Source organism: Candidatus Culexarchaeum yellowstonense (assembly GCF_024707025.1).
Classification (GTDB): Archaea; Thermoproteota; Methanomethylicia; order Culexarchaeales; family Culexarchaeaceae; genus Culexarchaeum.
On sequence record NZ_JANGFQ010000002.1, the window covers coordinates 1 to 55867 of the forward strand.

Here is a 55867-nt window from a genome sequence, read left to right on the forward strand (position 1 = left end):
GCGAAGGCTCTTGCCACAAGTCCAGATCTACCTGCACCTATAACGAAAATTGAATGTTTGGCTGCTTGAGCATATATCAAAATATTTATTAACTTTTCAACTTGAGCTTCATCTATAACGGAACCAAGCTTACTTATAAAAGTGACAATAACATTTAGAAACTCCTTCATAGCTTCGAGAGGCATTAAATCCCTAATAAACTAACATCTTCAACCCTTAAAATCTTTCCATTTATCCAAACTTAAAGTGTTTTGCTTTGATGGCTCCCTTAAACCTTCAAACTTTGCATTAAAGAAATCCACCAGCTTCTCAGCTTTGCTCCTACTCAAACCCTTCACCGTAGAAAGCTCGACAGCCGATGCCAAAACGATATTCTTTATTGATCCAAATGTATTTAAAAGCCTAATAGCCAGTTTATGTCCAATGCCGGGAAAACTGCTAACAACCAATAATTGCTTTTCACTTAAACTGGATGCTCTAGACTTACCTTTAACTATAATTGATTTCTTAAACTCACCTTGCTCATGTTTTACCATGGAAAACAAAAGTTCTGCAGTATCATACTCATCCTTTGTGAAAAAGAAGGAAACACCCAAATTAAGCCATATCGTTGAAATGGTGCCGTGAAAGGCCTTAGCTCCAGCCTTAAGAGTGGTGTATGCATAATCCACGTCACCCTCAACGATTATTGCAGACTTGTAATAAGATTGAGAAAGTCTACGTGCCTGATCAAAAATCCTACCTTCAACAACGCTATTAACAAAATCCTTAATATTCTTCCTCTCTACAGCACAATCGCTTGAAATTATATAATCACCGACGGGTAATTGGCGATATAAAACGTATAAACCCATCTCACTTAAGTATGAGGGAACCTTTGAACCCCTCTCCCGCTCATCAACCAATATCCTTAAAACGGACAAAAGGTATTCACCAAAATTTTTAAGTGAAAACAAGTTAATATGCCATTCTGGTAATAAATAATGCTCAAAATGGGTGAAAAATATTTCATTCAAGGTAATATTGCTTGCGCAGAAGCTGCAATAATTGCTGGATGCAGATTTTTCGCAGCCTACCCAATAACGCCAGCATCAGAAATAGGTGAAAGACTATCCGAATTACTACCATCCGTTGGAGGTAGATTCATACAAATGGAAGATGAAATAGCTTCAATAAATGCTGTGATAGGGGCAAGTTGGGCTGGAGCAAAAGCCATGACAGCAACCAGCGGTCCAGGATTCAGCTTAATGCAAGAAGGGATTGGATATGCATTCATGACTGAAACACCATGCGTGATAGTTGTTGTACAACGAGTTGGACCAGCCACTGGACAAGCCAGTAAAGGCGCTCAAGGAAACTTTTATCAATCAAGATGGGGGACTCATGGAGATTATAGTGCAATAGTTTTAGCCCCCAATTCAGTTCAAGAAATGTTTGATTTAACGATAAAAGCATTTAATCATGCTGAGGAGTATAGAACTCCAGTAATACTTCTCGCAGATGAATTAACTGCACACATGTTTGAACCAGTAGAAGTCCCGGAAAAAGTGGAGGTGAAGGAAAGAAGAATAGCCTTAGATAATTCTGAGCCTTTCTTCGACTCCAAAGATCCATTAAAAGCGCCTCCAATGCCGAAGCTTGGTATAGGGTTAAATGTTCTCGTAACTGGATCAACGCATAATGAGTGGGGATACAGAGCAACATCAGATCCAATTGTGCATAGAAAACTTATCACAAGGTTATATTATAAGATAGAGGGGAATGCTAAAAGGATATGTGAATATGAATTAGATATTCATGATGGCTCCAAGATAGGGATAGTATCATATGGTTGCTCATCAAGATCAGCTTACGGAGCCATCGAAATTTTAAGTGAAGAAGGTTTGAAAATTTCTCATTTAAGGTTAAAAACGCTATGGCCATTCCCAGACTGGGCTGTTGAAGAATTATCAAGTAAAGTTGATGTCATAATAGTGCCAGAATTAAGTTTAGGTCAACTGGTAAGAGAAGTGGAGAGGGCAGCCTATGATAAGACGAAAATAATATCTTTAACGAAGGTAGGGGGAGGGGAATTGATAAAACCACATGAGATAATTGAAGTCATAAGGAGGTTACAAAAATGAAGCACTACGCTATAAAGTATTTAAGAGAAGAAGTATTGCCAACACCATTCTGCCCAGGATGCGGAAATGGAATGATAATAAATGCACTATTCAAAGCATTGACTGAACTTGGATATGAAGATCTTAGAAACTTCGTATTCTGCAGTGGAATAGGCTGCGGAGCATGGATCCCCTCACCACACTTCAAAGCAGACACCATACATACACTACATGGAAGAGCAATCCCAGTAGCTACAGGAATAAAGTTAATGAGACCGGAACTCAACGTGTTCGTTATAAGTGGAGATGGAGACCTAGCGGGGATAGGATTAAGCCACCTAATACACGCAGCTAGAAGAGAGCTTGGAATAAAAGTAATAATGGTAAACAATATGATATATGGAATGACCGGAGGGCAGGTATCCCCAACAACACCTAAAGGCGTAAAAACAACCACAACACCATATGGAAACCTAGAAAAACCATTGGATGTAGCTAAAATAATGGCAGCCATGAAAGTCCCCTATGTCGCTAAATGGACAACATACCACATGATACCATTAAAAAACTCGATAAAGAAGATAATTAATGTGGATAAATTCTCATTTATAGAGGTTATAAGTCAATGCCCAACAAACTATGGGAAGAATGTGGGATTCAGAAAACCATTCGAAATGCTAAAATGGTTTAAAGAGAATTCAATACCAATATCTAAGGCAAAGGATATGAAGGAAGAGGAACTTGAGGGAAAGATAATTGTTGGAGAATATGTAAATCAAATAGAGTGAGGTGAACTTATGATCAAAATAAGGATTTGCGGATTTGGCGGACAAGGAATACTATTGGCAGGCGAAATACTAGGCACCGCAGCAATGATCGAAGGTAAATATTCCTCGGAAATGGGAAGCTACGGAGCAGAAGCCAGGGGAACTACAACTGTAAGTGATGTTATAATATCCGATAGGAAAATAAGCTTCCCAGTAATCGATGAATGCGACATACTCATCGCAATGAGCCAACAAGCATTCAACGCAAACGCCAAATTTGTAAAAAGGGATGGCATAATAATAATTGATGAAGACCTAGTTAAAATCCCAGAAAATTTAACCCAGAAAGTATTCAAAGTTAGGGCAACAAAAATCGCTGAGGAAAAGTTTGGAAGATTAGCTGCAAACATGATCATATTGGGATACTTAGCTGGAAAAACGAAGATTGTAAGTACAGAATCATTAAAGAAAGCTGTGAAAAGTAGAGTTACAAGAATGGTGGAAGCAAATCTAGCAGCCATAGATGAGGGAGCTAAACTAGCCCATGAAGAGGGAGTATAAGTTTAAATAATCTTCAATATGGAAGTAAAACTTTAGAAGTAGCATGAATACGGTAAATGAAACTATGATGAACAAAGCTATGTAATCCCTCCTTTTAAAAGACAACTCAATTAAACTACTCCTCTTTGGAGAAGCACCAAAAGCCCTCGATTCCATAGCTTCCGCAACACTCATAGATCTCCTTAATGCACTTACAATTAATGGAACTAGTATGGGAATATAATTCTTCAATTTCACTATGAAGTTCCCCTTTTCAAGCTCAAGCCCTCTAGATCTTTGAGCATCAATTATGATTTGAGCTTCCCTAGCTAATGTTGGAACAAACCTTATTGACATAGTTAATGTAAGTGCAAAATCATAGGGTACACCAATATTCACAAGCATAAGAGCAAAGTCTTCTGGATATGTGGTCATGAAGAATATTGAAAATGAGGACATTAACAAAATTAACCTTAAAGTAATGGTTAAAGCCAAATAAAGGCCAGATACAAAATAGTTCAATGCAAAAACCAGTATTATGAATAATAGGGCCCCCCTCAAGCTTCTTAGATAATCTATAAGGGATTTGGCTAAATAGAAGAGTGGAATTGATGTCAAAAACAGTATTAAAAGTATCACGAAATTGTTGTATATGAAGGATAATATCAAGTAGGATATGGAGAGCAGGAATTTAACGCGGGGATCTAATCTATGAATTATGGTATCACCACGTTTGAATTCAAAAGCTTTAAGAGTCATCATACCCTTTCACCTACAAAGAACTTTTAGTATAGAGTCACGAACTTCTTGAACTAACAAAAGATCTTTAGGTATTCCGAATTCATGAAGGGAATAAGCTATCTGAGTTACTTGAGGCAAAACAAGGTTTGCCTTTTTCATCAAATCTTCATCAGTCAATATTTTACGTGTACTACCATCAGCAATTACCCTACCAGAAGAGAGAAGTATGACTCTCGGGAAATTTTCAGCCACAAATTCAATATCATGGGTAACCACCACCACAGTTTTCAATTGTGTATGAAGTAATTTTATAAGTTGTGCAAGCTTCTCCTTCTGCATATAATCTTGACCCACGGTTGGTTCATCAAAAACTATTATATCAGGGTCATAGCATAATACTGATGCAATAGTAACGCGCCTACGCTCACCCCCACTTAAAGTAAAGGGGGAGCGATCTCTCAAATCATATAAATCCAATAATTTTAGTACCTTCTCAACCCTCTCACTAATAACTTCCTTTGGAAAACCAAAATTCTTCAATGCAAATGAAACCTCTTCCTCCACAGTTTCTGCGAATAACTGATGATCAGGATTTTGAAATACTAAACCAACCCGTCGTGAAAGTTGGGCAACAGTGGCGTATCTGGTATCAACCCCAAATACTTTTACATATCCACGTTTGGGCTTTAACAATCCATTGAAATGCTTAATTAGAGTAGTCTTTCCAGCACCATTCTCACCCATTATTGCAACAATTTCACCAGGATTTATTTCAAGGGATACTCCCTTTAAAACTGGATTATCATCATAATAAAACCATAAGTCATGTACCTCAATCATTTCTTAACAACCTCCAAGAAATATTCCTTAAACATTTTTGGGGATAGAGGAATATCTCTTAATACAACCCCACTATTTAAAAGGTGATGATACAATTCAACTACCTTAGGTATACCCACACCAATACTTTTAATAGAACCTATATTTTCATTTGAAAAAACAGTTCTAGGATCCCCATTAAAGATTATTTTACCCTCATTCATTATTATAAGCCTATTACATACGGCAACTAAAGCTTCTAATCTATGTTCAACGATGATCACGGTTAACTTCAATCTACGCCTGAGATCACTAAGCAAGGTGAGTAATGAGTAAGCACTTGCAGGATCTAAATGCGATGTCGGTTCATCTAAGACTAGAATTTTTGGTCTCATAGCTAAACAAGCTGCTAAAGCAACCTTCTGCTGTTCACCACCAGAAAGCTCAAAGGGTGCCCGATTGCGGAGATGGGAAATCCCCATCAATTCCAGAACCTCATTAACCCTTGACCTAATTTCTTCCCTATTTAAACCTAAATTTTCAAGTCCAAAAGCTACTTCACGCTCCACATTTAATGAAAAAAGTTGTGATTCAGGATCTTGAAAAACCATACCAACATATTTTGATAAGATAGTTGTGGGGGTATTTTTGACGGATAACCCATTAACTATAACATCACCAATAAATTCACCACCATAGAAGTGTGGGATTAAACCATTAAAACATCTACATAAAGTTGTCTTACCACAACCACTAGGACCTGTTATAACAACAAATTCGCCTTCATCTATACTTAAAGAAATATCTTTAATTGCATATTTTAATGAACCAGGATACTTGTATGAGAGACCTTTAACTTCAACGATCGCCATAAACCTCCCTCATACGCCCAATTAATGTGCAAGATAATTGCGTAATATCTTTAACTGCTTAATAATAAAAATTAGCTTTCATCCCCTTGCAATTTTACTCGAAATTATTTTTATACAGAAATTTTCAATACCATCCCTATTCCTACATCCATTGGCACCTGCAGCTGTAGAATGTCCACCCCCAGTGCCACCTATAAATTCTCCTAAAGGAATCATAAGATCTCTCCCCAAATGAAAGCCAGTCTCCCTATAGAAGGCTTCCGTAGACCTTGCACTAACACGTACATCATCACCTTCACCTCCGACCACTACGGCTAAATCCCCTCCAAGATCAATCAACGCTCTTGCAAGGGAAGCTTCAAAGGAACTTACATTTGAAAAAACTATCAACCACTTCCCAAACCTAAATAATTTTAATCTCTGCGCCCCCTTAAGTCTAGCTATTCTTTCAGAGATATCCATAGGCTCTGAGATTATTGATAAAGCTAAACTATAATCGCCTCCATTCTCCATGAGGAAACAGACGCTTCTAAATGTTTCAATGGAAGCTATTAGAAATCTCTTTGAATCAGATATTATTGCTGTAAGTAGTGCTAATGCACTGCTCCTACTCATATTCAAATGTAACTCTTTGAAGAAATTGGCGACTATTTCAGCTGTGGAAGACGCATTAGTATTTGAAGCTATGTACAAGGCGCGATCAATAGTTTCCTTCAATGGCTCATGATGATCAATAATCAAAAGTGGAATACTAGACCCCTTTACAAAATCACCTAAAGAACCAAGCTGAGTAAAGGATATAGCATCCACCATAATTAAAACATCAACACTACCCTCAATGGTTTCCAAGACATTTACATTATCTATATGGTTCAATAACCTCTTCGATGATGAGTTCAATCCTTCAGGTGATACAATAAAAACTTCCATATTAGCATACAACTTCATTAAAAGCTCTCTTAGGGCATATGCGCTCCCAAAGGAGTCTGGATCAGCATTACGATGACAAAGTAAAGCCACCTTCTTCGGCGAGAAGGAATTTAATACTTCAATAAACTTTCTACATTCACTCAACACTACCCATCCTCTTATCTAATTCTTTAAAACATCTTTCGACAGCCTCATTTATAACTACTTCCACATCGCTCCTAGAAAATTTTGGGTGTAAGGTCAACTCGACATCAACATCAAATGTTAACTGCCCATCATCTAAAAGACGGACATCCACACTCACATTTAAATCCAGAATATCGTTAATTGAAAATTTTGAAAGTATATATGACCGTATAATATTTTCAGCTAAAACACAAAGTTCTTCTATGGATTTATCAGTAAAGGTACTGTTAGCCATCAGCTATCATTGGTCAAATTATTTTATGCCCCTGAACGTTGAATTGTTGAAAGTAGATTGCTTACTTCTCTCCGCAACTCTTCAAATTGTTTACGGAGCAAAGCTTCTTGCTTTTCAAGAGTTTTTATTCTTAATTCCAAAGTATCCCTCTTATCTCTTAACTCTTCTAAAACTTTTGCTTTACTTGATTTAAACATTACATATCCAGCTGCCTTATAAACTTCACAATCATCGGAAAGCTTTTCAACAGCCTCTAAAGCATTCTGGGACTCGGCTAATTGAAGCTGTAGTTGTTGCTTCCTAACTAAAATTAATCTTAATTGTTCTTGAAGATCCTGCAATCTTGCAACTTTCTCCTCAACATCAGGTGGTAACTTTTCATCCAAAAAAATCAACCCCCTAAAGATTAATGGAAAGTGAAATAAAACATTTACGATTAAGCTTAATCCTTCAAACTTTTAAATATTTCCTCCAACAATATGATTAACCTAAGAAATGAGTTTAATGCAGCCCTCAACAGGGATGGGTTATCAGAAGATAAATATAGAAGGATTTTTGGAGGATCATGCTTTATTAACGACGTAACTCTACGCGATGGAGGATTAGCGATTTCAGGGTATAGGGAGTCGAAAATTATTTTTGAAATTATTGGATCTTTGAAATCTAACGTTAACTCAACTTCAAACATAAATTCAATCCAATAAATGTTTTTAACAAGAGATTTTTAAATAAATTTAACCTTCATGACCGGCCCAATGATATATCCAGACACCGTTGTAAAATGAATCATGAAAATGTCCTTTTCTAAGTACTCAACATTCATTATGGAGAAATCCTCGGATAATTTCTCATAATCATTTCCTTTAGATAAGTAAAGTCTACAATTAAATAAACTAGACAAATGATTCGCGGCTCCTAAAGCATTATCATTTGAGCAACGTACAATGATATCATCAACTCTAACCCTCTTAGCATTCTTAATTTCAAAGGTAAGTTTAACTCCTAAAAGCCTCAATCGAGGATTCAGTGGGTTAAGACGTTCCCTTCCAACAGAGTAAAATGTTAATAGTCCAGGGTTCCCCATAAATGTGTTAACAATTATGACTCTATCACATTTGCTTTGAAGAGCTAACATGTGCACATCATTGATGGATTTTTTACCACGATTAACTTTAATAGCGGAAGGCAATGCATAGGATAGATCCTTACAAAAACTTCTAGTACGGGGACTATCACGCCTAGACATTGTTATTAAAAAACGTATAGGATTTAGGTAATTCCTCATTTCATCTCAGCATCGCAGATGAGGGAACATAAGCCCCTCCAGCAAACTTATATCCACACTTTTTGCACATCCATATACCAACACTTAAACGCTTCAATTTCCCCTTAGATTGGCATCTTGGACATTTGTGAGGAGCATGCATCAAAATTTCAATGTTCCTTACCCTCGCCCTAAGTGAAGCTCCATAACGTGCACCAAATCTCCCCGCAGGACCCACTTTACTTTTAGACCCCATCTCAAGCACCCCTCATACTCTTCTCCCAATTGTTGAAGGATTCTAATAAAATTGACCTTAATTCCTGCCCTTTAGATTTCGCTAACTCAATGGATTTCAAAATCTCATCATATGTGAAAGCTCCGGGAAGCCCCTTCTGAACTGCACATATCTCCCCCTTAGAATTAGTGAACACAGTTAACCTCGCCTCGACAAACTCAAGCTCCTCCAATGTAGGGTCTAACAATAGATAATTTCCAATCTTATTTATAGTCACTGATACTGGGTAATCAGCTATTTTCAATGATCTCCTCTCATCATGCACAACTACCTGCGAACCTTCAACCGTAACTACTGGTATCTTTGTAACCATCAAAGCAGCTAGAGAAGCCAAAGCTGTAGCATCAAAAAGGTCTCCGCCATGATCAAGAACATAGATGTCAACCCACAATATCCAAACCTTCTCATTTGGTATTATACATAGATCTTTAAAGTCTACAGCACCACCATGCCTTAAACCCCTATCTATAACCCTCGCCAATTCTATGGAATTTTCATCGGGAGGTCCTGCTTCAAATTGTGGAGAAGCCAGCGGAACAAACTCTGAATTCACTATTAGAACACCTTCATTAGGGGTATCTGGAAATGGTTTACCAATTTCAGCTTTTATTCCCACCAAAACATACGTGTCTCCAATCCTTACGCTAGCAGAACCATTAGCTTTACTTATAACGTTAAACTCGAATTTTATTGGTCGATATTCATCTAATCTACGACCATCGCTTCTAATCCCCTTGGATAGAGAACCCAATATTAAATCTTTATTTATTGGCAAGGAAACCATCATTACACTCATTCCTCCAATACGAGGTTTTTAATTTCTCCAAATCCATCCTTTAAAGCTTTTCTCTGAACTTCATGAATATACTTACAGCTTTTCATAGCAAGTTGTAGTAAAGTGTTAAATTCATCCGAGGTAAGTATTCCATCCATTTGAAGTAATGTAATGATATTCTTATTTGGCATTATAGCAAATGGGACGTCGGCTTCACCATACTTATCTTCCACATCGGATAAATCTACTATGAGCTTACCATCAGCTTTACCAACAGCACATGCAGCAACCAGATCCCTCATGGGAATACCGGCATCGGCAAGAGCTACAGAAGCAGCGGTTATACTTGCACACCTAGTGCCACCATCAGCTTCTAAAACTTCAATGAATATATCTATAGTTGTCCTTGGAAATTCCTCAACAAAAATTGCAGGCTCCAAAGCTTCCCGAATAACTTTAGATAACTCTATCTCACGCCTAGAAGGTGCGGGGGATTTACGTTCCTCAACAGAAAAGGGCGCCATCCTATATCTGCACCTAACAACAGATTTATCGGGCAAACTTACATGTTTGGCAAAGCTCTCCCTAGGGCCATACACTCCAACCAATATATGTGTCTTACCTTGAATTATACGCGCAGAACCATCAACATTTGAAAGAACTCCCACCTCAATTTTTAATGGTCTAAGCTCATTCCATCGCCTACCATCAACCCTCAATCCATTTTCATCAATAAGTCTCCTCTTCCCACTCATGATACGGCACTCCCCAATACAATAAATTGACTACAAGAAATAGAGATTACAAGAATATAAGTTAAGCGTTCATCCACCAATTTTCTCACGCTCTTTAACAATCAAAGACTTGACTTTATCTGTAAGACCAGGTAAATGCGATTCTTCTTCCACAAGAGAAATTATCTTTCGCACTAAATTAACTACTTGAGGATCTGTGGAGGACACCCAAATCCTACCATTCCTACCCATTATAATCTTACAATTAAGCTCTTTCTTAATCATATTTATCATAGACCCACGCCTACCAATAAGTCTAGGCACCTTAACAGGTGAAAATGTTATAAGTGTACCATGCTCCAATTTACCAAGACCTCTCCCCTTTATTGATAACAAAGGATTCCTAAGTTTATCAAATGCTATAACTTCAGCAAATATGACATCACCAGACTTAAGGTATTTTCTAATATCTTCTCTTGCAACGTCAATAGGTTTAGATAGTGCATCGGAAAATTGTAGAACTGCAATATATGGGGAGTTTATATCCACTTGCCAACTTGTAGGCGAATTATCAATTATAACCCCTATAACAGAATCCCCAACCCTTGGAATGTAGAATCCCTGTAATGGAATTATGTTCACAACTTTGTTTCTAATTTCACAGAGCCCAAAAACTGATGAGAAAATCTTATTACCTTCAGTATACGTATATGCGCCCGCCTTAAAAGATCCCTCAGCAACAAGATCTCCGGGGAAAACTATACTTCTGGATCTAGTTTTTTCACCCACAATACATCACCCTAACGGACCACATTTATCTCCACATTCCCCTTACAGAGTTTATTCATTTTTTCTATAAATGATGGTTGAAGTCCAGCAGGCATTTCAATTTCACAAATTAAAGAGCCATCAGACTGCCACTCAGAACGTTTTATTACACCAAAACTTGAAAGAACACCATAAGCTTTACCGGCATACTCAGCACCTACCTTAACATTCAATGTAACATTAGCGATCTTCAGCGGTAGAACATTTCTCAAACTTTTAATGACACTTAAGCTCTGTTCCTCCGCATCCTTAAATGGATCTATTTGCACCCCAACTTCCTCCATAGCTAATTCTATCCTCTTAGGCGGATGAGGTAGATTGGTTCTAGGGTCAACACAACACCTAGATATGAAATTTATGATTTGCCTCTTCTTGTTTTCTATCATTTCCTTCCTCTGCTCAGCAGTTAACTGCAGTGTACCATTCTTTAAAATAATTGGCGCAATTTTATATATGTCAGTGGTACCAAAAACTTTAATTAAACTTTCTTCAGAAGCCTTCAAACCTTTATTTGCATCTTTATATATTATCTCACCAACCAAGATCTCATTTAAATCAACATTTTCTCCCTGTTTAAAGGCCCATGCCAAATTTGGATTCACAAGTATTTCGAACCGTTCACCTTTAGAAATATATCTAGCCACTACATAATCCTTTTTTGAACTCATTCATAGCACCACTTTTATGAAGATATATTCAATCTATTAAATATTATTAATTACATAAATATAATTAAGTTTAAACTTTCAAATTAAGAAATTGATGTTATTTGTTAAATTCCACTAATTAATGAAGCCACTTCCTCCCTAGATAGCTTCCTAAATATTCGATCCTTTACTGAGACAACACCTATTTCAATTTTATCTGGATCTATTGGACCTTCAACCACCGGCTTTATTGCTGCAACTGCCATTTTAAGGGCTTCATTTAAAGATATTTCAAATTTATAATTCTTTTCAAGGAATTCAGTGACTTGTTGACTGCCGGACCCTATTGCCCTAGCAAAATATAGTGCATATGCTCCACTAGGTTCCGTCATTAATAATCTTGGACCATTATCATCAACTCCAGCCACCAGGAAAGCTACTCCAAAAGGTCTTACACCGCCACGTTGAGTATATAGTTGCATCACGTCGCTAATCCTCTTAGTTAAAACTTCAACGTCTATAGGTTCATCGTATAAAATTCTATTTATCTGAGCTTCTTGACGTGCATAGTCTATTAGTATTCTAGCATCAAAGGGGAAGCCTGCATAGGTTATACCAATATGTTCATCAATCTTGAATATTTTCTCAAGGGAGGAGTAGTCTATTAATGGTAGGATCTTCCTCCTCTCAGCAACTAGGACAACACCCTCAACACATCTAATACCTAATGCAGTAAACCCACGCCTAACAGCTTCCATAGCATATTCAACTTGAAACAATCTCCCATCAGGTGAGAAAACAGTTATCGCCCTATCATAACCCATTCCAGGCGGTGTGAACAATGTATCTCACCTTTTAATCTTGTTACCTAAATTGTAGGAATTAAGCAATAAATTTTACTATTTCAATTATTATTGTGGGGTCAGTTCGTCGCGAGAACGTCATCCATTAAGTCAGACGTCTGGGACGGCTTCTTCATACCCCAGTAATCAATTGTTTAGACAGATTATTAAGGATTTTCTCAGCCTTCTTAAACGTTCCAGAAATCTTTATCACACTGAAAATGACGTCATCACCGGATATACTTTTTATAAGAGCTAAAGCAGCTCTAACTTTTGAAACACTTAAATGATCACAACGTAAAATCCCAATTCCAAGCTCAGGACAATATTTCATTAAACTAAAGCTTATTTTACTGGAACCCACCTCCCCAAATAATGAGGAAAGCGAAGAAAATATTGCATTTAAGACATCTGAAAAAGCTATTGATCGCCCACTTTTACGTATAATCCTAAAAATTAAATACCTATTTCTTCTCAATTTCACCACTTTCATCAATCCTCCCCAATAATCGAACACCTTTACACACCATTTCCCCACTAAGTTTCATCCTATTCCTTTCGATTAAATTTGATGGATTATTGGAAACAAATTGTAATGCATCAAATTCAGAAACACCTAAAAGCGTTATTACGGATGCTATGGCTCTAGGATCCCTCATTTCAAAAACATTTTTAGCTCCCGAAGAAGCAATTACGGGGACGCCATACCTAAGAGCCAATCTAACATTCTCAGACATAATTCTAAGAGTTTTTATCCTCTCACCAGTGTTAGAGCATCTAAGTATATCAGCAATATTTATTTCCAAAACAGAATTACCTTTAGCAGCCAATTTAGCTTCTGAAACATCAAAGAAATTTGATTTCCAATTTGAATATGAAAAGTTTAAAACATCCACACGGCTATCTCTAGCAGCAAATCTAGCCACATGAATATTATTGCAAAAAACAGAAATTACCTCCACCTTACCCCTATAAAATCTGAGATCCCTCTTCAAATCATTCACATTTTGGGGGAAAAGGTCAACCCTACTAACCATATCTATACCATGCTCATTGAACATCCTTTTGAAATCCCCAATCATATCAACGTTATGCCTATTAAAGATGGATAAACCTATATAACTGAAGCCAAGAGTGGAAGCCATATTGATTATCTCAGATATAGATGATGTCCCATTAGACACATCTGGGGAAACATGTAAATCAGAGAAAAGTTTACCCATAATCATTCACCTGAAATTAAACCAATTTCAATACATGCATCTCTTACAAGTCTCTTTTTAACATTGAATTTCAAAGTCACCTTTATCACCTCACTACCATCATTTAACCGTAATACACCATTATATGCAGCACCTTTATCAAACCTTATATGCAGAACACAAGATTCATCCAACCTATAATCAAGGGTTCTATAAAGTAGTCTTTTATCGTTATCACTGATGTTCTTACAGAAATATTCGATTATCTCCTTCACAGCAATCTTATCAGAAAAGTGTAATTTTACATTAACAATAACATTACCATAATACCCCTCCAAAATGTCCTCGGAAAATATTACTCCAGATCTTATGGATTCAGGAATGAGATTCATCATTGCAGTTTTAACTTTATTTAAGTCTTCGGTAGCATGACAAAAAGCGTTCATTGAAATTTCAATTACTGGAATACCCTTAGTTGACATAATTACATGCAATAAATTGATAGATAAAGACTAATAATAAAATGTTATTGCAATTTAACTTTTTGATGCAGAAGACCTGCTCGGCCTATTTTTCACAGCCCTAGAACCTTTAACATACAGTCCTCTAGACCTTCTACCAGCAGGAGTCAAACCTCTAAAAACTCTTCTACGCTGACTTGGATTACAAATCCAGTTAATATCTGGATCATTCATAATGCTGGGATGATGAGGATCAACGAGTATAACTTCAAACCATTTATATCTACCATCCTCTCCAACCCAATAACTTGCAAGCACCTCTAAATTCGGGTATTTCCTAGCAGCCTTCTCCTCTGCAATCCACTGCAAACTCTTCTTGACAGTATGTCCATGAACACCCATCCTTTTCGGGCGCCTTCCACTATCAGGTCTAATTTTGCTCATACTTCCACGTCTCACCCTAACTCTAACAACCACAAACCCCTGTTTAGCTTTATATCCGAGCGCCCTAGCCCTATCCAGTCTTGTTGGTTTTTCGATTCTAACAACAGAAGGCCCTTTACGCCACTGTATAAGTCTCTCCCTGACGAGCTCTGGGAATTCCCCCCTCTTAATATCTTTCCACAGCAGCGAAATATGCCTATACATGAATACTCATCCCACGGGATATCTCTCCATTTCAGTTACGCATATAAGGACTCCTTATCCTTTTATAAACTTTTCTCCCCAAAAGCTTCAATTATTTTATTTGCAAGCAAAATCGATGCCATCCTTTGAGCTTCAACGGTCATTGAACCTATGTGGGGAGTTACAACAACATTTTCAAGCGATATCAATTCCTTTTCCCAAGATTCCTTTGGAGGCTCATTTTCAAATACATCTAAACAAGCACCGTAAAGATGACCATTCTTCAGATACTTTAGCAAAGCTTTATTATCAATCACAGCCCCTCTCGACGTATTGATAATTATCGCTCCCTTCTTCATAAGCTTAAACTTATCCTCATTTATTAAGTATTTGGTTTGGGGGGTTAAGGGTACATGCAAAGTTACTATATCTGAATTTTTCAATAAATCATCAAGCTCAAAATATTCAACACCTAACTCTCTCTCAACGGAAGGATTGAGTCTAATTATATCATAATATATGACCCTCATTCCAAATGCTTTAGCCTTCTTCGCAACTTCTTTGCCAATTCTACCAATGCCAATTATCCCAATGGTTTTATCCTTCAATTCAAACCCCATTGCAAATTTTTTAGGCCATTCACCCATCTTCATAAGTCTATCACACACTGATATTTTCCTAACCAATGATAACAGCATCCCAAAAACTAATTCTGAAACTGAAGTTGCAGCTATTTCAGGGGTATTTAGAACTACTACCCCTTTAGCTTCAGCCGCCTTTACATCAATATTATCTAAACCTACCCCAGCACGGCCTATAAAGCGTAAATTAACGCCTGCCTTTATAATCTCACCATCAACTTTCGTCCTACTACGTACGATTAGCCCTTCATAATTGGGTATTATCTTCTTCAATTCATCATATGTTATATCAAACCTCAAATCAAGCTCAAATCCAGCCTTCTTAAGAGCATCAATGCCTTCACTGGAAATTTCATCTGCAACCAATATCTTCAAACAATTTCACCAATAAAGATTTATCTTCTAAACTTCTTTAAAGCTATTTCGGAAGCCCTGACCACAGGCTCAATAACGTCAGCAACGGGCGGACTATAACATGTGTCCAAGTTAACGATATTATCAACAGTTGCTCCCATGGAAATTAAAGCTGATAATAAGTTGATCCTTTGAGCCACATCGCTAACACCAATGATCTGACCTCCAATCAATCTACCATTATTAGCGTCGAAAACAACTTTAACGGTTAAATCGCCATGTGAAGGATAATATTCCGCTTTGGTATACCATTTAGCTTTACCCACAATAACTTTCATCCCCTCCCTTTCAGCTTGCTCGACATTCAATCCGGTGGCACCAACTTCATAATCAAAAATCTTCAGCACCATTGAACCTAAGGCTCCATTAAATCTCATAGAACCACCAGCAGCATTAGCCCCAGCAACATTTCCCTGCCTATAAGCTACTGTACCAAGATATGGTGCAAAGGGTTTTAATGTTATCAAGTGTTTTGTCTCAGCGCAATCCCCAGCGGAATACACACCGGCTTTAGATGTTTCCTGAAATTCATTAGTCTTAATAGCGTAAGAACCTATCTCTAAACCAATCTTCTTAGCAAAATCCACGTTGGCCTTAACCCCAGTGGAAATAAGTACAGCATCACAATCAATGACCTCATCATCAACGACAACACCCTCAACAGTATTAGAACCTAGAACTTCACTAACCCTTCCACTCAACTTCAAAGTAACGTTATGTTTAACTATATTTTCATGAAGAATTGAAGCCATATCATCATCTAAAATGCTAGGTAAAACTTTTGGCGTGAGTTCGACCACATGGACTTTGATACCCCTCCTCAAAAAGGCCTCAGCACATTCCAGACCAATGGCACCAGCACCCACAACCACAAAATTTCTAACTTTCTCAAGTGCATTAACAATTTTAATACCATCATCAATGCCTCTTAATGTAAAGACATTATTTATATTCAAGTTTCTTATTGGAGGAAGATATGCCCGTGAACCAGTTGCAACTATCAATGAATCAAATTTTATTTGTTTACTCTCCCCACCATCAATCTTTTCAACATATAAAGTATCACCTATAGCATCAACGGCTCTAAAGCCTAACATGAGCTCTACACCTAATCTGAGGAGCATATTCCTAGAAGTAACTATCAGCTTTTCAAAACTCTCAATTTGACCACCAATAACAAAAGGTAGACCACAACGTGAATACGTCAAATATGGCTCTTCAGAAACCACAGTTACAGATGCACTTGAATCTTGAGATTTAGCTGATAATGCAGCCCTAAGACCAGCCGTACCAAAACCAACAATCGCAATTCTCTTCAACTCCCACCACCAACTAACTTAAATATGCTCGAATACACTACTATAAATCAAGATAAAAGATTAACCTCCAAAGATATAGAGGAGGAGTATAATTAGAAAGATGGGGGGAGAAAAATACTCTGCGGGATAGTAGGGAAACCGAACACAGGTAAATCAACATTCTTTGCAGCAGCAACATTAGTACCAGTAAAAATAGCCCCATACCCATTCACAACAATAGAGCCAAATATTGGAATAGCATACGTAAGGACAAAATGCGTATGCAAAGAGTTTAATGTGAAAGATAACCCAAAAAACTCCCTATGCATAAATGGAAACAGATTCATACCAATACAAATGATGGACGTTGCAGGCTTAGTTCCAGATGCATGGAAAGGTAGAGGGTTAGGAAATAGGTTTCTAGACGAATTAAGGAAAGCATCAGTATTAATACACGTGGTAGATGCATCAGGAGGAACAGATGAGGAAGGGAGGATTGTACCTCCAGGAACGCATGATCCATGTAAAGATGTAGAATTCCTAGAGAGAGAAATAGTGATGTGGATAAAGCAAATACTAACTTCAGATTGGCAAAGAATTATAAAGAGGAGGGAGGATAGCATAGAAGATATTCTAGCGGAGAGGCTAAGCGGTCTTCAAATAAGCAGGAGAGACGTTGAAAAGACTTTAGAAAAGGTTGATTTAACCAGAAAGAAACTTGGTTCATGGAGCGATGAAGACATAACTAAATTCTGTTATGAAATAAGGAGAGTGAATAAGCCAATCATAATAGCAGCAAATAAAATAGACGTCCCAGCGGCAGAAGATGGATTTAGAAAATTGAAGGAAAGATATGGAGATAGTAACATTATAATTCCATGTAGTGCCGAGGCAGAGCTTGTGCTCAGAAGAGCTGCTGAAAAAGGATTTATTAGATATCTACCAGGAGATGAAAAATTCGAAATAATAGATGAAAGTAAAATGACCTCAGAGCAAAGGAAAGCGCTAAAAATAATTGAGGAAAAAGTTTTAGTTAAATGGAAAGGTACAGGTGTTCAAGAAACAATAAACGCAGCTATATTCAATGTATTAAAAATGATAGTAGTATATCCAGTAGAAGATGTGAATAAACTGTCAGATCACCATGGAAACGTATTGCCTGATGCCCTACTTATTAAAGAAGGGTCTACTGCAAAAGAACTTGCATACATGATACATCAAGAGCTTGGAGACACATTCCTTTACGCCATAGATGTAAGAACAAAACATAAAATTGGAGAGAATACGCTATTGAAAATGAATGACATAATAAAAATAGTTGCTACAAAAGCTAGAAAGTGAGATTATCTCCTTGAAAAGTGAGGATCTTCCTTAAAATACCAACCTGACTCCTTCTTAGATCCGAAAAAGCGAACCCCCTTTTCCTTCAATAAAACTCTAATTCTCTCAGCCTCCTCATGGGGCAACTCATTACGCTTCTCTAAATAATCCACTATCTCAAGAGCTTGCAACTCAGTATCACATCTTCTAATGAAATCGATTACATTGGGATTGTAGCCCCTAAACTTCGGCACATAATGTCTTCCACTTTTAGGAGAATTTTCAAATCCTAATTTCATGGAACATATATTTTCCTCGATTTCCCTAGCCAAATTTGGGAAATTCTTTTTAAAGGTTTCCCAATCCATAGCCATTTCTCTTCATTCTCCAAGATATTATCAAGATTTTAAGAGTAAATAAATGTTTACGTTGTTTACTTCGCAAAATGACTTGATGTGAACCAATGTTACTTGATGAGTGATAATGCTTTACCATACTCATTCATCAACAGCATCTTGTCATACCCAATATCAATGCCATCCCATGGGAAATTGTATTTGAAATCCAATTGACTTACAACCATATCCTCGAGGGAGAACTTAAAGGATTTTTCAGCAGCATGCCAAGAAGAGAGAGAACCACCATTTTTAGCAACAAAAAGAAGTATAGGAGCAATATTGGATCCTGAACGTGAAATAAATGCTTGTATGATACTCTCTCTTAAATTTGGAAATCTTATATCAAAACGTCTATCTCCATGCAAAGCATCCTTAATCAATTTAACCTTCCTTTTTAACGATTGTTTAGAATCCATTCCAAACCATTGAAATGGAGTATTTGGTTTAGGTACAAAAAATGAAAAGGATACACGTACACTCTTTGGATAATTGAAACCAGAATCCGCGATTTTACGTAGAGAATCAATAATCAACTCTACATCTTCAATGCTTTCACCAGGCAATCCAATCATAAAGTATAACTTAATATTGTTGAATCCTATGCTTCTAACAAGCTTAGCTACATCAAGCAATATCCCCTCATCAAATCTCTTATTAATTATTTTGAGCAGCCTCTGAGAAGCCGTTTCAGGAGCAAATACGGGCGTTCTCTGTCCACCAAGCTTTAAGAGTTTAAGAATATCTTCATCCACAAAATCTAATCGTAAAGATGGAATGGAGAATTTAAACCCACACTTATATAGATACTCTAAAATATCCTTGAAATGAGGATGAACAAATGCTGCTGAACCAATTATTATTAGATTATTTGTTGGTGTAAATTTTAACCCCTCATTCACTATTGAAAGTATATTTTCAAAAGATCTAAATCTCATGGGAAGATAATTGTAACCCTCAAGACAGAATCTACAACCAAACCCGCAGCCTCGGGAAACTTCAAGCAAAAATGATTTCCCTAAAACAGGGTGAAATGGGCTGTTAGATGAACATGCTGGAATTATCTGTTTCAATGCATGATGGGCATTATCTAAATCTTCAACCCAAACCCGTCTAACTCTATTATTCAATGATGGCACATATATTCCTGGAATCTTGGATACATTTTCAAGTAGCTCAATTCTCCCCCTACCTTCATACTCAATAACAACATCTAAGAATTTATTTAAAGTGTCTTCAACCTCACCTATAAATATAATATCCGCAAAACTAGCTAAAGGTTCAGGATTCGACGTAATGGCAGGACCCCCTAGGCATATTATAGGGTCACCTTCACCACGATCCTTTGATAGTGGAGGTATACCGGATTCCAATAATGCTTTTATAAAATTCACATAATCTAATTCATATTGTAATGAGAAACCGACGATGTTAAATGATTTCAAATATCGTTTCGATTCAATGGATGCTAAAGGCAGATTTGGATCCAAGAAGAATCTTTCACATAACACATCATTACGGGAATTCATAAGCTCATATAATAGGTGAATTGCTAAACATGACATGCCAACTCTATATACGTTTGGATAAAATAGAGCAAATTTTATTGGAATATTTCTCCAATCCTTTTTAACTACATTATACTCTACTAGATTCATAAATGCCTTTTAAAGATATGTGGACAAACCAAAAATAGTTAACGCGGCCACTAAGATTTTTGTTGCATTGAAGATTGAGGCGCTGCCAATTCAGCTTGCTCCGCAACAGGTTTAGAAATCAACTTACTTTTACTTACTTCAACCTTTTTTAGAGGATAAATCTTCTTTGCAGAATTATATATGTCTGATGCTATTTTCCCTAAAACCATTTGTTGAACAAATTCGTCAAAGTTCAGCTCAGCAGCTTTCGACGTCAATATCTCCTTACTGATTTTCCTGATAAGCTTAGCTTGAGAAGTTTTTGCTCTATGCCTAGTTATTGCTACAACGGTAACCCTTAAAGTGTAACCATCCTTCGTTGTGACATTAAAAATTCCATCAACCAAAGTTGTTCCTCTACGTATTAAGCTACGAATATAATCCCGTGAAAGTTCATGACCCTTAAATATGGTTTTACACGTGGAATCGGACACTTCAACTATTTGAAAATACAACTTTATGTGGAGAAATGAGAAGTCTCCAATTAAGTCGCTCAAAGAAGTTTCAACAACCCTATTATACAATTTTGATTCATCATCAGCCAATGTCACACCAATCTCACTTGACCCAAAAGCTGTAGAGGCAAGTACTTTGTAGGCTTTCTTCATACGCCATTTATCACGAACTCTCGAAGCCAAATGATTCACCCTAACTAGTTCGTTACATCAATAGCAAGAACTTACTTATATGTTTGTTGTAAACCCTTTATGCTTAAAATACACATATTAACGCTTTCAATCAATTCATCTAATGTATTAAGTAGAGAACCTATACCATCCTCACATACCACAGTTAATGTTAGACATCCATCATCCAACGTTGATGAAATACTCATACCCTTTGGGAGAATTTTATTATCGGGAGTTAAAGCATCAAGTATAGATTTCAGAAGCATTGAATCATTCAAGTAAATTCTTAAAACCCCCTTATTCATAGGATGCACCTGAAATCTGTTTACCAATAATATCATCAAAAACTTTTAAAAATGCTCCTTCAGAATTTAATGGAATCTCAGCTCCAGAAGCTACATCATGACCCCCACCAATACCCCCAACACTTTCTGCTGCGATTTTTGAAGCTAAGCCAAGATTAATCCCTCTTTTAATCAAATTTCTATCAGCTCTACAAGAAACCTTAATTTTACCACTCTTCGTGAAGGCAAAGCACACAAGAGGCTTATCCATAGACACTGTTCTCGAAGAGGAAAGAATGGAAGCAAATGTGCTCAATAATCTTTCATCAACGTTATTTTCAAGATGTATGTATTGTACGTATTGGAGGGTTTTAAGTTTATCTCTGTTATTTTGGAACCAGCTTAACATCCTTGAAATCTCCTTACGATACTTACTTGCAACTTCAAAAGCTCTCTGTACAATCACCCCCCTAATCCCCATACACAAGGCAATACCATAGCTTGGGTTTCCCATCCTACCACAAGCATTTAAAACAGATGAAAATTCTCTAGCATCCCTTAAACATGAATCTGGAGCCTCTTTAATCAAGATATAATTTGTCCCGATCATCCCTTCAGCAACATCACTGGTGATGCCATGATTCAACATGTACTTAACTATCTCAATGATTAATTTGCGTAATTCATCGCTGGACAAATCTGATACGCTTCGAAAATTACCATTCTCATCAACTGGAGGGATACCAATACTTTTCAAGAAATTCATGCAAGCATCAAAATCCCCACTTAAACCTGGAATAAATGGGTCAATGGTGTACTCTAAACTTTTAACTATAGGTCTTGACTCAAAACCGAAAAGTTTCAAGCCGATCTTTACATTTAAAAGTTTATTATTAATTGCTTCTTCAACAAAAATTTTATTTAAGCCAATCAAACTAGCTTTATCACCGCAATCTTGTCTATCACCAAGAGCACCCACAATAGCTGTTGTTGAATGAACAACATTCTTTTCACTTACCGTCCTAGCCACTAGATATGATAAGCCTGAAGAACTTACTTGCGTAGAACCATCAATACCGAAGTGATGAGGATTAATTTCAGTTATGTTATCATCATTGTGTAGTGAAAATCTGGGTTGATGATGATCAATTATCAAACAAGGGACTTTTAGTGATCTCTCTAATAGATCTCTTTGACCACTTCCAAAATCCAGGAGAACCACAATACAATTTTCATGAGAACCCATTTGAGAAATAATGTCATCAGTTAATTGATTGAGAATTTTAACTTTAAATGGGGCTCCAAGATCCTTAAGTATAGATGCAAATATTCCACCAGCTGCTAAACCATCAGCATCCAAGTGAGTATATACATTAAATAAAATGCCCTCTTTAGCCCACTCAACGATTCTACTCGCAACATTGTTTATATGTTCAATGAACTCATGTGGAACTATATCATCAAATGACATTTTATAATCAAATTAATTAAATCTGCACGTGTTATCTAAGTTTTACTGTTTTAAGCCCACTAAATTCATATTTCCAATCTTTTGGAAGCATACCTTTAGCCTTATAATATTTTATAAGTCGCCATATCTTTGACTCAATAAGTTGAAGTCCACGTCTACTGGACTTATCCTTTGGATGCTCTTCAAGATGCCTCTTAACTTTCTCAGCCCTCTTAATTAAATTGCTCAAATCTTCAGGAATGCTTGGTAACAAATTGTTTTCACGTAATATTTCAGTAACTGTCTTGCCACATATTGCTTTAACTAATGGTATACCGTACTGATCACGTAAAATTATACCGATCATGGATGGTGAAAACCCTCTTCTAGCTAAGTTTACCACTAAATTTTCAACATCTTCTGGTTTATAGTTAACCCATTTAGGAGCCTCCATCCCAGCAGGCCTTGTTGAATGAGACTTACCCTTCTCCTTACTTCTCTTCAACTTACATCCCCAACACGTAAGGAAATGTTACAAATAGTATTTAAAATTTTTTAGAAACCATCTTGCAAAATCCTTCAGAGCGACAGCTCTATGACTTATGGAGCACTTATAGTTTAATGGCATTTCTGCAAATGTCAAATTTTCACCTTTAGGTATGAATATTGGATCAAAACCGAAACCACATGACCCTCTAATGACTCTAGAAATTTCACCATAAACTCTGCCCACAAAAACCTTGCTTATATTTTGATTACAAAAAGCCACTGCAGACTCAAAGAAGCATTCCCTATCATCAACACCCTCCATTAGCCTAAGTATTCCATTAAGACCAATAGTACTGTATATGTATGAAGAGAACGGCCCCGGAAAACCGTTTAGAGCTTTTATGAATAATCCATCATCTTCAACGATTAACGGCTTTTTTATGCTCTCAAAAGCGTTTCTAGCTGCAAATAAAGCGATGTCAGATAATGAAGAAGATTGTATTTCCAGTTTAGAGAATGGAGCCCACTCCAATTTTATATTAAAAGAGCTGAGAATATGGGATGCTTCTATGAATTTATTCTTATTTTTAGATATGAAGAGAATCGATGTCTGCTTTAACTCTTCTCTCAACGACATATCGACCCCTCCTCCTTATCTCTAAGACTTTGTCAAATACCTCCTTACTTTTATCAAACGTACTACTATATCCATTCTTAAAGCATTCAAAACATTTTTTAGATATTTCGTGATGGGTACTCTCCAAGGCTCTCAACATTAAATGGACGTCAACCCCAAAGGATTCTATTTCTTGGGAAGACCCGCCTAAACCAAAATCTATTAAGAAAATGTTTTTATCAACAAGAATGACGTTTGATGTAGTTAAATCTCCATGAAAAAACCCATTTTCATGAAGTCTGCCAACAATACATCCAAGATTTGTAAAAATTTCATCTAACTGTTTATCATCTAATTGCGGGATCAAATCCTTTAATAACTTTCCATCAATAAATTCCATAATTATTGAAAACTCCTCCAAATCGACATCAAAAACTGCGGGGACAGGTACATTAATCCTTTTGACATTTATTAACATTTTAGCCTCATTCAAGGTTCTGTAATTTCGTAGAAACATGTCTAGTGATCGTATCCTATAATTTTTTGAGATACGCACCTTTTTCACAGCTTTATAACCAAACCAGTCTATTAAGTATAACTCTGCCTCAGCACCCTTCTTTATTAATTTCATGTGCACTCATCCTCCAAGGGATATCAACCGCGTCAAGCCTCCACCTTGGGCGAATAAAACTATCATCTACAGTTATTGTGACATTATGCATAAGTGATAATACTCCAGTCCACGCTATCATGGCACCATTATCCCTTGCATACTCCATTGGAACAGCCTTAAAAACTACGCCATGCTCTCTAGCTATGGATTCCATCATGACTCTCAATCGCTTATTAGCTGCTACACCCCCAGTTAAGAGGATTGCATTTTTACCTGTATGAACCAATGCACGTTCAGTAACTTCGCACACCATAGAAAAGGCGGTTTCTTGAAGACTGAAACATAAATCCTCAAGTACAGCACCATCCTTAAACTTTCTAATTGCCATTGTAAGTAATCCAGAAAAGGACATATCCTGCCCTTTAACGACATAAGGCAAGTTGATGTAATTTGAACCCTTCGAAGCCAACCTTTCTACATGGGGACCCCCGGGATGGGGTAATCCAACATACCTTGCAAATGTATCTAAACAGTTACCCAATGCTATATCAAGAGTTTCACCAAAAACCCTATACTTACCATCTGAGAAGGCGGAAATTATGGTGTTTCCACCAGATACGTAAACAACGAGGGGGTCATCAACTTTACATGTTAATCTCGCAATCTCTATGTGCGCTACACAATGATTTACTGGTATCAAAGGTTTTTTATAATATAATGATAAAGCTCTTGCAACTGTTGCCCCAACTCTTAAGCACGGCCCTAAACCGGGACCAAGAGACACCGCAAAACCATCTATTTCACTAATACTTTTCCCCGCATTTCTCAAAGCATCACGTATTACTGATGCAGCAACGGATGCATGATGACGGGCAGCTTCCCTTGGATGTATACCACCACTTACGGGAATGTATTCAGAGTTCACATTTGCAAGTATTTCACCATTAGAATTAGCGATCCCACAGCCAAAGGTATGAGCGGTGCATTCTATCCCTAAGATGAGCATTTTATTAATCCACCATCAACTAGATAGTACCATTCACGCATTTTGCTGAGTAGAACCAGTATTTCTCCTGATTATATATTCAGGCTCTATTTGAAGCGCATAATCCTTTGAGTTATATATATGTATATGCCCCCTACTTACTGGAATACCATACTCTGAGAAAAGCTTTATCACATACACATTATCCAATGCGACATTAAATTTTGAAGCAATAGCTTCTCGAACACTCATCCTACTTGGAGTACCAGAGTACACATGCTTAATCACAACATCTAGCTCTATCCTATTCAGAAGCTTATTTTCCCTTTTATTAATGACCTCGATCTCCATCCTTGAATACACCACACCACTACAAGAATAAATAAAATAATTGCAGGTAAATTAAATTTGTTGTCTTCTCATCCTGGAATAAAGAATTTTAACAATTTAAATGCATAACTCTTAGCTTCAAGATTTATTGGAACAAACATAAGGCCACGTTTAGGTACTCCAAAAAATACCGCTGAGTTTAACGGTGCACAGAGGACGCAGGGCAATGCGAGTAGATCTTCTTCTCCATCTACGAGTATAAGTGAAGGTTCTTCTATTGAAATAACATATTGAATTGTTAGCCAAGAACTTGCAAGTATAGTTCCAGGGGGGTTAACTATTTTGAAAATATTCTTAAAATATGGAGTTGGATCGTATTGAAAACTTCTACGCTCAACATAAAAATCTACTATTGCAACATCTATAGGGATATTACGAGTTATGAAAAATTTAGTGACATAATCCCCAACAGTAATCATTAACTTAGGTTTAAATTCATTTATAAGACTGGTCAATTTTTGGAATACGTCTTCAAAGCTCCCTTCAATAAGTACACCGTAAGGCTGTTTAAACTTGTCCTCATAAGTTCTATCCAAAACTAGTTTATTTATTGTAATGGGTTGCTCAATGAACTTCGATGGCATAACGACCAGGCTCTTTTTTATTCAAAAGCTTTGCAGTTTCACTATTAACGTCTAAAATTATCACCATTCCACTCCATTCATCAGAAAAATCTTTAGAGTTACAAATAGGGCATTTAACAGCATCTTCATTAACAAGATAATGACAATTTCTACAAGCTTTAAATGGCAACCCTTTCCTAGGCAATTCATTTCTCCCTCTTCTCACTCAATTTTTTAATATCCTCTTCAATCCATGATAAAACTCCAAGAAATGGTTGTCTCATAGTTAAACCAATCTTCACACTCTTAGGAGATAAACTCACGGTAACTATTCTCGCTCTAACAATATCCCCCTTTTTCACAATTCTATTAGTTTCTTTACCTTGCAAGGCACCTCTCCTTTTATCATAGACTATGTAATCATCCATAACTTGTGAAACGTGCACTAAGCCATCCACAGGTCCCAACCTAATGAATATACCGAAATCAGTAACTTCAACAACTTCACCTTCAACAACCTCTTGAATAACGGGTAGAAATACCAAAGCGTCAAAGGTAACATCATGATAGCTAGACCCATCACCATGAATTATTCGACCAATGGGGGAAACATCAGCATTCAATATTGCAATTATGATTCCCAGTTCCGTATCCACTAATCCTTCATATTTATTACGTAATAGCTCTAATGCAACTTTTTCTATAGGTTCATTAAAGTATTGTGGCGGAATTCTAATAACATCCTTAACCTTGACAATGTAGTACATAATATAATCACCCTATTAAACGTAATTTACTTTTAATAATTTTTAATTTAAAATAATAATTCCCCCCTCTCACCAATAGACCTCACCATCCATTTCTAAGTGATTAAAATCTCTTACGTATATTACAGGGATACTTAGCATTCTCAATTTGCGTCTTAACTCAGCATCATTTGTTGCCACAATAACCTTTCCAACGTTTCCTTTAGCAAATTCTAAAATAGAATCATCAGCAATCTTATTATCCTCAAAATTCACCACTTCACAGTTACCAGCAATTTTTAATGCAACTCTAGCTAATAGTTTTTCTTTGCCAGATTTTGAGTTAATCATATTATTTAATTCGTTATACACAGAAGTTAGAATAACACACTTATGCGCCATTGGAATAAGTCTACTTATCTCCCCAAATAGGTCTATTCTATGCTCAGCAGCCAGCATCAAGATACTTGTATCCAACACTACAATAAGTCCCCTTTTACTCAATAAAATTCACCTAACCTTTAATAAACCCATATCCTATTAGTCTCCATCTTCCACCTATCCTCCGACTTATGGCAATCCTAGAATTAACTTCTGCACATATTGGCCTCCTCAATGAAACGTATACGTATCCCCTTGAAATTGAAGTAACTGTACCAAGGGTTGTGGCAGTTCCGGAGTTTATCATTAATTGCTCTTTAATTTTTAACGGTTCAACTTTTTGAGGCTCTTTCAACCCAACAACCCATTCTAACAAGTGAGGTTCAAATGAAAATTCATACCACACTGGTGGGAGAGTTCCTGGCGAACCTAAAACGTTTCCAACAAGAGCATCTGCTTTTGTCAATGAGGGATCCAGTGTAGTTCCAACACCAACAAGACCTCCAGGTCTAGCCACCTTGACGGGCGTTTCACCACTCTTTAGGCTAACTATGCGTGTATATAAGGGTCTATTCTCAATTTTACCATTATGTTCAATGATTAATCCAGGGCTTATTTCAATTTCATCACCAATAGACAATTTCCCTTGAACTATAGATCCTCCAATAACTCCGCCAGATAGCTTATCGAAATCAGTTCCAGGTTTATTTACATCAAAGGATCTTGCAACAAACATCCTTGCAGGCTTTGATTCATCTCGAACTGGAGTTGGAATGTATTCTTCAATTGCTTCGAGTAATACATCTATGTTAATTCCATGTAAGGCGGATACGGGTATTATTGGGGCATTTTCAGCTATTGTTCCTTTGATGAATCTTAAAATTTCATTATAATTTTTAAATAAATCTTCACGTGTAGCTATTTCAACTTTATTCTGAACTATAACTATGTTCTTCACTCCAATTATTTCAAGTGCTATTAGATGTTCACGTGTTTGGGGTTGTGGGCATGGTTGTGTAGCATCAATAACCATCAAAGCTCCATCCATCAATGTAGCACCAGCAAGCATAGTTGCCATAAGCATTTCATGCCCTGGGCAGTCTACAAAGGAAACCCTCCTTAAGATTATGGTATCTGAGCCACATATTGGACATTTAGGTTTTGTAGTGTAGCATTGTGGAGGAGGACATTTTGGGCATTTCCTTATTGTTGCATCTGCATAACCCAACTTTAAAGTTAAACCCCTCTTCAGTTCCTCACTATGTCTTGCAGTCCAAACTCCAGTTAATGCCTGAACGAGGGTTGTCTTACCATGATCCACATGACCAGTAGTGCCAATATTACATTCAGGTTGTTTATACTCAAAGTAATCTGTGGATGAGTTATTTGTCTGCAGGTAAATCACCTTCAACAATCACGGTATTTATTTGAACAATATCTGATGTAATGGTGTTACCTCTAACCGTTTTACGCTTTCTAAGTCCATCCTCCTTGGGTCTAAATCCTGGTGGGTGAGACATTAAAACCCTGTATTTTTTTCCTCCAGGTAGGTATGGTATCATGGGAAAGCCTGCAAAATCGCTGCCGCCAGTAATCTTCAATTTTACATTGGGAAGATTTATTATGGAACCATCAATGATATCTCCGATCTTCATGCCAATTAAGGAGAGAGATAATGGTTCATCAACCTCAAATGATTTCGCAATACCTTTTTTTGGGTCACTTACAACTAAATTAAACTTCACCATAACTACCTCTCACCTCTTTTAATTTTTGATATATCCTTTAACAAATTTATCTCCTCCTCTGAAAGTTTATCAGTAAACTCTTTGAGGAACACCCCAATATGTTCCGAGGGGACATTTACATAAAGAATGTCATTCTCATTTATATGTCTTCCCACCATCATATTACTCTTTATAGAAATTGCAACTTGCATACCTTTAGTAGCTTCTTTCAAAACTTTACCTTTATCTTGAATTTGTAGAATTTCACCAACTACCTTACCGTCATCTTTAATTAATATATATCCTGGCATAATTTTACCAGCAATGATGTCTACTCCGACTATTATAGGTTCACTTCTTCTAAATACACATCCAGGAATTATTCTAATTTTACCTGGGAAAACGAGGGATTCAAACTTCTTTTCTCTTTCCATGGAAACCATTTGCGTGAACCAATTAACATATTCCTCCACTAACCTGTATATTATGATATTTTGGAAAATTCTAACCTTCAATCTTGCAGCTTCCAATTCAGCTTCGGGTAGAACCTTTACATTAAACGCCAATATAACCCCCCTATATGGATCAGATTGACTTACTATAGATGCTTCAACAACATCCCTTTTAGAAACGGGTCCTATATCGGCAATTTTAACGGGAATCTTAAGGTTTTCTAAGTAACTTGTTAAAGCTTCCAAGGAGCCAAGAGTATCGGCTTTTAATATCACCCCATTAACATCTCTAGAAAACTTTATCGAAGAAACCTCTTCTCTAACAAGTGATACTATGTTCTCCAATTTTGATGGATCTTCAACGACAAATAATGGCGCACCGGCAACAGCCCCCTCTATGTCTGGCGCTATTATTTTTACACCAGCAGCGGCGGAAACTTCATCTACCTCAATAAACTTATCCTCCGGGGAACGCATTTCATCTAGCGGTTTAGGCAATAATAATGCTCTTACCCTACTAACTAAGGGTTTTTCCAAACCACCAACAACGATCATGTCTCCACGCCTAATTATGCCATCGTAGATTATAGTATCAAGACTTAAACCTAAACCACGTTCCTCACGGACCTCAAGAACAACACCTTTAGCAGGACCTTGAACAAACCTAAGACGTTCACGCATAAATCGCTGCGATAAGCCCACAAGGATCATTAAAAGCTCAGGGATACCTTCACCGGTTTTGGCACTTGTGGGGACTACGGGGATAGTCTTAGAAAAATCCCTAATTTTATCAAACCTATCTGCATTAAAGCCAAGTCGATAAAGTTCGAAAATAATCTTTTGTTGAAGATCTTCCAATGCTCTAATAACTGAGGCACTCTGCTTCTTGATACTAAAAAGTATTGGTGAGTCAGGAGATGGTTTCCATCCAGGTATTTTATCAACCTTGTTTGCAGCTACTACAAAAGAAGTTTTCCTAGACTTCAAAATTTCAATAGCCTCATAAGTTTGATTTTGAAATCCTTTTGTAATATCAACAACAAGCACTGCAATATCAGCAATGGACCCTCCTCTACGCCTCAAATTCACGAATATCTCATGACCAGGAGTATCTATGAAAAGTAAACCAGGGAAATCCAATTCAATACGCATTGCACTTAGAAGCTCTCCACAAATCTTCTTTAATGCTGATTGTGGTATAAAACTTGCCCCAATATGTTGAGTCATAGTTCCAGGTTCTTTCAAAGCTACTGCAGTACCCCTAATCTTATCTAATAATGAAGTTTTGCCAGCATCTACATGTCCAAGTACACAAACTATTGGTTGCCTAATTCTAGGATTAGACAAATCGAACACACCTTTAACCAAAAGAAGGAAATAATGAATAAAGGTTAAAAATCTTTCTTAATAGCAATTTTTAATAAATTTAGTTGTTTACTAATATGATATCAATTCATGATCTTTGAAAAATAAGTTTATTTCTCTTTCACTATTCTCAGCGCTATCCGATGCGTGTACAACATTACGCGTAACATCCAAACCATAATCCCCCCTAATAGTTCCAGGTAAAGCATTTTGTGGTGACGTCGCTCCAATCATATTCCTAACTTTAATTATAGCATTACTTCCCTCAACCACTATGGCAACAATAGGACCAGAAGTTATGTGCGATATTAGATCTTCAAAGAAAGGCTTATTGCGGTGCATACAATATAGTTCTTCGGCTTTTTCCCTAGATAACTTTACCATCTTAATGCCAATAATCTTTAGACCTCTACGCTCGATTCTACTTATGATTTCCCCAATTAACCCTCTGAGCACACCATCGGGTTTTATTAAAATTAAAGTTCTTTCACTCAAAGCCTATCCCCCATGAAGATTGCTGAATTAATAATTACCTAAAATGACCTTTATTATTTTGCAACAGATTCACCTGTTATTTGATTTAGTAACCCATTTAACATCGGCAGGTTTCCTAGAGAGATATAGCATGTTCTTCCTACATTTACTTGAACAAAAGAATAATACTGACCCATCAGATTTAACGTATAAGATGCCCTCCCCCCTAGGGACGTTCTTACCACAAAAGCTACAACGTCTAGTTGCGCTCATTTATATCACAACCTAACGTGGAGTAAGTTTACGTGCCTCCCTTTCTGTTTCACGTAACATTAGTATGTCCCCTAATCTCACAGGCCCCTTAACATTCCTAGTGATAACTCTCCCCTTATCCTTCCCTTCCAAAACTCTCACTCTTACTTGAATTACTTCGCCAGTAACACCGGTTCTACCAATAATTTGTATGACCTCCGCAGGCGTTGCGTCCGTTGAAGAGCTACTCAAAATAAACACCCTTAAGAAAGGAATTTAAAAGGTGGCATTTTAACCTTTCTTTTCTGCGGTGCTTCCAACCTTTATTTTATTAACTTCAGCTATTATTTCTTCAACTAATTTAGCTGCTCCACCAGCATCTATTATACAAGCTGATGCTGCTGCTATATCTATTCCAGCAGATTGACCAAGCTTAGCTTTACTTGGAACATATAGGTATGGTATTTTACGTTCTTCACAGAGTAGTGGTAAGTGTGCAACAACCTCTGGAGGGTCCACATCTTCTGCGATTAAAACCAGTTTTGCTAGCCCCCTTTCAACAGCTTTAGTTGTTTCATTAGTCCCCTTCTTTATTTTTCCAGTATCCCTAGCTATTTTAAGGGCTTCATATCCCCTTTCTGCGAGTTCTGGTGGAACTTCAAATCTCACGTAAAATGGTTTTGATTTTGCTTTTGACATCATCTCACACCCATTTCATTGAATCATCTAAAATAGAATAAAGGAACTCATTTTTAAATCTTTTTACTGCAAATTTATGGATGAGTATAGTAAAAGGTTAACTCTGCACTATCCTTATTAATGCTATCTACTCTTACGAAACCGAAACGCATAAATTGTATGACTTCACCAATCTTTAGATTTAAACATTGATAATCGCATAAACCTTTAGTTTCACTTGCATCAGGCATTACTATTGTTGCATTTGCATTTCCCTCCAGAGGCAACCAATGTATTATTTTCTGCTCACCTTTAAACTTTAAAGTTTCAACCCCTAGAAATACGCTGTCCACCATATTAGAAGTGTAATCTATATTGGTCACTTTAAAGTTGAGGAGACCCATTAACCTATATGTTTCATCAATCTTCATAGAGTGAGCATCGGATGCCTGAATATAAACGGTTATCGTATTATTCACGGGAGTCACTGATAATATTCTATAACCACGTTCAATATAATTTGGATGTAATGGTATCTTCGCTTCAATTTTAGATAAAACGCCATGAACATTTAATTTAAACTGCGGTGATGCTATGAAAAAGAATCTATTAGCTACAGGTTCTAAGATGCGTCTATTTATTGAGTATAGATTTTCTAGCGATATGGATGCGGATGTAGATTTTATGCCTACACTAAATATAATTTCCCTTATAGCTTCTGGTCTAAAACCACGTCTTCGTAGTGCAGCAAGAGTTCCAAGTCTTGGGTCATCCCAAGATTTGTAAATCCCACGCTTAATGCCCTCAGCAATCTTAGATTTACTTAAAACCCACCCGCTTAGCTTCATCCGTCCAAAATGTATGGCTTCTGGATATACCCATCCAAAGTAATTGAAGATATATTTTTGCTTTATGGTATTTACTTCATGTTCTCTGCCCCTAAGAATATGCGTAACACCCATAAGATGGTCATCAATTGCGCAAGCAAAATTGTAAGTAGGCCACACACAATACTTGTCACCAGTTCTCGGATGAGGCCATTGCTTAACATCAATTATTCTAAATGCAACCCAATCTCTAACAGAAGGATTTGGATGCGACATATCGGTTTTTATCCTAACTACAGCATCACCCTCCTTAAATGAATGATTGATCATCTTCTCCCATAACTCAATGTTTTCCTCAACACTTCTAGATCTACAGGGGCATTCCTTAGAACTAGTCTTATACTTCTTAAAAACTTCAGCTGGACATGTACAGACATATGCATATCCCATCTCCATCAGTTTACGTGCAAGATCATAATATATATCCATTCTATCTGATTGAATGTATAGTTCATCCCATTTAGCACCCAACCAAACTATATCATCCTTGATCATGTCGTAAAATTCCAATACTGGACGTTTAGTCTTTGGATCTGTATCTTCAAATCTTAATATAAATTTACCATTATACATTTTTGCATACTCATAAGACAATATTATTGGCCTTGCACTACCAAGATGTAGTGGCGCATCTGGATTTGGAGCAAATCTCGTTTTAACAATGGGTACCTTATCAGCATTTGGTAGAGGTGGGAGCTTCTTTTCCTCTTCAACAGCTTTACTTTCCTTGATTAACCCTGGCCATCGCTCTTCCAGAAGCTTTTTTTGAAGCTCGATCGTCATACTGTTAACTTCGTTTACTATTCTTTCAACGTGGGGTAACAGAGTTTTAGCAAGTGATCTATACTGCGGTAGCTCACTAAATATTTTTGATAAAACAGCATTAACTTGCGCTTTCCCATCATGCTTATATGCATTTAAAAGAGCATATTTGAAAATTATTGACTCAATGAATTCATCTATCTCCAACAATTTCTCTCACCACCACATTTTGAGATATTACAAATAGATATTTTTGAGGCTTATACTCTATTTGTGTAAAATAGAAAACAACACCATCTGCTTGAGAGAGACCGTAACGGACTTCCCGTTTACCAGTAAAAATTGCAACTAGACGTGTAGATTTATTAACATTCTCTCCAACAGAAACCATTGGCACAACATTTTTCCCTGTAAACTCCCTCAACACGACATGATCGCCAACATTCAAGAATAGAGCTTTCCCATCAATGACTGTACATACATCCTTACATATCACACTTTGTTCGATATTTAAAAAATATTTATATGCATCGTCATAAATCTCCTCAACATAAACATTATTCGGAAACTCTGAATTTAAATTAAGTTGGTTAAGTGATTTTCTAATATACACTTTATTCCCTTCTAGTACCAGAATATTCTTATCTACATCAAGATTATGATTACTCATTTTGATGAAAATTCTGGGAATAATAAGCTTATTCAATTTTTAATAACCTCTAGCTAGTATGTAATCAGCCAGCTCCATTAATATATCTCTATCCTCCCCTTTGGGAAATATTTTCAAAGCCTCCTTAGCTGATAAAACATATTTCTCAGCAAGTGAAGAAACGTAATCAAGAGAGCCTGTCTCTTTTAAAATATTTATTACTTCGTTTAGCTCAATATTACTTAAATCTCTTTTACCATAGTATTTCTTTAACGTTCTCCTTTGATTATCATCACAATTTCTCGCTGCATGTAAAAGAACTAATGTGCATTTACCCTCCCTGACATCGCTGCCAACTGGCTTACCCAAAACTTTTTCATCACCGATCACACCTAAAATATCATCCCTCATTTGGAAAGCCATTCCTATGTTCTCCCCATACTTGGATAGTGCATTCACGGATTCTAGGCTACCCATACCCAATAAACCTCCAATTTCACAAGCAGTTTTAATTAGCACTGCAGTCTTCTTGTAAATCATGTTAAGATAATCCAGCTCGGTAATAGACATATCAAATAGTTTCCCTTCAAAACTCATGTCTAACGCTTGTCCTTCAGCAATAACCGTAACAGCATTAGCCAGTCTACGCATGGATTCCAATATCCTTTCACGATCTATATGTCTAAATGAAAAGCAATGAAAGAATATTTCAAAGGCTTTTGAGAATAAGACATCACCAGCAAGAATAGCCATCGGGACTCCCCATAGTACATGAACTGTTGGTACGCCACGTCTAAATTCATCTCTATCCATTATATCATCGTGTATTAATGTGAAGTTATGTATGAGCTCAATTGAAACAGCAGCAGGCATAATTGCTTCCACATCACCCCCAATAAGCTTACAAGACTGATAAACTAGGAATGGCCTAAGCCGTTTACCACCAGACTTCAATAGATGTTTAGATGCAGAATAAAGATCTTTAGGCTCCAAATTGTCTGGGAGAAAACGCTCAAGACTTATAGCAAATAACTTTTGGAAACTGGTGATACTATCCTGCAGACCCATAATAAATCATCTTAAAAGAGTGAAACTTTGAATAATTAAAGATTTCCACATCTCTTAACATAGATTTCAGATAAAATCCCTCTTGAATGTAACCATTCATACAACCTACCAGTAATTACTATGGGAGATTTCCTTAAATCCTCAACATGTCTAGCGTTAACGAGAAACATTGCAATCTTCAGTTCATTAATAAAATTTTTAATGAAATTGTACACTCCATCAAAACCCCTCTCCAAAACCAATTTAATTATGGGTAATGCTAATCCAACACAATTTGCACCTAAAGCCAGAGCTTTGGCTGCATCGATTCCAGACCTTATACCACCACTTGCAATTATGGGTATATCAGTCACAGACTTAACTTCACATAAACTTGCAGCTGTGGGTATTCCCCAATCCCAAAAAGAATATGCTAAATGTGCACTATCTTCATCACCCATACTTATTGATCTATAATATTCAACGGCAGCCCAACTAGTCCCACCAGCCCCAGCAACATCTATAGCTGAAAAACCTGCATTACATATTTTTAAAGCAGCTTCCATTGAAAAACCGGATCCCGTTTCCTTAGCTATCAATGGTACACCTAAGAATAGTGAGAGGGATTTAACTTTTTCAAGTACGTTAGAGTAGAATGGTTCCCCCTCATGTTGAACAGCTTCTTGAAGAGGGTTAAAATGTATTGCAAGTGCATCAGCATTTATCATATCGACCGCTTTCCTCGCTTCATCAAGACCATAGCCTAAACATAGCTGAGCTGAACCCAAATTTCCAATTATGAAAGCACTTGGGGCGACTTCGCGTACCACAGAGAATGTGTATGATAAATCAGGTTTTTCAATAGCTATTCTTTGGCTACCTACACCCATGCCAATACCCAATTTTTCCACTACTGAGGCTATTATTGAATTAATTTTATGGGATTTTTCGCTCCCTCCAGTCATAGCTGAGATTATTATGGGGGCGCTTAGTTTATGTCCCAAAAAATTTACTGTCAAGTCTATATCATCTAAATTAATTTGTGGAGATGGATCATGGATAAGAGTGACATCCTCAAACAACGTTTTTACATTTTTAAATTCAACATCATACGAATAGCATATTTCAATGTGGTCAGTCTTTCTCCTTTCAATCATTGCAATTTCACCAAAGTAGATATTAATGTGGGGGTTAAATAGGTAACGCTTTCAATCCTTCACATTTTAAATTGGGAATTATTTGGAACAATTCTGCTTCCATAGAAATTGGCATTAACTATTGCTTGAACAATTCTTCCAGGTACCAGTGCATTTACAATGCAAACTTCAATTCCAGATGAACAAATCCTTTCAGCCTCCAACAATTTGTTTTTCATGCCCCCAGTGACGTCAATCCCATATGCACTGTTGGAATTCCAGCTTCTAATAAGCTTTGAAAGATCATTTAGAGTTAGTATTTCAATTAATTTAGCATTAGGATCACGCTTAGGATCAGACGTATATATCCCATCAACATCGCAAGAAAATACAACTTTAAAGGCATTAAACTTTATAGCTAGATATGAACATATTTTGTCACCTGACAGAATACAGAAGCCATACTCATCATCAAATACCACATCACCATAAAGAATGGGGGTGAACCCAAGTTTAATGGCCTTTTTAATTGAATGAAGATTTGAAGTAAAGATTTCACCCTTCCTAGTCGTTATCATGGATGAAGGTTGAAATGGAAAAGGAATGAAACCTGCATTGGAAAATTCGTTGATTACTATTTCATTAAGACGCAACATTGCATAATGGGTTTCAAAAACGCCAAGCAATTGGCTGACGTCTTTAAATCCTTCATTAAGCTTATACTTATATGCATGAGGATGGCCGAAGGATCCTCCACCATGTACTATTATAAAGGAGAATTCATCCATTATCCCGGCAAGTTCATGCGCTATTCTTCGTAAAACATTAACATTCGCAGTTTCATATCCACTTTTTTGCGTTACCACACTTCCCCCAAGTTTGATTACCACCATTTTTTTATTAATTACTGCATTCATCTACATTCACCCCATAATCTGAGATATAAGAAATTATAGCTTTCCCACCATTATCATTAATGGCTTTTAATATGGAAGATACTGTAGACTCATTTGATATAGCAATTATGGCTCCACCTCCACCAGCACCAGTTACCTTAGCACCATATGCGCCAGCATTTCTTGCTGCATAAATTAATCTTTCTAAATTTAAAGTTGAAATTCCGAGAGAGGATAGTAATCCATGTGAGATATTCAAGAGTTCACCTAATCTGTTAATGTCACTGGAAATTAATGCATTAATAGCTTCTTCAACTATCTTATCATTTGCATCGTAAATTAAATTGAAAATGGAAGGATACTTATACTTCAACTTTAATACCTTATTAACCATGTCAGCTGTGGATCTATGTTCAGGGGTTATCCCCAATATTATGGGTGCATTAAACTTTACGTTTAATCGATTAAACCCTTGGGAGCGCCTATATAGGAGTATCCCTCCAAATGCTGAAATTGTGGCATCTATGCCACTAGGCTTTCCATGAGCAAGACTCTCACCTTTAGATGCAAGTTCAATTACATCATATAGATTAAATTTTACGTTGTAAAGTTTCAATATAGCCGCTGAAAAAGCTACGAAGACAGCAGCTGAAGATCCTAAACCAGCACCCATTGGGATTTCACTTTTGATACTGATATCTACACCACGATCAAGAAGATGGTGCTTGAATGAAAATTCATGTAGAATTAGAAGCAATGGTGTGATGGAAGGACTATATCCATGGATATCACCACTAATTATCATATTTATTGGGATTTTAATGGTATTTGGAGAATTAATATCGGATGAGATCGAAATAAAGTTTGAATCGTTAAAATCAGCGAAAACCTTTGCTCTCAAGTTTATAGCAGCAGCTATAGCAAATTTATCTTCAACAACAAAGTGTTCTCCAAAAAGTATTACTTTAGCTGGTGCTGATGCTACTACCATATATTCACCTTAAAAAGGCTATCGATGAGTATCCAACAACGGAAGACATGTCACCAGATGTGTCACCAGATGTAGCGTATTTTAATTTTAGTACTTGCTTAGCCTCTAAGAGTTTAGCAATAGTAATTAATGTGCCAGTAGGGCCTGGGCCGCACATGGAAACCCTTTTCGAATAATATGTTTTGAAGAAGCCGTCAAGATCTAAATTAATAATCCTATCGATTATAAGGGAATCATTCCTATATGCACGTTCATAACTTTCGTAGTGGGAGAAGTCCGTGGAAGCTATAACGACGATTCTCCTATCCTTAATAATTTTAGATATAGCTTCGCCCAACAATATTGAAACTTCTTTATCTTGTATCATCAATGAAATTGGAAGGAATTTCACATTGCCAAACAGATATTGTAGGAATGGCAATTGAACTTCAATTGAATGTTCGTTTATATGGGCAGTATAATCATCTTCTAGAATATCTAGAGAGCTTAGCAAAGCATCCCCCAATTCACTATCTACTTCAGCATATCCAAGTGGAGTCTTCCATAAACCTTTCCTCATAATAGCTAGCGGAGAACCCATGCCAGAATGGTTTGGACCAAGTATTATGAAGGAATCAGGTTTTCCATTTTCTGCGATTACTTTGTAGGCCCAAGCTGCTACAGGGCCGGAGTAAATATACCCAGCATGAGGAACTATGACTCCAATCAACTTCCCAGTAAAGGATTCATTGACTTTAGGTAGCTCTCCCGGACCTATTCTATGAGTAAAACACCATTTGATCTGATCCATAAGATCTTCTCTTGAACCTTCGTAAAAGGATCCTGCGAATGCAGGTTCACGTACAAACATGATTATCAATAAAAGTATTATTTGAAGAATTATATAAAGTACTCTTAAAACAGACCATAAAAGTTAGTAGGTCTCCGGCTTTGCTTCAAAGTCTTCAATGGATAGAGGGATATTTCCATCTGGGGGTATATCTCCTCTTTCCCTTAAAACTTGTCTAGCCAATATCCAGTAGGTTAATGCTAAGGCCTTCCTACCTTTATTATTAACTGGAATTATTAGTTCAACCCCTGATGCAAGATTATCAGTATCGCAAAGCGCCACAACAGGTATACCCATATCAATAGCTTCATTAAGAGCTTGCTCATCAGCTCTAGGATCAGATATTATGACAACAGAGGGCTCCTTGTAACATGGTAAGTGGGGATTTGTGAAGGTTCCAGGTATAAATCTGCCAGTAATTGGGAAGCCACCAACTAAAGAGCAAAATTGTTTAACAGGTCTCCAACCATACTGTCTAGAAGAAACGGCGCATATTTTATGCGGAGGAAATCTTGCTATAAATTTAGCTGCAATACGTATACGCTCATCTATGCGTTTAACATCCAAAACGTATAATCCATCAGGTCTAACCCTATAAATAAATGGGATCATGGATTTAGTTTTTATCCTAGTGCCAATATGAACTCCTGTGGAAAGATACAATTCCAATGGCACTAGTAGTTCTGAGGATTGAGGCTGTGATGTCATTTCAATAACCTCTCAAGTTCAGATATCTTACTCCATTCACCTAAATCTTCTTCTATCCTTATAAATTCATTTATTTTAGACACTCTCTCCCCACCCATTATCCCACATTTAACCAGCGGTGAACCGGTAGCCACCGCGAAATGTGATAAAAATGTGTCAACCGTTTCCCCCGATCTGTGGGAACATACTGGTATCAAGCCGTATGAAAATGTTACTTGTATGGCAGAAATAGCGTCAGATAAAGTTCCCACTTGATTCGGTTTTATTATCACAGCATCAAATGCCTTTATGGAAGCACCATAGCGTATTCTTTCAACATTAGTAGCTGTTAAGTCATCAGCACAAATTATGCAAGTTTCAGCTTCATCACGCAATCTGGCAAAAGATGTGAATGAGTTCTCCATGAATGGGTCTTCAACATAGAATAAGTCAAACTTATTTATGAGGTTTAAAATGAATTTATAAAAAGCATCCTCATCGTAACATGTATCAGTGCTTGGTAAGCAATACTTATTTGATTTTGAATTCCATAAGGAGGATGCAGCAACATCAATCCCCAACTTAAACTTCACATTTGTCTCCTTTGAAACTTTATTACAAGCATTTTGAACAATCGGTAATACATCAAATATATTTAATGTAGTAACTAGTGCACCTTCATCATTCCTGCCGTACACCACACCAGGAGGACTTGTTTTGACGATTTCCTTATACACCCTAATACTTGCCAACGCCAACTCAAAGAAAGAGGATGCACCATATGGAATTATTAAGACTTCTTGAATATCTAAACCTTTAACATGTGTATGTTTGCCACCACCAATAACATTGCCAAGAGGTAAGGGAAGCCTATTTGCATAAACTCCCCCAAGATATCTGTATAGAGGTATCATTAATGAATTGGCAGCAGCAATGGCATTAGCAATGGATGTAGCAATGGATAAGGATCCCCCAATCTTGCTAAAGTTAGATGTACCATCAATTTCCTTCAACGTCTTATCCAACTCAAACTGCTTAACAGAATCCATTCCTATTATCTCAGGCGCAATGAGATCTTCAAATAAATTTAAAGCTTCATCCACACCACCAGGGGGGAAATCTATGACTTCATATGCTCCCTTACTTGCTCCTGATGGTGCTGAGAAGGAACCGAACCCATTTTCCGTGTATATTTCAACCTCTATCGTAATATCCCCCCTACTATTAAAGCGCTTATTTGCATATGCATCATTAATAATTGTTGGGGAAAAACTCATCAAAATCACCTTTTATACTTCTTTTTCATATATAACATGTCAAGCTCAATTATATCATCAATATATTCAACATGTGTTAGAAGCATCCTCCTGCAACAATAACGAGTAATCCCAAGTTCTTCAAAGGCTTTACTTATTGGCACACCAGCATCTACTAACTTCTTAAATTTTTCAAATTTGTCTCCTATTGGTGCTCCACATGTAAAGCATCTTATTGGATACATGTTGAATCTCACCTATAAGACTTCTGAAACCTACGCCTAGCAGAAGGCCCTCCAAATTTCTTCGGTTCAGTTCTTCTCGGATCACCAGTTAACATGGTTCTATCGTACTCCAGAAATATTTTCTTTATATTTTCATCATTAAACCACTTCACCAATCCGCGTGCGATAGCCATACGTGCAGCATCAGCCTGACCCATAAACCCCCCACCCTTGACAGTAACATGAATATCAACTTGATCTACTAATTTTTTATCAATCAATTTGAGAGGTTCCAATATTTTCCATCTTGCAAGTTCAGGTTGATACAAAGGTAAAGGAATCCCATTAATATACACTCTGCCCTTCCCATCTTTAAAGACAGCTCTAGCAATTGCGGTCTTCCTTTTACCACTAACCACTAGAACTCTTTTACTACTCATGAACATCACCAGACCATCCTAGTTGTTTAGAAATTTCAATTAAATAAACATATTTACCAGATAAATTTCTCGCATCAGCTTCTTTAAACCGAATTACAGGATAGTGTTTATATTCCTCTGGAAAACCCATGAAAACTTTTAGGTTACGTAGCGCTTTACGCCCTCTCTCATTATCTTTTGGAAGCATGCCAGCAACCACTCTCCTAAAGATCATGGTGGGTGAACGATGAATTTTAGGGCCTAATCTCGGATTCCTTAATGTACGTAGGTTTAATAATTTCTTGTACTCTTCAAAAACACTTTGAGGATTCCCTGAAACCACGATTTTATCCACGTTAACCACAAATACCTTTTCACCCTTAATTAAACGTTTTGCAACGATGCTAGCAAGTCTACCCAAAATCATGTTTTCAGCGTCAATCAATGTAACAACATTTTTACTACTCAAATTCATCACCTCAAAATTTTAACACCAGAACCTTTTGGATTCATATTAACCAGATCAATTATACTGATGCATTTACCGTTGGCTTTAGTTATTTTTTCATAAGCTGAACTTGAAAAAGAAAATGCTGCCACGGTAACAGGGTGATCTATAGATCCAGCCCCAAGAACCTTCCCAGGAATCACAACAACATCATCCGGTTTAGTATATTTATTTATTTTACCCACATTAACAACTATCCTCATTCTTCTCGGAACTTCAAGTCTATCAGCTATATCACTCCAAATTTTCGCATCATTTTCATTAGCTTTCTTTCTCAGAAAATCTATTAATTTCCTAAGGTGGATGTTCGTAGGTCCTGTTCTCTTCATTTAAAGCCCCCCAATTTTGCTTAAAAATTCATCGCACTTTTCAGCTAAAATAGTTGCAGCAGTATAAATAATTTTATGCACAGGAAGAGAGCCTGTTGATTCAACGTAGAATATAAAGGAAGTGTCATCAGGTTTAAGTTCAATCGCACCATATTCGCAGATATCCACGCACGCTTTACATAAACTGCAATTTATTGGATCACGGAGATATGGATACCCAGTCTTGCTATCAACATCTAAAACTTTCTTTGGACATTCACTCACGCATTTAAGGGTTCCATCACTACTGCATTTAATACATGAAGAGGTATTAACAACTATTCTTGGGAAATATTTGTATGCACATGCAGAAACTGGTTGAAATCTAGCATTATCTTTACCCTTACCCAATCTAGCATACATTTCTATCAAAATTTCATCACCAGCAGAAAGCTTTGCTATTGGGAAGTCTCCACTTACTGGAACCACGCGAGGATCACTAGATAATATATCCCTTGAATAAACTGTTACTGGAGAATCACCTGCCTTAACATTTAAAGTTAATGTAACTTGGCAACGTGGACACCCTACACCCCCACATACACATTTTTCCGGTAGATTGAAACCATCTAGATCCGTTGTTAAAGGTATGAGGGAGAGCCTATGTGCCAGAATTTCATCAAATATTGGAGAAGTATTATTTATTATTGCAAAGTCACTTATAGCCATTACTGGCACTTCAGATATCATTATCCTTCTCAAAGCATTTGCGAATGCAACATTTGAATTTCTAAGGATAAACCTAATAAATAAATCTTTAAGGTCCACTATTTCAACAAGAGAGTTTGAAGAGCTCATTTAAAGCCACCTAACCGAATTTCATAGCCTTCTACCTCTACGACCACCAGGTCTCCTTGTAGTATCATGAGGAATCGGTGTTACATCTTCAATTCTGCCAATTATAAATCCAGATCTAGCTAAAGCTCTAATAGCAGCTTGAGCGCCAGGACCTGGAGTTTTAGGACCGTGACCTCCAGGCGCTCTAACCTTTATATGCAAGGCCTTGAATCCCTTGTCCTTTATTGTTTGAGCTATCTTAAATGCTGCTTGCATTGCCGCATAGGGGGATGGTTTTTCCCTATCGGCTTCCACAACCATTCCACCAGAAGAAATCGCAACTGTTTCAGCACCAGAAATATCTGTTACATGTATTATTGTGTTATTGAAGGAACTGTATATGTGAGCTATCCCCCACAATAATTCTCTACTACTCATTCAGACACCTCACTTTTACCCTTAATTTCTTCTTTGACTACTGGTGAAACTGCGTATGGGCTATTATATGAATAATGGATTTTATCTTCCTCATCTCTACTTACAATGTATCCGGGAACGGTTACTCTCCTACCGTTTATTGAAATATGGCCATGAACTATTAGTTGTCTAGCATGATGTATTGTTTTTGCAAGCCCTTTCCTATAAACTATCGTTTGTAAGCGTCTTTCAAGAAGATCCTCCACCTTTAAGCTTAAGACATCGTCAATAGATGCATCTTCATTTAACAATCCAATTTTGTATAATTTACCTATGAGCTCTTTGCGTCTAACCATTAGCTCTTCAGGTGGAAGAGCTAACATAAGTCTTGCCTGTTTCCTAAATTTTGATAAAATGGTTTTAGCTATCCTAACTTCACGTTTATTCCTAAGCCCATATTCACCAACTAATTTAAGTTCCTCTTCAAGTAATTCCCTCTTCCACGGATGTCTTGGAGAACTCCACTTATTCTTCGGGCGTTTAGGATCACCCACGTTCATCACCTTGGCTTATGGGAAACACCTACTGTTTGACCTGTTCTACCAGTTGTTCTAGTCCTCTGGCCTCTAACTTTCAATCCTAATGAATGTCTAACCCCCTTCCAGCACTTTATCTTCTTCATAAATTCGATGTCTGACTTAATTCTTAGAAGCAAGTCAGATCCTATTAAATGTTTATTCTCACCAGTTTCAAGATCCTTAGCTCTATTCATTAACCAATATGGGATGTTTTGCGAAGATAGTGAATTAATAATATTTTCAATTCTCTTAATTTTGGTATCGGGTAAGTAACCTAACCTTTCATGCGGGGAGACTTCAGCCAATTTTAAGATTATATGAGCTAAGTTTATGCCAACTCCTTTAATTTTCGATAAAGCATACGCTACCTTTAAGGATCCATCCAGATCATGCCCTGCGATTCTCACCACATGTTTAAACGCCAATGAAGGTCACCCAGTACCGATACAAGAAAAACATTAAGTTACTTATTTAAGTTTTGCCATATAAAACTATTCTTAAGCTTATTAATTGCTGAGAAATTTTGTCAAAGTAAGTTGCTTATAATATTGATGCTTAATTTGAAGTATTGCCATAACTTTAATTTGACAGTTACGGATCATTTTCTTTGCTTAAATAAGGGTTTGATTTTTAGGTGATGGGCGGGCTGGGATTCGAACCCAGGACCACCGCCGTGTAAGGGCGGTATCCTAACCAGCTAGACGACCCGCCCTGCTAGATCTACAGTTGATGTGAGTTGTTATTTAGATATATCTTCTTCAAGTTCTTTTATTTTTCTCTCTAGAAATTTTATTATTTGAGTGTTATTAAATGATTCCAGGTTTCCACCACATATCTTACATTTGAAACCATATTCTGATGCTTCCTCAAAGGATAATCTAATTTTATCTTTCGGGCAGAAGAGGAAGATATGTTGTTTTTCATATTCATATCTTTCTTTAAGTTTTTCTAGAACGGCACGTTTTTTAGAGCGCACTAAAAATTCTATGTTGTCTCGGTTAAGACGCCATAGATAGATAAACCAACCTGTAGTTTTGTCCCTTACCCTCTTGTAAGATACTAGTTGATTATCATAGAGTGTGTAGAGGATTTTTCTGACATTGTTAAGTTTTATTCCAGTTTTTTGTGATAAGGTTTCATCTGTGACGTCATAGTTTTCTGATAGAAAGGAAACTATAGCGACGCCTTCTTCTCCAACAAGCTCTCTTATGAAAGCTATGAAACTTTCATCAAGTGGTATGGATTCGAAGTATTCGTACACACTTATTTCACTCCCTATGATTGTATTTGCATACTGACAGATTTATTTTGTTGAGCAAGCATTTAAAATCTTTCAGTTTTATGAATATCATTAGATAATTTAATGACACGTTTACCCTTTTCAGAGGGAATTATTTTAATTTTTGCATTTTCAAAGCTACTATGGAAAACCCATCCATCCAATAACTCCAATAGAAAAACTGCTAATGCAGCAACTTCAGAGTGCGGTTGATTCCCAATAGCGACGTTCCAGTCAGCTATCTCGTAATAGAACCTTGGAACCTTTTCTGCTCCAACTATAACGAGTTTATTTTTTTGACTCCTCTTAATATCATTTACTACTGAGGGAAGGTTTATACCATACATTGTTAAATGAATTATCTCACCTCCACCATCTTTCCACTTAATGCAGTAATCATATGGATCCTCTGTGAAACTTATGTAAAATGGGCCTCCCCAATTTCTGCAAACCGCCAACAATGAAGAAGCCACTTTTTCATCGCGACGATCAAGTATTATCCCTCTAGCCCCGAAAGCTCTAGCCACTAAACCCACATGTGTAGTAATGCGCTTATCTCTAGCAGGCCTATGACCTATTCTTAAAACGTACACTTCAAAAGTCAATGCAAGTGCACCCTCAAAAGTAGTAGGAAGATGTGACGTTATAAATATATATTACCCTCCAATACCAACTTATTATTAAAAATAAATGACAGTAAAGATAATGTATGAGAGCAATCGTTATTGAAGTACAAACGGAAAAATCTGAAAAGACAAAAATTCAGGAGTTAAAAGGACTCGCTAAAAGTGCTGGATATGATGTTGTGAAAGAAATTGTACAGAAAAGGACCAAACCAGATCCAACCTACTTAATTGGAGAAGGAAAATTGAAGGAATTAAAGAGTTTTATAGAAAAAGAGAGTATTGACACAATAATATTTTCAAATAATTTAAAAGCCAGCCAAGCATTTAGGATAAGAAGAGAAGTGGGTTGGAATATTGATGTTATTGACAGAAACATATTAATCTTAAAAATATTTGAAGAAAGAAGCCGAACAGCTGAAGCAAAAATGCAAATAGAGTTAGCAAGATTACATTACATGCTTCCATGGGTTAGGGAATACTTGAGATTTAGAGATTTATATGGAGAGCAAGTTGGATGGGGGGCCTTAGGTGAATACCTTCATAAGGTATATGAACAACACATAACGAAAAGAATGAAGCTCCTTGAGAGAAAACTTGAAAAGGTTAGAATGAGAAACTTTGAAAGAATAATTAAAAGGAGAGAGTATGGATTACCGGAAGTAGTATTAACTGGATACACGCAGGCAGGAAAAACAGAGCTCTTTAATAAATTGACACATGAAACAAAACCCGTGGGTCTTGGACCTTTCACTACACTTTCAACATACTCCAGGAGACTGAGCGCACTGAATAATGATATAATAATAGTGGACTCGATAGGATTTATAGAAGACATGCATCCAATAATATTGAACGCGTTCTACACAACACTAAATGAGCTGTCGTTATCAGATTTAATAGTGTTGGTAGTAGATGGGTCTGACGAAATAAATGAAATGAGGAGGAAGATTGACTCTTCATATGAAATAATAAGTAAAATTGCACCAAGTGTGGAATTAGTAATTGCATTGAATAAAATAGATCTAGTGAAAAATGAAGATGTTGAGAGAGCTATTAAAGTTGTTAAGGAAGTATTCCCCTATACAGACATTATACCGATAAGCGCAAAAAAGGGCATAAATCTGAACATTCTTGTTGAAAAAATTATTGAAAAAGTAAAAATGGTGGTCTAGAAAATAGTTAATGATTTAAGTATGCTTAAAATTGTTAACCATGCTTTTTGACTTTCGCAGAATCATTTTTGTCCTTAAACTTTATTTCTGCAACATCACCTAAAGTAATATCAACTTCACTTTTATCATAAGTTGATAGATTATCAAGAACTCTTATTTGCGGTTCCAATAACTTTATATCTAAAACATTTTCCAACCGTTTAGCTAAATTTATTGATGGAATTAATTTACCACTTTCAATTTTTTTGATGACAGAAACTTTTTCTTTAACTTGCTCAGCAAGTATCTCCGCAGTCCAACCCATGTTCTCCCTAGCCTCCTTAATTCTTTTTGCATAATCGGGAACAATATCATATTCGACGTCTTTACCAAAAGTTTTGGGCAGCTTTTGAAGTAAAAGCTTACCGCCTTTCACGGTAGCCGAGGAGGATTTCTTATTAAATGAGGGAGGTACAGGAGATCCATATTTACTGCATTTATCACACACCGTTAAAATTGCACCAGATACAAAGATCTTTTTACCTTCCCCTTTAAGTTTCTCCCCGCATATATCACATGACATGTATACCCAAACATTATTTATTTGAATACATACATAAATCATTTCATTTAAGTTTACTTCGAAAACTTAATGTAAGCGAAATTTTAATCTTACACGAAGTATTAATAAGAAACAGATGTTTTATGGCATTTAAATCGCACAGTGAAAACAATAATCTAAAAAGCTATGAGAATCAATCAGAATATCAAGCATACTTAGAAAAAAGATTGTTTGAAATAGAGTGTGAATTAAAAAATTTGAGCATGGAAAAGGAAAGACTTTTAGAGGAAATAGCTTATTTAAGAAGTGAGTTAGAGAAGACGAGGATGCCACCATTAATAGAGGCTTACGTTATAGATGTTTTAAATGATGGAAGGGTAGTTGTAAAGAGCTCAACAGGACCTAATTTAATTGTGCAAGTTTCGAGCAACATAGACCTAAGTAAGCTAAGACCATACACTAGGGTAGCTTTAAGCCAGAAAAATTTTGCCATCGTGGAAATACTACCGCAAATTGAGGATCCATATGTACAGGTTATGGAGGTCATCGAAAAACCAAATGTTACATATGATGACATTGGAGGTCTTGAATCACAAAAACAAGAGATAAGGGAAGTCGTGGAGTTACCTCTTAAACACCCAGAATTATTTGAAAGAATAGGGGTTACCCCTCCGAAGGGGGTTTTATTGTACGGGCCTCCAGGATGTGGAAAAACATTACTTGCAAAAGCGGTAGCGCATGAAACAAATGCAACGTTTATAAGGACTGTGGGCTCGGAGCTTGTAAGGAAGTATATAGGTGAAGGTGCTCGAATAGTCAAAGAATTATTTGCGCTTGCTAGAAGGAAGGCTCCAAGCATAATATTCATCGACGAAATCGATGCAATAGGAGCGAAAAGGTTAGAAGATGCTACAAGTGGTGAAAGGGAAGTTCATAGAACATTAGCACAACTTTTATATGAATTAGATGGATTTAACCCAAGAGAAAATATAAGGGTTATCGCTGCTACAAATAGAATCGATATAATTGACGAAGCACTTTTAAGGCCTGGAAGATTTGACAGGATAATATATATACCCCTACCAAATGAGAAAGAGAGAGAACATATTTTCAAGGTGCATGCAAAGAAACTTCTACTGGATGAGGGGGTATCGTTTAAATTACTTGCTAAAGAAACGGAAGGTATGAGTGGCGCTGATATTATGAAAATATGTGTAGAAGCAGGAATGAATGCCATAAGAAGGAGGGGGGATAAGGTAACGATGATGGATTTCATGGAAGCTATAAAGAAAATTAATAAAAAAGCTAAAGAATCAGCAATGACTATATACCGTTGAAAGAATATGAGTAAAACATCAGGGAAAGCTTTTCACAGCTATGATAAGTATGTTTTAAGAAAAATGGCCGATTATCAGTTCGGGGAAGGTATAGGATCTATTCTCATCCCAGACGATATAATTATCGAGAAATCTAAAAAAACGGGCAAAATAAGAAGAATAATATTAAACGGTAAAGTTATTGCAACTATCAGAGCTCGCGATGGATTAATTGCGCTAACGATTTATGGAGCAGAAATCATAAGAAGTAAGACTTGCCCTCCAAAGATGAGGGTTGTAGTAATGAATGAGGTAGCAGACATGATAAAAGAAGGAAGAAACGTTTTTGCAAAACACGTAAAAAAGGCAGACCCAGAAATTCGTCCTGGGGAAGAAGTAATCGTAGTCAATGAGAATGATGAGTTACTTGCTGTTGGGAAAGCATTATTAAATGGTGAAGAAATGACTTTATTTAGAAGTGGAGTAGCTGTAAAAGTGAGAAGTGGGGTGAAAGAAAAATGAGGAAAATGTCTCCTCGAGATATGAGGAGGATAATGCAGAAAATGGGTATGGAGATAAATGAAGTGGAAGATGTTGAAGAGGTTATTATAGTAAGAAGGGGGGAAATTTTAAAGATGCCTTCACCAAAAGTTTCCATCATAAAAATGGGTGATCAAACAATAGTTCAAATAGCTGGAGGGCAGATTATTGTGGAAAGTAAAGAGCAAAAAACTGAACAGCAAGAAGATATTTCTGAAGAAGATGTGCAGCTTGTAGCCATGCAGGCAAAAGTAAGTTTAGATGAAGCAAGAAAAGCGTTAAAACAGACGGGAGGCGACCTAGCCAAAGCAATTTTAACACTAACAACATCAAAAGGAGAAAAAACCAATAATCAATTATAATAAAAATAGTAATAATATAAAATTTAGTACTTCACTTCTCTTCTAAGGATAGGATCTTCGCTCAAGTTTCTTCTTTATGCGTTTCACTCTAAATAGATCCTCTCTTTCTCTCTCTTCTAAATAAAACTTAATGTATGATATTGCATTATTTAACGTGGGTATAATTATTTTTTCTAATACATTCACCCTTCTACGTATACGTTTAATTTCCTCAGACAACTTAATTATAGTTGCACTAACTTCAGCTAATTTGATTATAGCAGGTAATAGTTGAGAAAAGTTTTCTGATACAGTTTCAAGATAAATGGATGTATCTGTTAAACTGTAAGGTCTACGTATATTCTCAATTTTTGTTTCGATTACGGGAACTAGAACACCCATAACGTTTTTAAATTTAACCTCCACATTTACCGTCTCAGGGATGCCTTCAGCTATTCTTTCAATTTTTAAAGCGCCCATTTCAATTTCAGCATTTGCAAGAGCAAAATAAGCTTCCTTAAATACAGGTAAAAGAGATTCTCTTAATTTTTTATATTTTTGGATGACAGCAAAAAATTCCATTATTAGAGCATCTTGCTTTTCTTGAAGTAATTTAAGTCCTTTTTGGGCAAGATTTAATCTACGTCTTAATGCTATTAGTTCCATTCTAGTCGGTTTAAATTCGAGTGAAGACATATCATACACCAACTTAGATTAAAAAGTAATTATTTATTTAATGATTTAGAGATAATCTCTTACATCACTTAATATGCAATGAGGAATTGTTATGTCTTTCATAGTTAAAAGTCCTGGAGGAGCTTTCATAACTTTTGGTATAACGTTTATCAGCATTGAAATAGTTCCCCAATCGCCATGCACACAAGGAGATATTCGTTCGTGGATTTCAGGTATCCCTTGGATGTCTATGGCATCATAATCTTCGGTTGCTCCAACATAAGCTATGAAATCAAGAGTTATGAATGGCTTTCCGTTCACGATACCCTGAGCTGTTTGTCTTAGCCCAGCCACGTATCCCGGATTAACTTCCACGTAATCTGTTTTTACATATTTATCAGAAATTATGGGTTGAACTTCTCCAACATCGATTTTGTCAAGCTTAACTTTTAGAGCAGCTGCTATCAATGATATACTCTGTTCTAACCCTACATGACCAGATATTTCTTTAGTAGATATTTTACGTTTAAATTCATCTACAGTTAGTCCTGCTCCTATCTTTCTCTGGAAGGGACCTCTTCTAACAGATGCATTCATATGTCTAGTGACCTTGATGCTATCAACCTTTATACATGGGGCTGTTAGTATTATGGCTAAAGTGTCCATTAGGAAACCAGGATTTATGCCTGTAGCTAATAGGGTTGACCCGTAGCGTTTGGCAGTATTATCTAATTCTTCAGCGATTTTTCGGTCAACAATGTATGGATAACTCAATTCTTCACATGAAGAAATTACATTTACACCATACTTAAGTATAGTTAGTAGCTGGGGGTACACCTCTTTGAGATATGATGATGTCATGTGAATAACTACATGAGGTCTTGAATTCTTCAGTACACTGTCAATATCATTAGAAACATTTACACCAAGTTTCTTGCCTAAGCCAAGTACTTCCCCAAGATCTCGTCCAACTTTTTTGGGATCAATGTCAACAGCCCCAACTATTTCAAATCCCTGTTTATTTAATAGCTCTTTTGTAAGCATCTGCCCTATTGCCCCAATACCCACAACGACTACTTTAACTTTCTCCATAAACCACCACCATTTTATTCAAATATAAGTTAACTCGTAGCACATAAATACGTTTCCAATGTCGTGTAAAAGTAATGATATTTGGCGGGCCCGGCGGGATTTGAACCCGCGACCAATGGGTTAAGAGCCCACTGCTCTGTCCTGGCTGAGCTACGGGCCCCCTTTACTAAAAATAGATTTAAGATGTTATAAATTAATGTTTCGCATCTTTAAGTACCGCAGAAAAGATTTACATATGGCTCCAATATTAAAAGAATTAAAGGTTAAAACATTAGATGATGGGGTATGCTTGTTTTTGTAGGCTTAGGGCTAAATGGATTAGAAGATATCACATTATCCGGTATAAAGTGGATGAGATGCGCAGAAAGAGTGTATTTAGATACATATACTAGCGTAATTCCAAACTTTTCTATTGAAATTTTAGAAAAGAATATCATTGGAAGAAAGGTTATCAAGGTTAGTAGAAGGGATATAGAAGAAAATTATGAGGAAATACTAAATGAAGCGAAAAACAAAATTGTTGTACTATTAGTCCCTGGAGATCCTTTTGTTGCGACAACACATATGCAACTAAGATTGACGGCGATTGATAGAGGTATAGAAACAAGGGTTGTGCATGCAGCATCAATTCAGTCGGCAATATGTGGTGAAACAGGTCTTTTTAGTTATAAATTCGGAAGATGCGTGACAGTAACGTTTCCATATGGAGAGAGTATCTGCGAAACCCCCTATGATGTTATAAAAGAGAATATGAAACAGGGATTACATACACTGTTGTTACTAGATATGGATGCGGAAAATATGAGATTTATGAGGATTGCAGAAGCTATCGATATATTGAAGAAAATTGAAGAAAAACGAAAAGAGAACGTTATCAAAAGAGATACTTTATGTGTGGGTTGCGCAAGGATAGGTTCAGACACTCAAATTGTGAAAGCTGATTATATAAATGAACTTTCGAAAGTGGATTTTGGAGCTCCACCATATTCTCTTATAATAGTTGGTAGATTACATTTTATAGAAGCAGAAGCATTAGTAAAATTGGCTAATGCACCTTTAAGTGTTATGGAGGAAGTAAAATGCCAAGTAAAGAAATAGAGAGGGTAAAGAAATACATTGAAAATGTCAACATAGTACTAAATAAACTTGGGCAAGAAAGACATGAAGATGAGAGAGTAAAGAAAGTAATAGAGTTATGTAAAAGCTATTGTTCTGATGCAAAATTCTATTTTGAAAAAGGAGAGTACATTACAAGCTTAGCGTGCATTGCATATGCTGAGGGATTATTAGATTGCCTAAAATTCTTAAATATGGTAGAATTCGAATGGGAAAATGAAGACATAAAGAAACGCCAAAATAGAGTATTGGTGGCAGGAACTTTTGATATAATTCACCCAGGGCATATATGGTTAATGAAAAAGGCTAAAGAGTATGGGCAAGTAATAGTAATTGTAGCCACAGATAATAATGTAAATAGGTTTAAGGGGAGAAAACCAATAATACCCAGTTCTCAACGATTGGAGGTTGTTAGAAGTATTAAATATGTTGATGAAGCGGTTTTGGGAAGTGATGATGAGGATATATTAAGAAAGGTAGAAGAGATAAAACCGAACATCATAATTTTAGGCCCAGATCAAAAATTCATATCAGAAGAAGATTTGAAGAATAAGTTAAAAGAGAGGGGATTACATGATGTTAAGGTTATTAGGATAAACGAAGAATATAAAGAAAGCCCATTCTACAAAACATCTCAAATCATAAATGAAATATTGAGGAGACAAGAAGAATTTGAAAAGTATAAAAATGCACAAAACAAATAACCAAATTCTTTAAGGTATCCCCTTAAATTTATTAGATGAAATTTGCCGAGATAATATTGATGGAAGCTGTAGAGAAGCTAAAAAGGGAATACCTAAAACAAGGATACAAGTTTATAGGAGATTACAGCTTATTAAAGCCATGCTACTGGTTAAAAGCATCTTTAACATCCAAAGGGAAAAATGTCTGTTATAAACAAAAATTTTATGGAATTCCATCACATAGGTGTTTACAATTATCACCAACAATAACATGCACACATGAATGCATATATTGCTGGAGAGTACAAGCATCAGACATTGGGATAGAGTGGAATGAACTAAACTTACCAAAATGGGATGATCCTGAAAAAATAGTGCTTAATGGACTAAAAATGCAAAGAGAGGTATTATCCGGATTCAAAGGAAATAGAAATGTAGACAGAAATATGCTGGAAGAAGCTTTTAGACCCATACATGCAGCAATAAGTCTAGTTGGGGAACCTACACTATATCCGTACATAGACGATCTGATATACGAATTTTTCAGGCATAACTTCAAAACGGTTTTCCTTGTAAGCAATGGAACTCGACCAGACGTATTAGAGAAATTAAATAATGAACCAAGCCAGCTTTACATAAGTTTGTCTGCACCAGACTACGAAACATATAGGAAGGTTTGCAGACCTAAGATACCAAATGGATGGGAAAATATTATGCGTAGCATGGAACTCATTAAAAGTTTTTCGTGTCCAACCGTAATTAGATTAACATTAGTAAGGGAATTAAATTTAAAGAAGGTAGAAGAGTATGCAAAAATAGTAGATAAAGCAAACCCAACATATGTAGAGCCAAAAGCTGCTATGAGCCTTGGAGGATTTCAATATAGGTTATCATCTACACATATGCCGAGCTTTGAAGAAATACTTGAATTCGGTAAGAAAATGAGCGAATTAACTTCCCTAAAGATCATCGATGCTTCAGAGCCCTCAAGGATAGTACTTCTAAGCAGATTAGACAAGCCCATTAAGTTAATCTAGAAATCAATACTATACTTCGATAGGTAGGAATTTCTCTATAGCACCCTCTCGTTTCACTATCAATATATCGATACCATCACCAGAAATTATATCTCTTTTAATGGCTGCACTTACCGCTTTAATTGCTATCTTCTCCCCAACATCTACGGTAATTTCTGGGGAATATTCAGATTCCAATATACTCATAGCGAGGGGGGCACCAGAACCTAATGCTGCATATTTATCCTCAATTAATGACCCCAATGGATCTAAAACATATAAGTGGGGGCCTGTAACATCCACCCCTGCAACT

At 36.6% G+C, this 55867-nt stretch carries 76 protein-coding genes, 2 tRNA genes and 1 pseudogene (1 of these 79 cut by a window edge); 11 read left to right on the forward strand and 68 right to left on the reverse strand.

All coding sequences use genetic code 11. From position 1 onward, the window contains the following. Together MRT15_RS00705 and MRT15_RS00710 are read right to left on the reverse strand one after the other, a co-directional pair. Window positions 1-185 (reverse strand): annotated as a pseudogene (locus MRT15_RS00705) (6-phospho-3-hexuloisomerase); the annotation flags it as partial. Window positions 186-209: 24 nt separating this feature from the next. Continuing rightward, window positions 210-923: an ERCC4 domain-containing protein gene (locus MRT15_RS00710; protein WP_304326959.1), complete on the reverse strand. Its 714-nt coding sequence runs from the start codon at window positions 921-923 to the stop codon at window positions 210-212. A gap of 69 nt (window positions 924-992) precedes the next feature. Between MRT15_RS00710 and MRT15_RS00715 the strand changes: the two genes are divergently transcribed. From MRT15_RS00715 to MRT15_RS00725, 3 genes are read left to right on the forward strand one after another with little or no spacing between them, the layout of a single operon-like run. Next, window positions 993-2123: a 2-oxoacid:acceptor oxidoreductase subunit alpha gene (locus tag MRT15_RS00715; RefSeq protein ID WP_304326961.1), complete on the forward strand. Its 1131-nt coding sequence runs from the start codon at window positions 993-995 to the stop codon at window positions 2121-2123. Further along, complete coding sequence (locus tag MRT15_RS00720) at window positions 2120-2890, forward strand: thiamine pyrophosphate-dependent enzyme (RefSeq protein WP_304326963.1); 771 nt, start codon at window positions 2120-2122, stop codon at window positions 2888-2890. The genes MRT15_RS00715 and MRT15_RS00720 overlap by 4 nt, the downstream gene beginning before the upstream one ends. 9 nt (window positions 2891-2899) lie before the next feature. Further along, window positions 2900-3430 (forward strand): 2-oxoacid:acceptor oxidoreductase family protein, encoded by a 531-nt coding sequence (locus tag MRT15_RS00725; protein WP_304326966.1) that lies wholly within the window; start codon window positions 2900-2902, stop codon window positions 3428-3430. Here MRT15_RS00725 and MRT15_RS00730 read toward each other — a convergent pair. The 20 genes from MRT15_RS00730 to MRT15_RS00825 form a co-directional block, all read right to left on the reverse strand. Continuing rightward, window positions 3407-4171, reverse strand: a complete 765-nt coding sequence (locus MRT15_RS00730; protein WP_304326968.1) for an energy-coupling factor transporter transmembrane protein EcfT — start codon at window positions 4169-4171, stop codon at window positions 3407-3409. The genes MRT15_RS00725 and MRT15_RS00730 overlap by 24 nt on opposite strands. 6 nt (window positions 4172-4177) lie before the next feature. Then, on the reverse strand, window positions 4178-4990 hold the full coding sequence (locus MRT15_RS00735) for an energy-coupling factor ABC transporter ATP-binding protein (protein ID WP_304326970.1): 813 nt from the start codon (window positions 4988-4990) through the stop codon (window positions 4178-4180). Beyond that, on the reverse strand, window positions 4987-5841 hold the full coding sequence (locus tag MRT15_RS00740) for an energy-coupling factor ABC transporter ATP-binding protein (protein ID WP_304326972.1): 855 nt from the start codon (window positions 5839-5841) through the stop codon (window positions 4987-4989). Before MRT15_RS00740 ends, MRT15_RS00735 begins: the two co-directional genes overlap by 4 nt. A gap of 78 nt (window positions 5842-5919) precedes the next feature. Next, window positions 5920-6915 (reverse strand): bifunctional oligoribonuclease/PAP phosphatase NrnA, encoded by a 996-nt coding sequence (locus MRT15_RS00745; RefSeq protein ID WP_304326974.1) that lies wholly within the window; start codon window positions 6913-6915, stop codon window positions 5920-5922. Further along, a complete protein-coding gene (locus MRT15_RS00750) occupies window positions 6908-7192 on the reverse strand; it encodes a DUF3194 domain-containing protein (RefSeq protein ID WP_304326976.1) in 285 nt (94 codons plus the stop codon). Before MRT15_RS00750 ends, MRT15_RS00745 begins: the two co-directional genes overlap by 8 nt. Before the next feature lie 23 nt (window positions 7193-7215). After that, complete coding sequence (locus MRT15_RS00755; RefSeq protein ID WP_304326978.1) at window positions 7216-7578, reverse strand: prefoldin subunit beta; 363 nt, start codon at window positions 7576-7578, stop codon at window positions 7216-7218. 56 nt (window positions 7579-7634) lie between these two features. After that, a complete protein-coding gene (locus MRT15_RS00760) occupies window positions 7635-7880 on the reverse strand; it encodes a KEOPS complex subunit Pcc1 (RefSeq protein ID WP_304326979.1) in 246 nt (81 codons plus the stop codon). Between the two features lie 36 nt (window positions 7881-7916). Continuing rightward, window positions 7917-8477 (reverse strand): Brix domain-containing protein, encoded by a 561-nt coding sequence (locus MRT15_RS00765; protein WP_304326981.1) that lies wholly within the window; start codon window positions 8475-8477, stop codon window positions 7917-7919. Between the two features lies 1 nt (window position 8478). Then, window positions 8479-8712: a 50S ribosomal protein L37ae gene (locus tag MRT15_RS00770; protein ID WP_304326983.1), complete on the reverse strand. Its 234-nt coding sequence runs from the start codon at window positions 8710-8712 to the stop codon at window positions 8479-8481. Window position 8713: 1 nt separating this feature from the next. Further along, window positions 8714-9526 carry an exosome complex protein Rrp42 gene (rrp42, locus tag MRT15_RS00775; RefSeq protein ID WP_304326985.1) on the reverse strand — a complete coding sequence of 271 codons (813 nt, stop codon included), beginning with the start codon at window positions 9524-9526 and terminating at the stop codon, window positions 8714-8716. Between the two features lie 17 nt (window positions 9527-9543). Further along, window positions 9544-10281, reverse strand: a complete 738-nt coding sequence (gene rrp41, locus MRT15_RS00780; RefSeq protein ID WP_304326987.1) for an exosome complex exonuclease Rrp41 — start codon at window positions 10279-10281, stop codon at window positions 9544-9546. Between the two features lie 69 nt (window positions 10282-10350). Beyond that, window positions 10351-11049: an exosome complex RNA-binding protein Rrp4 gene (gene rrp4 / locus MRT15_RS00785; protein ID WP_304326989.1), complete on the reverse strand. Its 699-nt coding sequence runs from the start codon at window positions 11047-11049 to the stop codon at window positions 10351-10353. Between the two features lie 11 nt (window positions 11050-11060). Then, a complete protein-coding gene (locus MRT15_RS00790) occupies window positions 11061-11756 on the reverse strand; it encodes a ribosome assembly factor SBDS (protein WP_304326991.1) in 696 nt (231 codons plus the stop codon). A gap of 104 nt (window positions 11757-11860) precedes the next feature. Further along, complete coding sequence (psmA, locus tag MRT15_RS00795) at window positions 11861-12577, reverse strand: archaeal proteasome endopeptidase complex subunit alpha (protein WP_304326993.1); 717 nt, start codon at window positions 12575-12577, stop codon at window positions 11861-11863. Between the two features lie 133 nt (window positions 12578-12710). Further along, window positions 12711-13070: an Rpp14/Pop5 family protein gene (locus MRT15_RS00800; protein ID WP_304326995.1), complete on the reverse strand. Its 360-nt coding sequence runs from the start codon at window positions 13068-13070 to the stop codon at window positions 12711-12713. Further along, a complete protein-coding gene (locus MRT15_RS00805) occupies window positions 13042-13800 on the reverse strand; it encodes an RNase P subunit p30 family protein (RefSeq protein ID WP_304326997.1) in 759 nt (252 codons plus the stop codon). The genes MRT15_RS00800 and MRT15_RS00805 overlap by 29 nt, the downstream gene beginning before the upstream one ends. 2 nt (window positions 13801-13802) lie before the next feature. Further along, window positions 13803-14261 (reverse strand): RNA-binding domain-containing protein, encoded by a 459-nt coding sequence (locus MRT15_RS00810; protein ID WP_304326999.1) that lies wholly within the window; start codon window positions 14259-14261, stop codon window positions 13803-13805. A 54-nt stretch (window positions 14262-14315) separates the two neighbouring features. Beyond that, on the reverse strand, window positions 14316-14888 hold the full coding sequence (locus MRT15_RS00815; RefSeq protein WP_304327001.1) for a 50S ribosomal protein L15e: 573 nt from the start codon (window positions 14886-14888) through the stop codon (window positions 14316-14318). A 62-nt stretch (window positions 14889-14950) separates the two neighbouring features. Beyond that, window positions 14951-15883 (reverse strand): D-2-hydroxyacid dehydrogenase, encoded by a 933-nt coding sequence (locus MRT15_RS00820; RefSeq protein ID WP_304327003.1) that lies wholly within the window; start codon window positions 15881-15883, stop codon window positions 14951-14953. Between the two features lie 20 nt (window positions 15884-15903). Beyond that, window positions 15904-17241 (reverse strand): FAD-dependent oxidoreductase, encoded by a 1338-nt coding sequence (locus MRT15_RS00825; protein WP_304327005.1) that lies wholly within the window; start codon window positions 17239-17241, stop codon window positions 15904-15906. A 126-nt stretch (window positions 17242-17367) separates the two neighbouring features. Here MRT15_RS00825 and MRT15_RS00830 point away from each other — a divergent pair, with 126 nt between their 5' ends. Then, the gene (locus MRT15_RS00830) at window positions 17368-18561 is read left to right on the forward strand and encodes a redox-regulated ATPase YchF (protein WP_304327184.1); all 1194 of its coding nucleotides are present in this window, start codon (window positions 17368-17370) and stop codon (window positions 18559-18561) included. A gap of 2 nt (window positions 18562-18563) precedes the next feature. Here MRT15_RS00830 and MRT15_RS00835 read toward each other — a convergent pair whose 3' ends face one another. From MRT15_RS00835 to MRT15_RS01035, 41 genes are all read right to left on the reverse strand, one after another. Then, the gene (locus MRT15_RS00835; RefSeq protein WP_304327007.1) at window positions 18564-18914 is read right to left on the reverse strand and encodes a DUF2095 family protein; all 351 of its coding nucleotides are present in this window, start codon (window positions 18912-18914) and stop codon (window positions 18564-18566) included. A gap of 92 nt (window positions 18915-19006) precedes the next feature. Continuing rightward, window positions 19007-20593 (reverse strand): radical SAM protein, encoded by a 1587-nt coding sequence (locus MRT15_RS00840; RefSeq protein ID WP_304327009.1) that lies wholly within the window; start codon window positions 20591-20593, stop codon window positions 19007-19009. Window positions 20594-20643: 50 nt separating this feature from the next. Continuing rightward, a complete protein-coding gene (locus tag MRT15_RS00845; protein ID WP_304327010.1) occupies window positions 20644-21270 on the reverse strand; it encodes a 30S ribosomal protein S3ae in 627 nt (208 codons plus the stop codon). Window positions 21271-21311: 41 nt separating this feature from the next. Then, a complete protein-coding gene (locus MRT15_RS00850) occupies window positions 21312-21566 on the reverse strand; it encodes a KEOPS complex subunit Pcc1 (protein ID WP_304327012.1) in 255 nt (84 codons plus the stop codon). Next, complete coding sequence (locus MRT15_RS00855; RefSeq protein WP_304327014.1) at window positions 21559-23016, reverse strand: DHH family phosphoesterase; 1458 nt, start codon at window positions 23014-23016, stop codon at window positions 21559-21561. Before MRT15_RS00855 ends, MRT15_RS00850 begins: the two co-directional genes overlap by 8 nt. Window positions 23017-23047: 31 nt before the next feature. After that, entirely contained in the window at window positions 23048-23500 is a 453-nt protein-coding gene (locus tag MRT15_RS00860; protein WP_304327016.1) for a 30S ribosomal protein S15, read from the reverse strand. 27 nt (window positions 23501-23527) lie between these two features. Further along, on the reverse strand, window positions 23528-24121 hold the full coding sequence (locus tag MRT15_RS00865) for an XTP/dITP diphosphatase (RefSeq protein ID WP_304327018.1): 594 nt from the start codon (window positions 24119-24121) through the stop codon (window positions 23528-23530). Beyond that, the gene (locus tag MRT15_RS00870; protein ID WP_304327020.1) at window positions 24072-24731 is read right to left on the reverse strand and encodes a KEOPS complex kinase/ATPase Bud32; all 660 of its coding nucleotides are present in this window, start codon (window positions 24729-24731) and stop codon (window positions 24072-24074) included. The genes MRT15_RS00865 and MRT15_RS00870 overlap by 50 nt, the downstream gene beginning before the upstream one ends. Further along, window positions 24706-25719 carry a KEOPS complex N(6)-L-threonylcarbamoyladenine synthase Kae1 gene (gene kae1 / locus MRT15_RS00875; RefSeq protein ID WP_304327022.1) on the reverse strand — a complete coding sequence of 338 codons (1014 nt, stop codon included), beginning with the start codon at window positions 25717-25719 and terminating at the stop codon, window positions 24706-24708. The genes MRT15_RS00870 and kae1 overlap by 26 nt, the downstream gene beginning before the upstream one ends. A 33-nt stretch (window positions 25720-25752) precedes the next feature. Beyond that, window positions 25753-26049 (reverse strand): 30S ribosomal protein S24e, encoded by a 297-nt coding sequence (locus MRT15_RS00880; protein WP_304327024.1) that lies wholly within the window; start codon window positions 26047-26049, stop codon window positions 25753-25755. 68 nt (window positions 26050-26117) lie between these two features. Further along, the gene (locus tag MRT15_RS00885; RefSeq protein ID WP_304327026.1) at window positions 26118-26672 is read right to left on the reverse strand and encodes a GTP-dependent dephospho-CoA kinase family protein; all 555 of its coding nucleotides are present in this window, start codon (window positions 26670-26672) and stop codon (window positions 26118-26120) included. After that, a complete protein-coding gene (gene spt4, locus MRT15_RS00890; RefSeq protein ID WP_369684930.1) occupies window positions 26653-26841 on the reverse strand; it encodes a transcription elongation factor subunit Spt4 in 189 nt (62 codons plus the stop codon). The genes MRT15_RS00885 and spt4 overlap by 20 nt, the downstream gene beginning before the upstream one ends. Window positions 26842-26857: 16 nt before the next feature. Next, window positions 26858-27418, reverse strand: a complete 561-nt coding sequence (locus tag MRT15_RS00895; protein ID WP_304327030.1) for a DNA-directed RNA polymerase — start codon at window positions 27416-27418, stop codon at window positions 26858-26860. Between the two features lie 69 nt (window positions 27419-27487). Next, the gene (locus MRT15_RS00900; RefSeq protein WP_304327031.1) at window positions 27488-27901 is read right to left on the reverse strand and encodes a PIN domain-containing protein; all 414 of its coding nucleotides are present in this window, start codon (window positions 27899-27901) and stop codon (window positions 27488-27490) included. A gap of 10 nt (window positions 27902-27911) precedes the next feature. Then, window positions 27912-29183 carry a translation initiation factor IF-2 subunit gamma gene (locus MRT15_RS00905; protein ID WP_304327186.1) on the reverse strand — a complete coding sequence of 424 codons (1272 nt, stop codon included), beginning with the start codon at window positions 29181-29183 and terminating at the stop codon, window positions 27912-27914. Then, window positions 29161-29526, reverse strand: coding sequence for a 30S ribosomal protein S6e (locus tag MRT15_RS00910; RefSeq protein WP_304327033.1), 366 nt, complete (start codon window positions 29524-29526; stop codon window positions 29161-29163). Before MRT15_RS00910 ends, MRT15_RS00905 begins: the two co-directional genes overlap by 23 nt. A 2-nt stretch (window positions 29527-29528) precedes the next feature. Continuing rightward, entirely contained in the window at window positions 29529-31313 is a 1785-nt protein-coding gene (infB, locus tag MRT15_RS00915) for a translation initiation factor IF-2 (RefSeq protein ID WP_369684924.1), read from the reverse strand. Between the two features lie 81 nt (window positions 31314-31394). Then, window positions 31395-31817, reverse strand: a complete 423-nt coding sequence (gene ndk, locus MRT15_RS00920) for a nucleoside-diphosphate kinase (RefSeq protein WP_304327037.1) — start codon at window positions 31815-31817, stop codon at window positions 31395-31397. A 69-nt stretch (window positions 31818-31886) separates the two neighbouring features. Beyond that, window positions 31887-32069: a 50S ribosomal protein L24e gene (locus MRT15_RS00925; protein ID WP_304327039.1), complete on the reverse strand. Its 183-nt coding sequence runs from the start codon at window positions 32067-32069 to the stop codon at window positions 31887-31889. 12 nt (window positions 32070-32081) lie between these two features. Further along, the gene (locus MRT15_RS00930) at window positions 32082-32300 is read right to left on the reverse strand and encodes a 30S ribosomal protein S28e (RefSeq protein WP_304327041.1); all 219 of its coding nucleotides are present in this window, start codon (window positions 32298-32300) and stop codon (window positions 32082-32084) included. Window positions 32301-32339: 39 nt separating this feature from the next. After that, the gene (rpl7ae, locus tag MRT15_RS00935; protein WP_304327043.1) at window positions 32340-32747 is read right to left on the reverse strand and encodes a 50S ribosomal protein L7Ae; all 408 of its coding nucleotides are present in this window, start codon (window positions 32745-32747) and stop codon (window positions 32340-32342) included. 74 nt (window positions 32748-32821) lie between these two features. Further along, window positions 32822-34585, reverse strand: a complete 1764-nt coding sequence (locus MRT15_RS00940; RefSeq protein WP_304327044.1) for a glutamate--tRNA ligase — start codon at window positions 34583-34585, stop codon at window positions 32822-32824. Beyond that, complete coding sequence (locus MRT15_RS00945; protein WP_304327046.1) at window positions 34569-35081, reverse strand: DUF2118 domain-containing protein; 513 nt, start codon at window positions 35079-35081, stop codon at window positions 34569-34571. Before MRT15_RS00945 ends, MRT15_RS00940 begins: the two co-directional genes overlap by 17 nt. A 3-nt stretch (window positions 35082-35084) precedes the next feature. Further along, a complete protein-coding gene (locus MRT15_RS00950; RefSeq protein WP_304327047.1) occupies window positions 35085-36092 on the reverse strand; it encodes a polyprenyl synthetase family protein in 1008 nt (335 codons plus the stop codon). A 35-nt stretch (window positions 36093-36127) separates the two neighbouring features. Then, window positions 36128-37228, reverse strand: a complete 1101-nt coding sequence (gene fni, locus MRT15_RS00955) for a type 2 isopentenyl-diphosphate Delta-isomerase (protein ID WP_304327049.1) — start codon at window positions 37226-37228, stop codon at window positions 36128-36130. Window positions 37229-37287: 59 nt separating this feature from the next. Then, entirely contained in the window at window positions 37288-38124 is an 837-nt protein-coding gene (locus tag MRT15_RS00960; RefSeq protein WP_304327051.1) for an isopentenyl phosphate kinase, read from the reverse strand. Further along, window positions 38108-39094, reverse strand: a complete 987-nt coding sequence (gene mvk, locus MRT15_RS00965; RefSeq protein ID WP_304327053.1) for a mevalonate kinase — start codon at window positions 39092-39094, stop codon at window positions 38108-38110. The genes MRT15_RS00960 and mvk overlap by 17 nt, the downstream gene beginning before the upstream one ends. A gap of 4 nt (window positions 39095-39098) precedes the next feature. Then, entirely contained in the window at window positions 39099-39944 is an 846-nt protein-coding gene (gene amrB, locus MRT15_RS00970; protein WP_304327055.1) for an AmmeMemoRadiSam system protein B, read from the reverse strand. 63 nt (window positions 39945-40007) lie between these two features. Beyond that, window positions 40008-40631: a 30S ribosomal protein S2 gene (gene rpsB / locus MRT15_RS00975; RefSeq protein ID WP_304327057.1), complete on the reverse strand. Its 624-nt coding sequence runs from the start codon at window positions 40629-40631 to the stop codon at window positions 40008-40010. After that, window positions 40628-41887, reverse strand: a complete 1260-nt coding sequence (locus MRT15_RS00980) for a hypothetical protein (protein WP_304327058.1) — start codon at window positions 41885-41887, stop codon at window positions 40628-40630. The genes rpsB and MRT15_RS00980 overlap by 4 nt, the downstream gene beginning before the upstream one ends. Window positions 41888-41892: 5 nt before the next feature. Next, window positions 41893-42111: a DNA-directed RNA polymerase subunit N gene (locus MRT15_RS00985; RefSeq protein ID WP_304327059.1), complete on the reverse strand. Its 219-nt coding sequence runs from the start codon at window positions 42109-42111 to the stop codon at window positions 41893-41895. An 8-nt stretch (window positions 42112-42119) separates the two neighbouring features. Then, window positions 42120-42542, reverse strand: coding sequence for a 30S ribosomal protein S9 (locus MRT15_RS00990; RefSeq protein WP_369684931.1), 423 nt, complete (start codon window positions 42540-42542; stop codon window positions 42120-42122). Continuing rightward, entirely contained in the window at window positions 42523-42978 is a 456-nt protein-coding gene (locus tag MRT15_RS00995) for a 50S ribosomal protein L13 (RefSeq protein WP_304327063.1), read from the reverse strand. The genes MRT15_RS00990 and MRT15_RS00995 overlap by 20 nt, the downstream gene beginning before the upstream one ends. A gap of 5 nt (window positions 42979-42983) precedes the next feature. Next, window positions 42984-43346 (reverse strand): 50S ribosomal protein L18e, encoded by a 363-nt coding sequence (locus tag MRT15_RS01000; protein ID WP_304327065.1) that lies wholly within the window; start codon window positions 43344-43346, stop codon window positions 42984-42986. Beyond that, on the reverse strand, window positions 43347-44183 hold the full coding sequence (locus tag MRT15_RS01005; protein ID WP_304327067.1) for a DNA-directed RNA polymerase subunit D: 837 nt from the start codon (window positions 44181-44183) through the stop codon (window positions 43347-43349). Between the two features lie 21 nt (window positions 44184-44204). After that, the gene (locus MRT15_RS01010; protein WP_304327068.1) at window positions 44205-44600 is read right to left on the reverse strand and encodes a 30S ribosomal protein S11; all 396 of its coding nucleotides are present in this window, start codon (window positions 44598-44600) and stop codon (window positions 44205-44207) included. Continuing rightward, window positions 44597-45133, reverse strand: coding sequence for a 30S ribosomal protein S4 (locus tag MRT15_RS01015; protein WP_304327070.1), 537 nt, complete (start codon window positions 45131-45133; stop codon window positions 44597-44599). The genes MRT15_RS01010 and MRT15_RS01015 overlap by 4 nt, the downstream gene beginning before the upstream one ends. A gap of 5 nt (window positions 45134-45138) precedes the next feature. Next, on the reverse strand, window positions 45139-45582 hold the full coding sequence (locus tag MRT15_RS01020; protein WP_304327072.1) for a 30S ribosomal protein S13: 444 nt from the start codon (window positions 45580-45582) through the stop codon (window positions 45139-45141). A gap of 213 nt (window positions 45583-45795) precedes the next feature. Beyond that, window positions 45796-45869 (reverse strand) — tRNA-Val (locus MRT15_RS01025). A 27-nt stretch (window positions 45870-45896) separates the two neighbouring features. After that, complete coding sequence (tfe, locus tag MRT15_RS01030) at window positions 45897-46418, reverse strand: transcription factor E (protein ID WP_304327074.1); 522 nt, start codon at window positions 46416-46418, stop codon at window positions 45897-45899. A 62-nt stretch (window positions 46419-46480) separates the two neighbouring features. Beyond that, window positions 46481-47041, reverse strand: a complete 561-nt coding sequence (locus tag MRT15_RS01035; RefSeq protein WP_304327076.1) for a tRNA (cytidine(56)-2'-O)-methyltransferase — start codon at window positions 47039-47041, stop codon at window positions 46481-46483. Window positions 47042-47145: 104 nt separating this feature from the next. On the opposite strand from MRT15_RS01035, the gene hflX reads away from it, so the two are divergent. Continuing rightward, window positions 47146-48234, forward strand: coding sequence for a GTPase HflX (hflX, locus tag MRT15_RS01040; RefSeq protein WP_304327078.1), 1089 nt, complete (start codon window positions 47146-47148; stop codon window positions 48232-48234). Between the two features lie 34 nt (window positions 48235-48268). On the opposite strand, the gene MRT15_RS01045 is transcribed toward hflX, so the two are convergent. Continuing rightward, complete coding sequence (locus MRT15_RS01045; protein ID WP_304327080.1) at window positions 48269-48796, reverse strand: multiprotein bridging factor aMBF1; 528 nt, start codon at window positions 48794-48796, stop codon at window positions 48269-48271. Window positions 48797-48918: 122 nt separating this feature from the next. Between MRT15_RS01045 and MRT15_RS01050 the strand changes: the two genes are divergently transcribed. The 3 genes from MRT15_RS01050 to MRT15_RS01060 are packed head-to-tail and all read left to right on the forward strand — an operon-like array spanning window position 48919 to window position 50993. Further along, on the forward strand, window positions 48919-50112 hold the full coding sequence (locus tag MRT15_RS01050) for a proteasome-activating nucleotidase (protein ID WP_304327083.1): 1194 nt from the start codon (window positions 48919-48921) through the stop codon (window positions 50110-50112). Window positions 50113-50118: 6 nt separating this feature from the next. Next, a complete protein-coding gene (locus MRT15_RS01055; RefSeq protein WP_304327085.1) occupies window positions 50119-50613 on the forward strand; it encodes a PUA domain-containing protein in 495 nt (164 codons plus the stop codon). Continuing rightward, complete coding sequence (locus tag MRT15_RS01060; RefSeq protein WP_304327086.1) at window positions 50610-50993, forward strand: nascent polypeptide-associated complex protein; 384 nt, start codon at window positions 50610-50612, stop codon at window positions 50991-50993. The genes MRT15_RS01055 and MRT15_RS01060 overlap by 4 nt, the downstream gene beginning before the upstream one ends. A gap of 42 nt (window positions 50994-51035) precedes the next feature. Here the strand turns inward: MRT15_RS01060 and MRT15_RS01065 are convergent, their stop codons facing one another. The 3 genes from MRT15_RS01065 to MRT15_RS01075 all read right to left on the reverse strand — a co-directional run bounded on the left by MRT15_RS01065 (window position 51036) and on the right by MRT15_RS01075 (window position 52899). Further along, complete coding sequence (locus tag MRT15_RS01065; RefSeq protein WP_304327088.1) at window positions 51036-51668, reverse strand: V-type ATP synthase subunit D; 633 nt, start codon at window positions 51666-51668, stop codon at window positions 51036-51038. Between the two features lie 45 nt (window positions 51669-51713). Next, a complete protein-coding gene (locus MRT15_RS01070) occupies window positions 51714-52739 on the reverse strand; it encodes a Gfo/Idh/MocA family oxidoreductase (protein WP_304327090.1) in 1026 nt (341 codons plus the stop codon). An 82-nt stretch (window positions 52740-52821) separates the two neighbouring features. After that, window positions 52822-52899: transfer RNA gene (locus tag MRT15_RS01075), tRNA-Lys, on the reverse strand. Window positions 52900-53024: 125 nt separating this feature from the next. On the opposite strand from MRT15_RS01075, the gene dph5 reads away from it, so the two are divergent. Genes dph5 through twy1 form a run of 3 tightly spaced genes read left to right on the forward strand, consistent with a single transcriptional unit; the run spans window position 53025 to window position 55575 of the window. Next, window positions 53025-53837, forward strand: a complete 813-nt coding sequence (gene dph5, locus MRT15_RS01080) for a diphthine synthase (protein WP_304327092.1) — start codon at window positions 53025-53027, stop codon at window positions 53835-53837. Further along, window positions 53819-54559 carry a DUF357 domain-containing protein gene (locus tag MRT15_RS01085; protein ID WP_304327094.1) on the forward strand — a complete coding sequence of 247 codons (741 nt, stop codon included), beginning with the start codon at window positions 53819-53821 and terminating at the stop codon, window positions 54557-54559. Before dph5 ends, MRT15_RS01085 begins: the two co-directional genes overlap by 19 nt. Before the next feature lie 35 nt (window positions 54560-54594). Next, on the forward strand, window positions 54595-55575 hold the full coding sequence (twy1, locus tag MRT15_RS01090) for a 4-demethylwyosine synthase TYW1 (RefSeq protein ID WP_304327096.1): 981 nt from the start codon (window positions 54595-54597) through the stop codon (window positions 55573-55575). 9 nt (window positions 55576-55584) lie between these two features. Here the strand turns inward: twy1 and psmB are convergent, their stop codons facing one another. Further along, window positions 55585-55867, reverse strand: partial view of an archaeal proteasome endopeptidase complex subunit beta gene (psmB, locus tag MRT15_RS01095; protein ID WP_304327098.1) — the 3' end only. The gene runs 314 nt beyond the window's last position; 283 of the gene's 597 nt are visible here — the last part of the coding sequence; its start codon lies off the right edge, out of view; its stop codon occupies window positions 55585-55587.

Excerpts from the sequence above, each read along its gene's own strand:
- MRT15_RS00715 (WP_304326961.1), top strand. The coding sequence starts at position 993 with ATGGGTGAAAAATATTTCATTCAAGGTAATATTGCTTGCGCAGAAGCT.
- MRT15_RS00720 (WP_304326963.1), top strand. The coding sequence starts at position 2,120 with ATGAAGCACTACGCTATAAAGTATTTAAGAGAAGAAGTATTGCCAACA.
- MRT15_RS00725 (WP_304326966.1), top strand. The coding sequence starts at position 2,900 with ATGATCAAAATAAGGATTTGCGGATTTGGCGGACAAGGAATACTATTG.
- MRT15_RS00730 (WP_304326968.1), bottom strand. The coding sequence starts at position 4,171 with ATGATGACTCTTAAAGCTTTTGAATTCAAACGTGGTGATACCATAATT.
- MRT15_RS00735 (WP_304326970.1), bottom strand. The coding sequence starts at position 4,990 with ATGATTGAGGTACATGACTTATGGTTTTATTATGATGATAATCCAGTT.
- MRT15_RS00740 (WP_304326972.1), bottom strand. The coding sequence starts at position 5,841 with ATGGCGATCGTTGAAGTTAAAGGTCTCTCATACAAGTATCCTGGTTCA.
- MRT15_RS00750 (WP_304326976.1), bottom strand. The coding sequence starts at position 7,192 with ATGGCTAACAGTACCTTTACTGATAAATCCATAGAAGAACTTTGTGTT.
- MRT15_RS00760 (WP_304326979.1), bottom strand. The coding sequence starts at position 7,880 with ATGTTTGAAGTTGAGTTAACGTTAGATTTCAAAGATCCAATAATTTCA.
- MRT15_RS00765 (WP_304326981.1), bottom strand. The coding sequence starts at position 8,477 with ATGAGGAATTACCTAAATCCTATACGTTTTTTAATAACAATGTCTAGG.
- MRT15_RS00770 (WP_304326983.1), bottom strand. The coding sequence starts at position 8,712 with ATGGGGTCTAAAAGTAAAGTGGGTCCTGCGGGGAGATTTGGTGCACGT.
- rrp41 (WP_304326987.1), bottom strand. The coding sequence starts at position 10,281 with ATGAGTGGGAAGAGGAGACTTATTGATGAAAATGGATTGAGGGTTGAT.
- MRT15_RS00790 (WP_304326991.1), bottom strand. The coding sequence starts at position 11,756 with ATGAGTTCAAAAAAGGATTATGTAGTGGCTAGATATATTTCTAAAGGT.
- MRT15_RS00800 (WP_304326995.1), bottom strand. The coding sequence starts at position 13,070 with ATGAAAGTGGTGAAATTGAGAAGAAATAGGTATTTAATTTTTAGGATT.
- MRT15_RS00805 (WP_304326997.1), bottom strand. The coding sequence starts at position 13,800 with ATGGGTAAACTTTTCTCTGATTTACATGTTTCCCCAGATGTGTCTAAT.
- MRT15_RS00810 (WP_304326999.1), bottom strand. The coding sequence starts at position 14,261 with ATGTCAACTAAGGGTATTCCAGTAATTGAAATTTCAATGAACGCTTTT.
- MRT15_RS00815 (WP_304327001.1), bottom strand. The coding sequence starts at position 14,888 with ATGTATAGGCATATTTCGCTGCTGTGGAAAGATATTAAGAGGGGGGAA.
- MRT15_RS00835 (WP_304327007.1), bottom strand. The coding sequence starts at position 18,914 with ATGGCTATGGATTGGGAAACCTTTAAAAAGAATTTCCCAAATTTGGCT.
- MRT15_RS00840 (WP_304327009.1), bottom strand. The coding sequence starts at position 20,593 with ATGAATCTAGTAGAGTATAATGTAGTTAAAAAGGATTGGAGAAATATT.
- MRT15_RS00850 (WP_304327012.1), bottom strand. The coding sequence starts at position 21,566 with ATGAATAAGGGGGTTTTAAGAATTTACTTGAATGATTCAATGCTTCTG.
- MRT15_RS00855 (WP_304327014.1), bottom strand. The coding sequence starts at position 23,016 with ATGTCATTTGATGATATAGTTCCACATGAGTTCATTGAACATATAAAC.
- MRT15_RS00865 (WP_304327018.1), bottom strand. The coding sequence starts at position 24,121 with ATGTCGTTGAGAGAAGAGTTAAAGCAGACATCGATTCTCTTCATATCT.
- MRT15_RS00870 (WP_304327020.1), bottom strand. The coding sequence starts at position 24,731 with ATGAAATTAATAAAGAAGGGTGCTGAGGCAGAGTTATACTTAATAGAC.
- kae1 (WP_304327022.1), bottom strand. The coding sequence starts at position 25,719 with ATGCTCATCTTAGGGATAGAATGCACCGCTCATACCTTTGGCTGTGGG.
- MRT15_RS00880 (WP_304327024.1), bottom strand. The coding sequence starts at position 26,049 with ATGGAGATCGAGGTCATTAATAAAAGGGAAAATAAGCTTCTGAATAGG.
- MRT15_RS00885 (WP_304327026.1), bottom strand. The coding sequence starts at position 26,672 with ATGCCATCGAAGTTCATTGAGCAACCCATTACAATAAATAAACTAGTT.
- MRT15_RS00895 (WP_304327030.1), bottom strand. The coding sequence starts at position 27,418 with ATGTACTACATTGTCAAGGTTAAGGATGTTATTAGAATTCCGCCACAA.
- MRT15_RS00910 (WP_304327033.1), bottom strand. The coding sequence starts at position 29,526 with ATGGTGAAGTTTAATTTAGTTGTAAGTGACCCAAAAAAAGGTATTGCG.
- MRT15_RS00925 (WP_304327039.1), bottom strand. The coding sequence starts at position 32,069 with ATGAGCGCAACTAGACGTTGTAGCTTTTGTGGTAAGAACGTCCCTAGG.
- rpl7ae (WP_304327043.1), bottom strand. The coding sequence starts at position 32,747 with ATGTCAAAAGCAAAATCAAAACCATTTTACGTGAGATTTGAAGTTCCA.
- MRT15_RS00950 (WP_304327047.1), bottom strand. The coding sequence starts at position 36,092 with ATGGGTCTGCAGGATAGTATCACCAGTTTCCAAAAGTTATTTGCTATA.
- fni (WP_304327049.1), bottom strand. The coding sequence starts at position 37,228 with ATGATTGAAAGGAGAAAGACTGACCACATTGAAATATGCTATTCGTAT.
- MRT15_RS00960 (WP_304327051.1), bottom strand. The coding sequence starts at position 38,124 with ATGAATGCAGTAATTAATAAAAAAATGGTGGTAATCAAACTTGGGGGA.
- mvk (WP_304327053.1), bottom strand. The coding sequence starts at position 39,094 with ATGGTAGTAGCATCAGCACCAGCTAAAGTAATACTTTTTGGAGAACAC.
- amrB (WP_304327055.1), bottom strand. The coding sequence starts at position 39,944 with ATGTTTGTACGTGAACCTGCATTCGCAGGATCCTTTTACGAAGGTTCA.
- rpsB (WP_304327057.1), bottom strand. The coding sequence starts at position 40,631 with ATGACATCACAGCCTCAATCCTCAGAACTACTAGTGCCATTGGAATTG.
- MRT15_RS00980 (WP_304327058.1), bottom strand. The coding sequence starts at position 41,887 with ATGAGTTTTTCCCCAACAATTATTAATGATGCATATGCAAATAAGCGC.
- MRT15_RS00985 (WP_304327059.1), bottom strand. The coding sequence starts at position 42,111 with ATGTATCCAATAAGATGCTTTACATGTGGAGCACCAATAGGAGACAAA.
- MRT15_RS01000 (WP_304327065.1), bottom strand. The coding sequence starts at position 43,346 with ATGAAGAGAACAGGACCTACGAACATCCACCTTAGGAAATTAATAGAT.
- MRT15_RS01005 (WP_304327067.1), bottom strand. The coding sequence starts at position 44,183 with ATGAGCTCTTCAAACTCTCTTGTTGAAATAGTGGACCTTAAAGATTTA.
- MRT15_RS01010 (WP_304327068.1), bottom strand. The coding sequence starts at position 44,600 with ATGAGTAGTAGAGAATTATTGTGGGGGATAGCTCACATATACAGTTCC.
- hflX (WP_304327078.1), top strand. The coding sequence starts at position 47,146 with ATGAGAGCAATCGTTATTGAAGTACAAACGGAAAAATCTGAAAAGACA.
- MRT15_RS01045 (WP_304327080.1), bottom strand. The coding sequence starts at position 48,796 with ATGTCATGTGATATATGCGGGGAGAAACTTAAAGGGGAAGGTAAAAAG.
- MRT15_RS01050 (WP_304327083.1), top strand. The coding sequence starts at position 48,919 with ATGGCATTTAAATCGCACAGTGAAAACAATAATCTAAAAAGCTATGAG.
- MRT15_RS01055 (WP_304327085.1), top strand. The coding sequence starts at position 50,119 with ATGAGTAAAACATCAGGGAAAGCTTTTCACAGCTATGATAAGTATGTT.
- MRT15_RS01060 (WP_304327086.1), top strand. The coding sequence starts at position 50,610 with ATGAGGAAAATGTCTCCTCGAGATATGAGGAGGATAATGCAGAAAATG.
- MRT15_RS01065 (WP_304327088.1), bottom strand. The coding sequence starts at position 51,668 with ATGTCTTCACTCGAATTTAAACCGACTAGAATGGAACTAATAGCATTA.
- MRT15_RS01070 (WP_304327090.1), bottom strand. The coding sequence starts at position 52,739 with ATGGAGAAAGTTAAAGTAGTCGTTGTGGGTATTGGGGCAATAGGGCAG.
- dph5 (WP_304327092.1), top strand. The coding sequence starts at position 53,025 with ATGCTTGTTTTTGTAGGCTTAGGGCTAAATGGATTAGAAGATATCACA.
- MRT15_RS01085 (WP_304327094.1), top strand. The coding sequence starts at position 53,819 with ATGCCAAGTAAAGAAATAGAGAGGGTAAAGAAATACATTGAAAATGTC.
- twy1 (WP_304327096.1), top strand. The coding sequence starts at position 54,595 with ATGAAATTTGCCGAGATAATATTGATGGAAGCTGTAGAGAAGCTAAAA.